Genomic DNA, 55,924 nt, shown 5'->3' on the forward strand with positions numbered 1-55,924 from the left:
CGGCACGTCGCGCCGTTCGCCGAGCGACGCGGTCGCGCGCCGCGCGGCGTCGCGCAGCGCGGTCGCAATCGGGCCGTCCCAGCCGACGTCGATCGATCCCGACGAACCGATCACCGTCAACGCGAGTTGCAGTCGTCCGTCCGTGTCGAACACCGGCACGCACATCGAGCTGACGCCGGGGCTCGGCCGATCGACGCCGCGCTCGATTCCGCGTTTGCGGATCGCGTCGAGCTCGGCCTGCCGCACGCGCGCATCCGGTGCGGCGTGTGCGCCGGCGCCCGCGAGCGTGTCGCCGGCGCCGGCCTGGCCGGCCGCCATCGCGTCGATCTGCGCGGGGTCGCCGAACGCGCGGAACACGCGGCCGGTCGCGGTCGCGTCGAGCGACATCACCGAGCCGACGTGCAGGTTCACGTGCAGCGGATAGCCGCCGTGCTCGATGCGCACGATCGTCGGCCCCAGCACGCCGGGCACCGACAGCGCGACGCTGAGCCCGACCGTTTCCGCGAGCCGCGCCGCATGCGGCAGCGCCGCGCGATAGGCCGGCTGACGCTCGATCGACATCAGGCCGAGCCGCAGCGACAGCGGGCCCGGCTCGTAGTTGCCGGTGATCGCGTCGCGCTTCACGAGCGCGAGCCGCGTGAGGCTGACGAGATAGGTATGCGCCTGCGCGGTCGACAGGTCCGCTGCCGCGGCCAGCTCCGACAGCCCGAGCGGCTTGCGCCGGCGCGCGAGCGCGTCGAGCAGCCGGCCGCCGACCTCGACGCTCTGGATGCCGCGCTGCGCCTTCGGCGGCGCGTCGTCTGCGCTGACTTCGTGGTTCTGCACGCGATTCTTCCGTTGACCGTTGACGAAACCCCGCATGGTAGCCGACGCCATTTCGCGCGCCAGCCCCCGAGGTTTACCCGCATTAGACAATAGCAAGCGACTTTGTCATTGACAAATATCTGGCTCGGGACGATGATCGGCCCATTCCCCTCAACACATGGCTCGCAGCCACGGAACGCAAATGGCCAAAGCATTCGCCTCCCAAGCCGATCTCGAAGAGAAGAAGATCACATGGACGCAGCTGTCCGAGAACGCGTACGCGTATACCGCCGAAGGCGACCCGAATTCCGGCGTGATCGTCGGCGACGACAGCGTGCTGATCGTCGACACGACCGCGACGCCCGCGATGGCGCAGGACCTGATCGCGAAGATCCGCAGCGTGACCGACAAGCCGATCAAGCATGTCGTGCTGTCGCACTACCACGCGGTGCGCGTGCTCGGCGCGTCCGCGTACTTCGCCGAAGGCGCGCAGCACGTGATCGCGAGCCGCGGCACGTACGAGATGATCGTCGAGCGCGGCGAGGCCGACATGAAGTCGGAGATCGAGCGCTTTCCGCGGCTGTTCGCCGGCGTCGAGACGGTGCCGGGCCTCACGTGGCCGACGCTCGTGTTCGAGCGCGAGATCACGCTGTTCCTGGGCAAGCTCGAAGTGAAGATCATGCACGTCGGCTCTGGGCACACGAAGGGCGACACGATCGTGTGGCTGCCGTCGCAGAAGGTGCTGTTCTCCGGCGACCTCGTCGAATACGACGCCGCGTGCTACTGCGGCGACGCGCAGCTCGAACAGTGGCCGGCCACGCTCGAGGCGCTGCGCGCGCTCGGCGCGGAAAAGCTGGTGCCGGGCCGCGGCCCCGCGCTGCTGAATCCGGCCGACGTGAACAAGGGCCTCGACTACACGAAGGACTTCGTGACGACGCTGCTCGAGCAGGGCCGCAAGGCCGTCGAGCGCAAGCTCGACCTGAAGGCCGCGATGGCGCTCACGCGCGAAGCGATGGATCCGAAGTTCGGCCACGTGTTCATCTACGAACACTGCCTGCCGTTCGACGTGTCGCGCGCGTTCGACGAAGCGAGCGGAATCACGCATCCGCGAATCTGGACCGCGCAGCGCGACAAGGAGATGTGGGCCGCGCTGCAGGACTGAGCATCGTGCGGCGGCGCGGCATCCGACCGGATGCGCGGCCGCCGTTTCACCGAAGGCCGGCAGCGGCGGCATCGCACCGCCGCTGCGACGGCCGCTACCCTAACCGACGAGAAAGCAGGGCGCACGCACGCCCTCGCACGGCGCTGCGCGTCCGATTCGCGCCGCGCGTATGGAGACAGACATGCCCCGTTCGCTTCCCGCCGAAGCGACGCTCGCGCACGCGGGCGTCGCGGCTTCCGGTTCCGCATCCGCCGATGCGCTGCTGTTTCGCAAGATCGCATGGCGAATCGTCCCGTTCCTGTTCCTCTGCTACGTCGTATCGTTCCTCGACCGCATCAACATCGGCTTCGCGCAGTTGCAGATGAAGCACGATCTCGGCTTCAGCGACGCGATGTACGGACTCGGCGCCGCGGTGTTCTACGTCGGCTACGTGTTCTGCGAGGTGCCGAGCAACGTGCTGCTCGCGCGCTTCGGCGCGCGCCGCACGTTCACGCGGATCATGCTGCTGTGGGGGCTCGCGTCGACCGGCATGATGTTCGTGTCGCAGCCGTCGCATTTCTACGTGCTGCGCTTCCTGCTCGGCGTATTTGAAGCCGGCTTCTTTCCCGGCATCGTGCTGTATCTGACCTACTGGTTCCCCGCGAACCGGCGCGCTGCGGCGATCTCGGTATTTTTCGCGGGCGTCGCGGTCGCGGGCGTGCTCGGCGGGCTGGTGTCCGGCTGGATCATGCGCGACATGAACGGCATGCTCGGGCTGCACGGCTGGCAGTGGATGTTCGCGATCGAAGGGGCGCCCGCGATCCTGCTCGCATTCGTCGCGTTCGCGTATCTCGTCGACCGTCCGCAGGACGCCGTGTGGCTTACGCGTGACGAGAAGGCGCGCGTCGCCGCGCTGTGCGCGGACGGACGCGCGCATGGCGCACACGGTGCGCACGCGCGCGGCAGCGTCGCGGCTGCGCTCGCGAATCCGCGCGTCTATCTGTTCGCGTTCATCTATTTCTCGCTCACGTGCGCGTCGCTGACGCTGAACTTCTGGATGCCGCTGATGATTCGCGACTTCGGCGTGACCGACGTCGTCGCGGTGAGCCTCTACACGGTCGTGCCGAACGCGGTCGGCGCGATCGGGCTGATCCTGATCGCGCGCCGCTCGGACCGCACCGGCGAGCGCCGCAAGCACTTCGCGTGCTGCACGATCGGCGGCGGCATCGCGCTCGCGTCGCTGACGCTGCACCTGCCCAGCTTCGCCGCGATGCTCGCGTGCCTGTCGGTCGCGGCGACGCTGATCTTCGCCGCGCTGCCGATCTTCTGGGCGGTGCCGACGCGCTATCTGTCCGGCAACGCGGCCGCCGCCGGGATCGCACTGATCAGCAGCATCGGCATCACGAGCGGCATCGTGAGCCCGTGGGTGATCGGGATCATCCGCACGCGGACCGGCAGCATGGACGTCGCGGTGTATCTGCTGGCCGCGTTGCTGGTCGTCAGCGGTATCGCACTGCTTGCCGGCGCGAAGGACGAAGCCGCGCGCGGCGACTGAACGCAGGCGCCGCGCTTTCGTCCGCCGCGGCGCTCGGCGTCGAGGTTCGACGCAACGGCGCTCGCGGCCGCCCGGCGTCCGAGCCGCAGCAGGCGCTGTGCCCGTGCCGCCGCGCCCGACGCGCCCACTGCAGCCGATCGCTTAGCGTGCCGCCGCGTAGCGCGGCGCCGGCGAATCGGTCGACAGATGCGGCGCCATCGCACGGCGTGCGGCCTCGTACGCGTCCCACTCGTCGCCCGCATGCAGCGACGGAATCGTCACGAGTTCGCGGCGATCGAAACCGACCAGCGCCGCATCGACCAGATCCGACGCCGGCATCACGATTTCCTTCGGCAGGTGTTCGAGCGGCAGTCCGCCGGTCTGCCAGAAATCGGTCGCCGTCGCGCCGGGCAGCACCGCCTGCACTTGCACGCCCTTGTCGGCCAGTTCGTGATGCAGCGACTGGCTGAACGCGAGCACGAACGCCTTGCTGCCGCCGTATACGCCGTTCAGCGTTTCCGGCGAAATCGCGACGATCGACGAGATGTTGATCACCGCGCCGTGCCCGCGCGCGACGAAGCCCGGCGCGGCCGCATACGTGAGGCGCGTGAGCGCGGTGACGTTCAGGTCGATCATCCGCGTCATCGCGTCGACGTCGCTGTCGAGCAGTGGCGCATGCGTGCCGACGCCCGCATTGTTGACGAGCAGCGTGATGCTCGCATCCTCCTTCAGCTTCGCCTCGACGGCGGCAAGCGCCGCGCGGTCGTTCAGGTCCGCGTCGACGATCTCGACGCTGCGCTGCGTGTCGTTGGTGATGCGCTCGGCGAGCGCGGCCAGCCGGCTGCGGTTGCGCGCGACCAGGATCAGGTCGTAGCCGCGGCGCGCGAGCCGGTCGGCGTAGATTGCGCCGATACCCGACGATGCGCCGGTAATGACGGCAGTGCCGCGATGCGTTTCAGTCATGATGTCGCTCCGTGTCGAAGAAGAGGTCGATGCGTGCATTGTCGCGTCGATCGCCGGCGACACAAATGACGTAGATGGGTATGATTTCGGACATCGCGGCCGCTGCGCCGCGCGGCAGCGGAGAACGCAGATGCACCGAATCGGCTTTCTGATCAGCGACGGCTTCCAGATCATGGCGCTCGCCGCGCAGTCGGTGTTCGAGTACGCAAACCTGAGCGTCGCCGAACCGTTCTACGCGCTGCAAAGCTACTCGGTCGAAGGCGGCGACGTGCGGTCGTCGCTCGGGCTGCCCGTCGCGACGCGGCCGCTGCGCGGGCGGATCGACGTGGACACGTGGATCGTCGCCGGCGTCAACGATCCGGTCGCGTCGCCCGCGCCGGCCGCGGTCGTCGCGTTCCTGCGCCGGCCGAACACGCGGGCGCGGCGGATCGCCGGCGTCTGCACGGGCGCGTTCGTGCTCGCGGAAGCCGGGCTGCTCGCCGAGCGCCGCGCGACTACGCACTGGGCGTACGGCCGCGCGATGCAGCAGCGTTTTCCGGACATCCGCGTCGAGGAAGACCGGATCTACATCGTCGACGGGCCGGTCTGGACGTCGGCCGGCATGACGGCCGGCCTCGACCTCGCGCTCGCGATGGTCGAAAAGGATCTTGGCGCGGATGCCGCGCGCACGGTCGCGCGCAAGCTCGTGATGCATCAGCGCCGCGCGGGCGGCCAGTCGCAGCATTCGGAGATGCTCGAACTCGCGCCGAAGTCCGACCGGATCCAGCGCGCGCTGGACTACGCGCGGCGCAACCTCGGCCGCGCGCTGACCGTCGACGAACTCGCCGACGCGGTCCACCTGAGCCCGCGCCAGTTCAGCCGCGTGTTTACGCACGAAACGGGGCAGTCGCCGGCGAAGGCGATCGAGCGGCTGCGGCTCGAAGCCGCGCGGCTGATGATCGAGCAGAGCCGGCATCCGCTCGACGTGATCGCGAAGGAGAACGGTTTTCGCGACCGGCGCCACATGCGCGACGCGTTCATGCGCGGCTTCGGCGTGCCGCCGCAGGCGCTGCGTCGCGACGCGCGGACGGACGAGCGCGAAACGCGCTGACGCAGCGACGCATCGATGCGCGGCGCGCGGCGGTCCGTCAGCGCGGATCGGCAAAATCGCCGAGAATCGCGGAAATCCATGACGAGGAGCAGCCATGCACGTCGAGCCGTTCGAGATTGCCATCCCTGACGATGCGGTCGCCGATTTGCGCCGCCGCGTGCGCGCGTATCGCGCGCCGACGCTGACGCCCGCCGAGCCGTGGCAGCAAGGCGCGGACGGCGCGTGGCTGAGCGCGCTGGCCGCTTACTGGGCCGACGGTTTCGACTGGCGCGCGGCCGAACGCGGTCTGAACCGGCTGCCGCAGTTCGTCGCGGAGCTCGGCGGCGAGCGCGTGCATTTCGTGCATCGGCGCGGCACGGGGCCGAAGCCGTACCCGCTCGTGATCACGCACGGCTGGCCCGGCTCCGTGTTCGAATTCGATTCGCTGATCGACCGCCTGTGCGACCCCGCGGCGTTCGGCGGCGATCCGGCCGACGCGTTCGACGTCGTCGCGCCGTCGCTGCCCGGCTTCCTGTTTTCCGCCGCGCCGGCCGCGTCCGGCACGTCGGCATTCCAGGTCGCCGATCGCTGGGCGCAATTGATGTCCGGTCTCGGCTACGCGCGGTTCGGCGCACAGGGCGGCGATCTCGGCGCGGCGGTGTCGATCGCGCTCGGCGTCCGGCACGGCGACGCGGTCGACGGCATTCACCTGAACTTCCTGCCGAGCAGCTACGAGCCCGCGGTCGATGCAGCGCCGCCGACCGACGACGAGCAGGCGTTCCTGCGGCGCAAGAGCGACTGGGCGGCGCTCGAAGGCGGGTACGCGCACGTTCATGCGACGAAGCCGCACACGCTCGCCGCCGCACTCAACGACTCGCCGGTCGGGCTCGCTGCGTGGATCGGCGAAAAATTCCGCGGCTGGAGCGACTGCGACGGCGACGTCGCACGCAGGTTCTCGCGCGACACGTTGCTGACCGGCATATCGCTGTACTGGTTGACCGGCTGCATCGGCTCGTCGATGCAGATGTACTGGGAGAACCGGCTGCAGCCGATGCGTTTTGCGGCCGGGCAGCGTGTCGCGCCGCCGCTCGCCTTCGCGCGCTTCCCGAAGGAGATCAGCCGGCCGCCGCGCAGCTGGATCGAACGCGTGTTCGACGTCGCGCAGTGGACCGACATGCCGCGCGGCGGCCACTTCGCGGCGATGGAAGAGCCGGACTTGCTGGCCGCCGACATTCGACGGTTTTTCCGGCGGTTCCGCTGACGGCGGCAAGCCGGCGCGTGGCCGCGGTTCGCCGGCTGGGCTCGGGCTCGTCCGGTACGAAGCGCGCGCGGCGTCTGCCGCTCAGCGCGTGACGAACGGCGCGGCCGCGCCGGGCGCCGTACGTGCGTGCTTGCGCTGCCGCAGCAGCGCGACGCGGCAATTCTCGCGCGCGGTCTCGCGGCCGTCGTCGTCGAGCAGCACGAGGTCGCCGCGCATCACGTTCAGCGTGATCACGTGCTCGCCCGGCGCGCCGAGCGTCTCGGGCGTGTGAACCGAACCGGCCGGTTCGAGCACGGTCGAGCCGGCCTCGGCGATCCAGTCGTACTCGCGATAGCGCCACGCGCCCTGCAGCGTATGAACGAATACCTGTCCGTCGTGGCGGTGGCGCGGCAGCGTGCCGCCGGCCGGCATCTTCAGCAGCGCGGTCAGCGTGTCGTCGGCCGCGTCGATGTGCAGATACTTGATTTCGAGGCCGGGCAGGTCGGCGCTCATCGGCAGCCACGGCAGCGCGTCGCCGGGCAGGCACGAGATCGGCGGCAGATCGACGGAAAGCGGGGCGGGCGGCTGCGTCATGGCGAACGGGCAAAGCGGAAACGGAGAGCGCGCATTATCTCAGAGCCCGATCGCGGAACCGCGCACGGTACGTAACCGTCGTTCGTCGCGCATCGAGGTTCACAGCCAAACTGTGCAGTTTGACTGTCGATATGCTAGCGTCCGTCCATGAATCCGCAACCCATGTTCATCGACGTTCCGTCGCTCGCCGGGCTCGCCGGCGAACTGTACATCGCGCCGCGCTGCGCGGTGGTCCCGCGCATCGGACGCATCGGCCGCTTCGACCCGAAGCGTACCGCCGTCGCAGCCGCACTCGTTCTCGGCATCGTCGCAGCCGGGCGGTTCGTCGCACGCGAGGTCGGCGCGCTGCACGGCGGCAACGCGGCGGAGCGCCGATGAGCGTGTCCGACTCCGGCGTCTTCCGTTCGCTGCGCAGCTTCAATTACCGCGTATGGGCGGCCGGCGCGCTGGTGTCCAACGTCGGCACGTGGATCCAGCGCACCGCGCAGGATTGGCTCGTGCTCACGCAGCTCACGCATCACGACGCGTCGGCGGTCGGCATCGTGATGTCGCTGCAGTTCGGTCCGCAGTTGCTGCTGCTGCCGTGGACCGGCTATGCGGCCGACCGCTTCAATCAGCGGCGGCTGCTGATGGCGACGCAGGCGCTGATGGGCGGGCTCGCGCTCGTGCTCGGCGTGTTGACCGCCACCGGCATCGTGCGGCTGTGGCACGTGTACGTGTTCGCATTCCTGTTCGGCTGCGCATCGGCGTTCGATGCGCCGGTGCGGCAGACCTTCGTCGCGGAGCTCGTCGGCGACCGCGAGCTCGCGAACGCGGTCGCGCTCAATTCGACGTCGTTCAACGCCGCACGGATGATCGGGCCGGCCGTGGCCGGCTTCATCATCGCGTCGGTCGGCACCGGCTGGGCGTTCCTGATCAACGGGATCAGCTTCGTCGCGGTGCTCGCGTCGCTGTCGCTGCTGCGTGTCGACGAGCTGCGCGAGAACGTGCGGGCCGGTCGCGCGACGCGCGGGCTGCTCGAAGGTTTCCGCTACGTGTGGCATCGCGCCGACCTGAAGGCGGCGCTCGTGATGCTGTTCCTGATCGGCACGTTCGGCCTGAACTTCCCGCTGTTCATCTCGACGATGGCCGCCGGCGTGTTTCACGTCGACGCGCGCGGCTTCGGCATCCTGTCGTCGATGATGGCGGTCGGCACGATTTCGGGCGCGCTGCTCGCCGCGCGCCGCGACCGGCCGCGGTTCCGGCATCTGTGGGCCGGCGCCGCGACGTTCGGCGTCGGCTGTACGCTCGGCGCGATCGCGCCCGGCTACTGGCCGTTCGCCGCGGCGCTCGTGCTGACCGGCATCGCCGCGATGACGTTCACCAACTCGACCAACGCGCTGATGCAGCTGTCGACCGAGCCGCCGATGCGCGGCCGCGTGATGGCGCTGCGGCTCGCGGTCGCGGTCGGCGGCACGCCGCTCGGCGCGCCGGTCGCCGGCTGGGTCGCGAACCATCTGGGCCCGCGCTGGGCGCTCGGCGTCGGTGCGGCGTCCGGGTTCGCGGCGGCGCTCGTCGCGCTGTATTTCCGCAAGCGCGTGCAGGCCGGTCACGAACGCGCCGGCGCGCGCGGCGGCCGGACGTGACGAGAGTGAAGGACGTGAAGAAAGTGAACAACGCGGCGATCGCCGGCTACGACGCGCTGCCGCGCGCACCCGGCCGCGCGCCCGCATGCGCGGCTTCCAGACACGACTGGAACAGCAGCGCCGCGCGCGACGGCCGCGGCGAGCGCCGCAGCAGGCTCACGAACCGGCATTGGTAGTTGAACCGCTGCGGTGCGATCGGCTGCATCAGCCCGTTGCTTTCGAAGCTCTCCGCGTAATGGTCGGGCAGGAAGCCGAGATAGCGGCCCGACAGGATCAGCGTCGCGATCGATTCCTGATCCGACGCCGTCGCGCTGCGCGTGAGCTTCGCGCGATGGCTCAGCTCCATGTTCGGCGAATGGAAGCCGAGCCCGGCGAACGCATGGCTGCGGATCGTCGTCCACGTGAGCTTGCCGTGCGGCGCGCCGTACAGCGGATGCCGACGGCCGCAGTACAGCAGCATCCGCTCGTCGAACAGCTCCGTGTACTCGAGGCTGCGCGACGTGCGGTGCGCGGGAATGATCCCGACCTCGTAGCTGCCGTCGATGATTCCGCGCTCGACCTCGTTGATCGACGCGACGTGCAGGTTCAGCGCGACGTCGGGCGCGTCGTCCGTGAACCGGCGGATCGCGTCGCCGATGCGCGCGTTCGGGTTCGTCGCCGTCTTGTCGAACACCGCGATGTGCAGTTCGCCGCCCATCCGGTCGTGAATGCCATCGATCCGGCTGCGAAATGCCTCCATCGACGCGAGCAGCCGCAGCGTCTCCTCGTACACCGTCTGGCCTTCGGGCGTCAGCGTGAAGCCCGCGCGGCCGCGTCGGCACAGCACCAGGCCGACGCGCGTTTCGAGATCCTTCACGTGCCGGCTGATCGTCGAGATGCCGATATTCAGTTCCAGCTCGGCAGCCGCCATTCCGCCGCATTGCACGACGGCCTTGAATACCCGCAGCAGCCGCAGATCCATGTCGCTGAGCTGGCCGAGCAGCGCGCGGCTCTTCGGTTTTTTTGCTTGCATAGTCGCGCAAGTGAACATTGATATTGCGATATTCAAAAGACTAATTGTCGTCCCGACAATGCGCAACATCATTACGACGACGAGGGGCGCACCTGCGCCGACCGACATGACCGACACGACCTTTGCCGCCGCGCGGCACGAACAGACCGCCGTACGTACCGACGCCGCGTGGCTCGATGCGCACTGGATGCCGTTTACCGCAAACCGCCAGTTCAAGGCGGACCCGCGCATGATCGTCGCGGGCAACGGCGCGTACTACACGGATGCCGAAGGGCGCAAGATCTTCGACGGGCTGTCCGGGCTCTGGTGTACGGGCCTCGGCCACGGCCGCACCGAGATCGTCGAAGCGGTGAGCCGGCAGGTCGCGCAGCTCGATTACGCGCCGGCGTTCCAGTTCGGCCACCCGACGTCGTTCGAGCTCGCGAACCGGATCAAGGAACTGACGCCGGCCGGCCTCGACTACGTATTCTTCACCGGCTCGGGCTCGGAAGCGGCCGATACGTCGCTGAAGATGGCGCGCGCGTACTGGCGCGCGAAAGGCAAGGGCACGAAGACGCGCCTGATCGGCCGCGAGAAGGGCTACCACGGCGTGAACTTCGGCGGAATCTCGGTCGGCGGGATCGGGCCGAACCGCAAGCTGTTCGGCCAGGGCATCGACGCGGACTTCCTGCCGCACACGCAGCTCGCCGAAAACCGGTTCTCGCGCGGGATGCCCGAGCACGGCGCCGAGCTCGCCGACCGTCTGCTCGATCTGATCGCGCTGCACGACGCGTCGAACATCGCGGCCGTGATCGTGGAGCCGTTCTCGGGTTCGGCGGGCGTCGTCGTGCCGCCGAAGGGCTATCTGAAGCGCCTGCGCGACATCTGCACCGCGCACGACATCCTGCTGATCTTCGACGAGGTGATCACCGGCTTCGGCCGTGCCGGCGCGATGACCGGCGCCGAAGCGTTCGGCGTGACGCCCGACATCATGAACTTCGCGAAGCAGGTGACGAACGGCGTGCAGCCGCTCGGCGGCGTGATCGCGACGAAGGAGATCTACGACACGTTCATGGCCGCGGGCGGACCCGACTACATGCTCGAGTTCCCGCACGGCTACACGTACTCCGCGCATCCGGTCGCATGCGCGGCCGGCGTCGCGGCGCTCGATCTGCTCGTGAAGGAAGACGCGGTCGCGCGCGTGCGCGATCTCGCGCCGCATTTCGAGGCGGCCGTGCACGGACTGAAGGGCCGGCGCCACGTCGCGGACATCCGCAACTACGGGCTCGCGGCCGGCCTGACGATCGAAGCGCTGCCCGGCGAACCGGCGCGCCGTCCGTACGAGATCGCGATGCGCTGCTGGGCGAAAGGATTCTACGTGCGCTACGGCGGCGACACGATCCAGCTCGCGCCGCCGTTTATCGCGGAGAAGCGCGAGATCGACAATCTCGTGAACGCGCTGTCCGATGCGCTGAACGAAGTCGACTGATCGTCCGGCCCGGCGCCGCGCGGCTCGATACGAAGCGCGACGCGATCGCGGAGCATCGGCCGGTGGCCGGCGTGCGGGAAGCAACGACGTTCAGCTTCCCGTCGATCCGCCGACCGGCGCGATACGCAACCGCGTTGCATCGCTCGCCGCAACGCACGCGATGCAACGCGGCACGGACGCACGAACATGCCCGCCCGGATCGACGATCCGGCGGGCTTTTTTACGCGTGCCGCGGCGCGGCCGACGGCGCGACGACGACGGTCAAGGCGCGACCACGTGCCACACGTTCTTGAAGTTGTCGCCGTTGCGGTCGCCCTGTTTCATGTCCTTCGAAAAGAAGTACAGCGGCTTGCCCTTGTACGCCCATTGCGGGCTGCCGTCGTCGCGCTTGACGATCGTGTACGGGCCGACCGGCACGTCGGTCGCGCTCGCCTTGTACGGCGGCCAGATCGTTTCGCACTGGCCCGTGCACGCGCTGGTGCCGGCGTTGGGCTTGTCCTTGTCGAACGAATAGACGGTCATCCCGTTCGCGGCGACGAGCGCGCCGTTTTCGACTTTCGTGATCGAACCTTGGGCCGACGCCGAGGCCGATGCAACGGCGAGCAGGGCAGAGCTGACGAGCAGCGCGGCTTTCATGATTACCTCCTTGTAGTCCGGTGGACGGTCGCGATCCGCGCACGGTCGGGCGTGCGGACGAATCGCGCTGAATGGTGCCGGAGCGCGACGCCGTCGCCGCCGGCGCGAGCGACGCAGGGTCGAATGGCGGGCAGCGGCGCGCTTCTTTCACCATAGGCGGTTTTTGGCAGGGCCGCGAGGAGAACCGGGGGCGTATCGGTCATGCACGAACGGCGTGAAACGGCCTGCGAGCGCCGTCGGGCCGCGGTCTGCGCGCGGCCGATGCAAGCACGCGCAGATGCGGTATGGTCGCGTGCCGACGGTCCGCGCGCGACGAACGGCGGGAACGCGATGCGCGGCCCGCTCGCGGCCGCACGCCGAACGCCGCCCGCTCCGAAGCTGACGTTTCACTGTCGCGTGCCGCGCGCGCAGCGCCGTCCCGCGTGACGTGTCAACCGCTGCGCGCCCGCCGCCGTTGTCGTCTGATCCGATCCGGCGGGAGCCCTCGATGCGCAAGTTGCTGATGTTCACGATGCTGATCTGCATATGGGCGAGCGCGGGCGCGCAGACGCTCGTTCACTTTCCGTCGACCGACGGTCCGCCCGCGACGATGCTCGACGGCTACCTGTTTCCGGCGCCAGGCCCCGGCCGCCATCCGGCGCTCGTGTTCCTGCACGGCTGCGCGGGCATGTTCACCAAGTCGGGCAAGATCGACTCGCGCGAGCGCGACTGGGCCGAGCGCTTCAACGCGGCCGGCATCACCGTGCTCGAGGTCGACAGCCTCACGCCGCGCAATCACGGCGAGATGTGCGCGCCCGCGCATTTCGTCGGCGCGATCTACCGCGCGCGGCCGTTCGACGCGTATGGTGCGTTGCGATATCTGCAGTCGCTCGACACCGTGCAGCCCGATCGGATCGGCGTCGTCGGCTGGTCGCAGGGCGGCGGCACGGTGCTGAACACGATTCGCGCAGCGAGCCCCGCGCGGCCTGCGTCGCTGCCGGACGGCGATTTCCGCGCGGCCGTCGCGTTCTATCCGGGAAGCTGCAACACGAAAGCGCAAGGCGCCGCGTGGCAGAGCCCGGTGCCGCTGCTCGTGCTGATCGGCGAGCAGGACGTGTGGTCGCCGTTCGCCGCGTGCAAGGCGTTGTTCGATTCGGTCGCGCCGGGCACCGATGCGACGTTTCATGCGTATCCGGGCGCGTACCACGACTTCGACTGGCCGGACATGCCCGTGCATACGGTGCCCGCGTTCACGACGCGCGCGGGCGTCGTGCCGATCGAAGGCACCGATCCGGCGGCGCGCGCGGATGCGCAGCAGCGCGTCGTCGATTACGTCGCGGCGCACCTGCTCGGGAACTGAACGGACGTCGGTTGTGCGCATCCGCTCGACGACGACTCGCCGCGCGGCGCGATCATTCTCCCGCGTCTTCGCCCAGCGCCTGAATGAACCGCGAGAACAGCTCGGGCTGCGACGAAATGCCGAGCTTCGCGTACAGATGACGCCGATGCACCTTCACCGTCTCCGGTGAAATCGCGAGCCGTTCGGCGATCGCCTTCGACGAATTCCCGCGCAGCACCATTCTCGCGATCGCCATCTCGCGCTCGGTCAGCACGCCCGCACCGAAGCGCGCGAGCGCCTGCTCGACGCGCGCGCCGAGATCGTCGTCGGGCGCCGCGCGCGCGGTATCGCCCGCGAGCCGCCAGTGCTGACGGATCGTCGCGCGCACCCACGGCATCGCGGCCGTCAGCTTGCCGAGCGGCTCGACGTCGAAGCGTGCGGCCGCGCCGAGCGACAGCGACAGCAGCAGGTCCGCGTGCGGCCGCACGAGGATCTGGATTTCGTCGTCGCCGACCGCATCGCGGAAGTAGCTGACGAAATATTCGCTCTGCCGGAACAGGTCGGGCGCGACTTCCTCGAGGCGATAGCAGCCGTCCGCGAGCCCGTCGTGCGCGGCCTGCAAGAACGGATCGAGCAGATACAGCCCGTTCAGGTAAAGCGGCACCGGCGATGCGCTGTCGGTACCGCCCGCGTCGTATTCGTCGAGTACGAGCGGCACGCCGTCGCGGCCGATCGCGGTCGCGAGCGCATTGTCGAACGGGACCATTTCGTTGAGCAGCAGCACGAGGAAGCGCCAGAAGCGCGGCTGACCGAGATGATCGATCACGCGACCGAGCGCCTGGTGCATCGCGATTTCGGAGAAGAGACGATCCATACCACCACCGGAAGGCGTAACACGAAGGGGGAATAGCGGTCCTGAAATTGGCTTCCTAGACTGCCACGCAATCAGTCGGGCCCGAGTATGGGCGTTCAAAAAAAACGCAGCACAGCACTGGAGAACGAAATGGCGATGTGGTCGGAATCGACGGGCACGCTGCACGCGGCGCCCGATACGCAGCACGCGCCGCGCGCGCTGTCGCAGACGCTCGGCGTGCGCGACGCGGTGATGATCACCGTGTCGGGCGTCACGCCCGCGAGCTCGATCTTCGTGATCGCGCCGTTCGCGATCCAGCAGGCCGGCAGCGGCGCGGTGCTGTCGTTCGTGCTCGGCGGCGTGCTCGCGCTCGCGTTCGCGCTCTGCTATGCGGAGCTGAGCGCCGCGCATCGGAGCGCGGGCGGCGAATACGTGATGGCCAAGCGCGTGTTCGGCACGCTGCCCGGCTATCTGACGTTCATCGCGGTGCTGTCCGTCAGCGTGTTCATTCCTGCCGTGCTCGCGAGCGGCGCCGCGCCTTACCTGAACAGCGCGCTCGGCACGCATTTCGGCAACCAGTCGGTCGCGCTGACGATCGTGCTGCTCGGCTACGTGCTCGGGATGCTGAACATCAAGACGAATGCGTGGATCACCGGCGCGTTTCTCGCGGTCGAGATCGGCGTGCTGATGCTGATCGCCGCACTCGGCTTCGCGTCGCCGCATCGCGGCGCCGACGTGCTGATCGCGCCGGTCGTCGCGCACGGCAACGCGCTCGTGCCCGCGACGCTCGCCGCGATCGTGCCGGCGATCGGCACCGCGATCTTCTGCTACAACGGCTTCGGTTCGGCCGCGTATCTCGCGGAAGACCTGCGCGGCGGCAATCGCAACGTCGCGAAGGCCGTCATCTACTCGCTGCTCGTGATACTCGTCGTCGAACTGGTTCCGCTGACGGCGATCGTGCTCGGCGCGCCGTCGCTGACCGAACTGACGAAGAGCGCCGATCCGATCGGCTACGTCGTGCGTTCGCTCAGCCATCCGATCGTGTCGCGCGTCGTCAGCGGCGGCATCTTCCTGTCGGTGTTCAACGCGATCATCGCGATCGTGATCGCGATGGGGCGCCTGCTGTACAGCAGCGGCCGGCACGCGCTGTGGTCGCGCACGTGCAACCGCGCGTTCTCGGCGATCCATCCGCGCTTCGAATCGCCGTGGCTCGCGACGCTCGCGCTCGCGGTGCCGTCCGCCGGCCTCGTGTTCGTGTCGAGCCTCGACGAGCTGACCGCGTTCACGGTCGATCTGCTGCTGCTGATCTATCTGGTCGTCGGGCTCGCCGCGCTCGCGAGCCGGCTCGTGCGCCGCGACGTCGAGCATCACTACCGGATGCCGCTGTGGCCGCTGACGCCGCTCGTCGCGGTCGGCGGCGCAGCGTATACGCTGTACACGACGCTGTCCGGCGCGACGAAGCCGACCGACCTGATCATCATCGCGGCGCTGCTGATCGCGGCGCTCGCGATGTATGCGGTGTGGGCGCGTCACAGCGACGCGTTCCGCGCGTTGTGAACGCCGCATCGGCACATCGAACCATCGAAACACTCGGAGGAATCGCATCATGCGCACGAGGGATCTCGGCATTCGCATCGGACTCGGCACGCCCGGCCGCTTCAACGCGATCACGGACGTACCCGGTGTGCGGGTCGGGCACTGCACGCTGAACGTCGACAACGGCGACGCATCGGTCCGCACCGGCGTGACCGTCATCGAGCCGCGCGCCGGCGCCGCGCGCGACGCGCCGTGTTTCGCGGGCGTGCACGTGCTGAACGGCAACGGCGATGCGACGGGGCTCGAGTGGATCCGCGAAGCCGGGCTGCTGACGACGCCGATCGCGTACACGAATACGCACAGCGTCGGCGCGGTGCGCGACGCGCTCGTCGCGAACGAGCGCGATGCCGCGCAGGGCAGCGTCTACTGGTGCATGCCGGTCGTGATGGAAACCTACGACGGCGTGCTGAACGACATCTGGGGGCAGCACGTGAGCGCCGCGCACGTGCAGCGCGCGCTCGCTGCCGCGCAGTCGGGGCCGGTCGCCGAAGGCGGCGTCGGCGGCGGCACCGGGATGATCTGCCACGAGTTCAAGGGCGGCATCGGCACCGCATCGCGCGTCGTTGCGGCCGATGCCGGCGGCTGGACGGTCGGCGCGCTCGTGCAGGCCAACTACGGCGCGCGCGAAATGCTGCGCGTGGCCGGCTATCCGATCGGCGACGTGCTGCGGCACGTGCATTCGCCGTTTCGCACGCCGGCCGCGAAAGGCGAGGCCGGAATGGGCTCGATCGTCGTCACGATCGCGACCGACGCGCCGCTGCTGCCGCATCAGTGCACGCGTCTCGCGCAGCGCGCGGGCGTCGGCCTCGCGCGTTGCGGCGGCGGCACCGAGGATTCGAGCGGCGACATCTTCGTCGCGTTCGCGACCGGCAACGACGGACTGCCGGTCGCCGATTACGGTCGCAAGGGCGCGCCGACGACCGACGTGAAGATGGTTTCGAACGACCATATTTCCGCGCTGTTCGTCGCGGCGGCAGAAGCGGTGGAAGAAGCGATCGTGAACGCGCTCGTCGCCGGCTGCGACGTCGAATCGCGCGGCGTGCGCGCCGAAGGCATCGGCCACGCACGCTTGGTCGATGCGTTGCGTGAAGTGGGCTGGCGGCCGGCGCGCGGCGCGTGAGACGGTGCGCGTCGCGTCAGTTCACGCGGTGCGCGGACGTATGCGGATGCGGCGTACGCGCGGCAAACCATGCACGCACAGGTTCGATGTGCGCGCAACGGACTATGCGGTCGCGACGCGGTGTCATGCTCAACTGCCGAAGTAGACATTGCAGAAGCTGACCGGGCCGACGCACGCGTTCGGGTCTTCCTGCTTCGATTGCGTACGATCGGTACGGCCTGCTGCACGAGCGGCTTCCGCGCGGTTCGCCGGTTGCTGCGCGACGTCGGCCGGCGCCGGCTGCGCGTGGACGACGGCAGCGGTGAGCGACAGGGCGGCGAGGGCGAGGTGCAGCGGTTTCATGTTGGTTTCTCCAGGTCGATGCCAGTCTCGCTGGCAGTGACGAAACTATAGGCGCGCGCTGCGCATCGATTAATCGCCGTCGGTGGAGAGCTTATTTGCATTCGGCACAACGATTGCGTTGTGCGCGCATCGATCGTCAACGACGTTGGCGGTTGAACGGCGCGTCGCTGTCGAGCAGCGCGCTGCGCATGAAGTGCAGGCAGCCGACGATTCGCTGCATCCGCCGTCGCGCGTCGGGCACCGCATACCAAGCATGCAACGTGTGCTGCGCGGCCCGGATCGCGAGATTCACGGATTTCAGCGTGCGCGCATGGCGGCTCGGCGTCGGATCGTCGAAGAAGCGCGGCAATTCGTCCAGCACCGCGTCGATCGATGCGGTCCAGCGCAACGTCTGCGGCGGTTTCGATTCGCAGAACGCGTGCAGTTCGTCGCGCAGGTCGATCACCGCGTGGCCGATCTCGAGCGTCGACAGCATCCACCGCAGCGCATCGCGATGCTGCCGCGTGCGCCGCTCGAGCAGCGTGCGCAACTGCGCCATCAGGTCGTGCGTGCTCGACTGGAAACGCTGTGCAAGGCCGTCGCGTGCACCTTCGCACGCCAGCGCGACCTGGCCGCGCAGGTCGTGCGCGATGCGGCCGACGAGCCAGCGCATCCGTGTCGGAAACACGACCGCGAACACGATCGCGCACGCGAGCATCGCGACGATGATCGCGAGCCCGTTGTTGATCAGCACGTCGGGCGTATAGACGATCGTGTTGTCGGGGCCCGCGAGCAGGCAGAAGAACACCGCGAAGCCGACGCCGTAGCCGGACAGGCCGGGCCGCATCGCGAGGAACGTGCCGAGGCCGAGCACCGGCGCAAGCGCTGCGCACAGCAGCGGAAAGCCGTCGATGTTCGGATACACGTCGCACAGGAACAGATAACCGACGGCCGTCGCGAACGCCGCGCCGACGCCCATCTGCGCGACGAACGTCGGCGCGCGCGGCGACGTCGAGCTGAGTGCGCATGCGATCGCCGTCGCGATCACCGCGAGCGCGCCGCTCGGCCACTCGGACGCGAGCCAGAACGCGCTCATCGCGCCCACCGCGACCACCGTGCGCAGCCACGTGAAGCCCACGAAGAACGCATTGGTCTTCACCGCGTAATGCGTGACCGAGCGTTCGAACGCGTGCGCATCGTGATCGAGCGATGCGTACGTATCCGCGTAGCCGACGTATTCGCCGATGAAGCGGTACATCAGCTCGATCGCCGTGTCGAAGTCGAGCAGGCTGCCCGGTGCGTGATCCTCGATTGCGCGGCGCGATGCGCGCGCGGCCTTCGGCAGCGTGCCGTGGAAGCGGCGCAGTTCGAGCAGCGCGCCGGTCGCCGGTGCGATGCCGCGTTGCGCTTCGTCGCGCAGCGCGGCGAAGCGCTGCGCGAGCACGGCGACATGCGGCGCGAGCGCATCGAGCACGGCGTCCGAGCGGCTCGCGCGCAGCCGCTTGACCAGCTGATGCAGCGCATGCAGCCGCGTACACGCGTTCATGAACTCGCTGTTGAGCCGCGCGAGCCGGCGGCTGCGCGCGCGAATGTGCGGATCTTCGAACGATGCGAATGCGCGGTTCGCTTCGAAGCCGACGATGTCGTCGACGAAATCGGCGAAGCGCCGCTCGAAATCTCCGCGCGCGACCTCGCGCGCGAGCACGCCGGCCGTGAACGCCGCGAATTTCGCATCGCGTGCGCGCAGCGAGCGCATCAGCGCGCCGGCCGAACTGAGCGGCAGGATCAGCGCACTGACCGCGCCCGAACACGCGATGCCGAGCGCGACTTCGGCCGTGCGCGTGAGCGCCGACTCGAACAGCGTGTGCGGCGACGTCACCGCGGGCAGCCCGATCAGCGCGGCCGTGTAGCCGGCCAGCACGAAGCCGTACCAGCGAAAGTGGCGATTGCGCACCGCGAACGCGATGCAGCCGCCGATCCACAGCGTGAGGCCGGCCATGTACAGCTCGGGCTGCTGCGCGAACAGGCCGCCGAGCGCGAGCGCGGCGACGAGCCCGGCCGCGGTGCCCAGCACGCGGTAGAAGCTCTTCGCGAACACCATTCCGGACAGCGGCTGCATCAGCACGAACACGGTCGTCATCGCGGTGCGCGGCTGCGACATCTGCAGACGCATCGCGATGCCCATCGCGAGCAGCGCTGCGAATACGGTCTTCGCGAGATGCAGCCAGATCGGCGCGTCGCGGCGCACCCAATCGCGCGCCGCGTCGCGCAACGGATCGAGCCGCATGCTCCATCGTGCCGGTTCGACGGAAGATCGCTCGATCGCAGATTCTGGCTTCATGAAAGGAGAGGCGCGTGCGGCGCCGCGCGACGTGCCGCGGTGCGTTCGAACGGGCCGGTTCGACTGACGAGGCGCCGATTGTAGGAGCGCCGCCCGCGCGCATTAACGCTGCTGCGGGGAAACGATAGTTGCAGCGCAAGCAACAATTCGCCGGATCGGCTGGAGGACAATGGCGCCTTCGCTACCAGTCGTAAACGGCAATGGATACGCTTCAGAACATGCGGGTGTTTGCGCGCGTCGTCGAAACGGGCAGTTTCACCGCGGCCGCGCAATCGCTGAACTCGACGACCGGCGCGATGTCGCGCGCGGTGTCGGAACTCGAGGCGCGGCTGCGAACGCGTCTGATGAATCGCTCGACGCGCCGGCTCGCGCTGACGTCGGCCGGCGAGAACTATCTGCGGCGCTGCCGGCAGATCCTGGCCGACGTCGAGCGTGCGGAAGAGGAGGCGAGCTGCGCGCACGAGCGGCCGGCCGGCGTGCTGCGAATGCACAGCTTCGCGAGCGTCGGCCATCACTACGTGATGCCCGCGCTCACGCGCTATCACGCGCAGTATCCGGACGTGTCGATCGAGCTGTCGCTGTCGCAACGCACGCCGGATCTGTTCGACGGCACGAGCGACATGGCGGTCGTGACCGCATCGTCGCTGCCCGATTCGGAACTCGTGTCGCATCTGCTCGGGTCGACGTTCAGCATCCTGTGCGCGTCGCCGGACTACGTGAAGCGGCACGGCGCGCCCGCCCGTCCGCACGACCTCGGCGCGCATGCGTGCCTGACGCTGCGCACGCCGGCGTTTCCGACGCGCGAATGGGTGCTCGAAGGGCCGGACGGTGTCGAGCAGATCCACGTTGCGGGGCCGGTGCAGACCAACACCGCGGAGTCGCTCGCGCTCGCGATCCGCGACGGTATCGGGATCGGCATGCTGCCGCTGTACTCGGCGATCGATGCATTGCGCGACGGCACGCTCGTGCGCGTGCTGCCGCGCCACATCCTGCAGAAGATGAACGTGTATGCGCTGTATCCGTCGCGGCGCTTCGTCGACGCGAAGGTGCGGACCTGGGTCGAAACGTTGCGCGCGCAAGTACCGGAGATGATCGCGCGCGACGTCGAGATGTTCGATACGATCGATCGCGCGCAGCAGGCCGCGTAAGCGCGGCGGGAGTGGTCGCGCGGCGAAGGCGTGTCGGCGTCGCTGCGTCGCGTGGATTCGCGCGCCGTATGCGGCATCGAACCGCGGCGCGCATCGTACCCGCGGAGCATGAGCGTCGCGCGGGCTGCACTTCGTTGCACCGTCAACGTGCGCGGCTCGATGCGACGCCCGACTCGGTCGCCGGCTCGCCGGAAGATCCATATGCGGCTTGCGCGGCCTTGCGCTGCGCGACGCGTTTCGCCGTCAGCCGTTGCTGCGCGGCGAGGATGTCGTCCGGATAGTTGCCGACTTCGCCGCGCGCCGGGTTGTAGCCGACCGACTCGAGGTCGTACAGCTCCTGCAGCACCTGTGCGCGCGTGACGGGCGGTTGCGCCGCCTGCGCGCACGACAGCGCAGGCGCGGCAAGCATCATGGCAGCGGCGGCGGTAACGACGAGCGATTTCACGAAATTCTCCTGTGATCGAGGGACTGGCCGGTTCGTCGATCGATGCGCGATCGGAACCGTCGGCGCCAGTCTATGCAGCACACGCGTGCGCAAAAACCCCGATTCCAGGGATGCAGCTTTCCGGATGAAGCAACATTGGCGCGCGTCGCCGGCATCGAACGAGCCGGTAGGCGAGCGTCCGTCACAAACCGACGTGCGACGCTGCGCACGCACGATGCCGGCCGTAGCGCGACGTCGCAGCCGCCGCGCTCGCGCGCAGCGCGGGACGGCTATCGTGCGGCTGTAATGGGTGCGCATTGCGGCATTCTGTTGATCGTCGCGCGCGACGCGCGGAGAATGGGCGGCTCGTGCCCCAGCCGGAGACAGAGATGCCCCAGTCAGATCGCCATCCTCCGATCAGTCCCGCGGTCTACTACCGCGATCCACGTGCCGCGCTCGACTGGCTCGAACGCGCATTCGGCTTCGTGCGCGGCATTGCCGCGTACACGCCCGACGGCGACGTCGCGCATGCCGAGCTCACCTATCGCGGCGGCGTCGTGCGGATCGGCGGCCGCTGGACCGATTTCATCGCGACCCCGGCGGACGTCGACGGCAGGAATACGCAGAGCGTGCACGTGCAGCTGGCCGACGGTCTCGACGCGCACTGCGAGCACGCGCGCGCAGCCGGCGCGGAAATCCTGCAGGAACCGGCCGACCAGTTCTACGGCGATCGCACGTATCGCGCGCGCGACCCGGAGGGACACCTGTGGACGTTCGCGCAGCACGTGCGCGACGTGACGCCGGAGCAAGCGGCCGCTGAAACCGGGCTGAGATTCGAACGCTGGTCCTGACGCCGGCACAAGCGCCGACTCCATTCAACGATCGCTTCGCCGCGATCTCCCGGCCGCCGACACGAAGCGGGCGGCCATTTTTCCGCGTCCTGCGAGGGGACTTCAGATGAATCTGTTCAACGCACGTTTGCGCGGCCGCGACGGTCTGTTCACGATCCATATCGATGCGGGCAAGATCGCGCGGATCGATGCCCAATCCGCATCGGTCGCGCGCGTCGGCGCCGACGACGTCGACGCACAGGGCCGGCTCGTGATTCCGCCATTCGTCGAGCCGCATATCCATCTCGATGCGGTGCTGACGGCCGGCGAGCCCGCATGGAACATGAGCGGCACGCTGTTCGAAGGGATCGAGCGCTGGGCCGAGCGCAAGGCGACGATCACGCACGACGACACCAAGACGCGCGCGCATGCGGCGATCGGAATGCTGCGCGATCACGGCATCCAGCACGTGCGCACGCACGTCGACGTCACCGACCCGTCGCTCGCCGCACTGAAAGCGATGCTCGAAGTCAGGGACGAAGCGCGCGGGCTGGTCGATCTGCAGATCGTCGCGTTTCCGCAGGAGGGCATCGAATCGTTCGACGGCGGCCGCGCGCTGATGGAGCAGGCGGTCGACATGGGCGCCGACGTCGTCGGCGGCATTCCGCATTTCGAGAACACGCGCGAGCAGGGCGTCAGCTCGATCCGCTTCCTGATGGATCTCGCCGAACGCACCGGCAGCCTCGTCGACGTGCATTGCGACGAAACCGACGATCCGCATTCGCGGTTTCTCGAAGTGCTGGCCGAGGAAGCGCGCGTGCGCGGGATGGGCGCGCGCGTGACCGCGAGTCACACCACCGCGATGGGCTCGTACGACAACGCGTACTGTTCGAAGCTGTTCCGGCTGCTCAAGCGCGCAGCGCTGAACTTCGTGTCGTGTCCGACCGAGAGCATTCATCTGCAGGGGCGTTTCGACACGTTTCCGAAGCGCCGCGGCGTCACGCGCGTCGCGGAGCTCGATCGCGCGGGGCTGAACGTGTGCTTCGGGCAGGATTCGATCCGCGATCCGTGGTATCCGCTCGGCAACGGTAGCATCCTGCGCGTCCTCGATGCCGGGCTGCATATCTGCCACATGATGGGCTACCAGGATCTGCAGCGTTGCCTCGACTTCGTGACCGATCACAGCGCGACGACGATGCATCTGGGCGACCGATACGGAATCGCGGTCGGGCGGCCCGCGAACCTCGTGGTGCTCGACGCCGACAGCGACTATGACGCGGTGCGCCGGCAGGCGAAGGCGACGCTGTCGATCCGGCACGGAAAAGTGATCATGCAGCGGGAGCCGGAGCGGATCACGTACCCGGCGTGACGTACTGCCGAAGCGGGCGGATAGCCGCGTGATCGTCGGAACGTATTCATCGAGCGCATGAGTCGATTCGAAAAATACGTTTGTTTCATGATGTTTGCGCGCCTACGATTCGGTGCTGACGGCGGCGTGCGCATCGCGCGCCGCTTTTCCGATCCTCGTTCGCCGACAACATCATGCGCCCCGATCTCCCGTCCGCTCCCGCGTCTTCTTCGCCATCCGCGAGCCCGCTCGGCCGGCTCGCGGCCGTCACGCTGCTGACCGGCGTCGGCGCGGGGTTCGGCGGGATGCTGCTCGCGTTGCTGCTGCATGCGATCCAGCACGTCGCGTACGGCTACAGCGTCGCGCGGGTCGTCGGCACCGAGAGCTTTCTGACCGGCGTAACCGCTGCCGAGCCGCTGCGCCGGCTCCTGGTGCTGACCGGATGCGGGATCGTCGCGGGCGGCGGCTGGTGGGCGCTGTACCGCTACGGCCGGCCGCTCGTGTCGATCCGTCGCGCGGTGCGCGCGGCCGATCCGCGGATGCCGGTGGCCAGCACGACGATCCATGCGCTGCTGCAGATCGTCACCGTTGCGCTCGGCTCGCCGCTCGGCCGCGAAGTGGCGCCGCGTGAAATCGGTTCGCTGCTCGCCGGGCAATTCGCGCATCGCGCCGGGCTGACGCCCGACGACTGCCGGCTGATGGTTGCATGCGGCGCCGGGGCGGGGCTCGCGGCCGTGTACAACGTACCGCTCGGCGGCGCGATCTTCGTGCTCGAAGTGCTGCTCGGCACGTTCGAACGGCGTGCGCTGATCGTCGCGTTCGCGACGTCGACGATCGCCGCGGCCGTCGCATGGATCGGCCTCGGCAACGAACATCAGTACACGGTGCCGCCGTTCGTGCTGAGCGCGCCGCTCGTCGCGTGGTCGATCGTGTGCGGGCCGCTGTTCGGCCTCGCCGCATACGGTTTCGTGCGGCTCACGACGCGCGCGCGAGCCGACGCACCGAAGGACTGGCGGCTGCCGGTGCTCGCGCTCGTCAACTTCGCGGTGATCGGCCTACTCGCGATGCGTTTTCCGCAACTGCTCGGCAACGGCAAGGGGCCGGCGTCGCTCGGCTTCGACGGCTCGCTGACGATCGGCGTCGCGGCGACGCTGCTCGCGCTGAAGGTGCTGATCGAAGCGGGCAGCCTGCGTGCCGGTGCGGAAGGCGGCCTTCTGACGCCGGGCCTCGCGAACGGCGCACTGCTCGGCGTCGTGCTCGGCGGGCTGTGGAGCGCCGTGTGGCCGGGCGCGTCGCTCGGCGCATGCGCGCTCGTCGGCGCGACCGCGTTTCTCGCGGCGTCGATGCAGATGCCGATCACCGCGGTGGTGCTGCTGCTCGAATTCACGCGCGCGGATCACGACAGTCTCGTGCCGATGCTGCTGGCCGTCGCGGGTTCGCTCGTGGCGTATCGGTTCGCGCAGCGGGTGGCGGAGCGGCGGCGGAGTGGGGTGGCGGCCGCGAGTACGCTGGCGACGACGGTGCGCTGATATGCAGGAGCGGCTTGGAGGTAGACGATCTACTGAAAATTGACATGCTGCATCTGTTCAAATGCAAGTGCTTGCCGTCGTGCACTCGTATGGAACGACGAGGCTGTGACAGCCGGAAGTGCAAGCCACACGGCATTTCACAGGAAGGATTTGCACGAGAGCCATCACTCGCATCCGGACCCATGCTTATCGCGGCGATCTATCGACGAGTCCGTTGTCTCGCCGTCGTCACTCACGCTAGCCTTTTCTGCTCCTTCGAATTCACGCTACCCGAGCCAAAATGGCGAATACGGACAGATACGGCATTCACGAGGGCTTGAGCCGCGAAGCATTGTTCTTTCCTGATCTTTATCGAAGAGACCGGCAAGGCATTGGGGCAGATGATGCGGTCGGCGTCGCGATGGTGAGAGCCGCGCGCTGTCGATCGTCGTCGCGGCGCTGTGCGCGGCGTTCCTCGTGCTGCGCTTCATCCAGAAGGGCTTCTTCGCGGTCGACATCGACACCGTAAACCTCGCGCTCCTCGCGGCCGGCATCGTGCGGCACCGGACGCCGATGGCCTATGCGCGCGCGGTGGCCGGCGCGGCGCGCGGCGCCCCCGGGATCATGATCCAGTTCCCGTTCTATGCGGGCATCCAGGCGCAGATGGATCACTCCGGGCTCGCGGGCGTGATCACGAAGTGGTTCGTCGATATCGCCAACGTGCACACGTTCCCGCTACTCGCGTTCCTGAGTTCGGACGTGATCAATTTCGCGGTGCCGTCCGGCGGCGGCCGCCGGGTCGTGCAGGGGCCGTTCGTGATGCCGGCCGTGCAGGCGCTCGGCGCCGATCTCGACAAGGCGGCCATGGCGATCGCGTACGGCGACGCGTGGACCAACATGGCGCAGCCGTTCTGGGCGTTGCCCGCGCTGGCGATCGCGGGGCTCGGCGTGCGCGACATCATGGGGTACTGCGTGACGACGCTGCTGTTCTCGGGCGTCGTGTTCGTCGCGGGGATGTATCTGTTCTGACGGAGCGAGGCGAGATGCGGGCGGGGCGAGGCCCGCATCCTGCCAGCGCGAAGCTCGCCGGCCTTCAGCCGCGCGAGCGCACGTCGGCGCGCTCGTGCCCGTGACGCAACGCGAGGCTTGCGAACGCCGCGACGACGAGCGCGGCTGCCAGCAGCGTCAGCCCGTTCTTCGCGTTGCCGGTCGCCTGCTCGATCGCGCCGACGACGGTCGGGCCCACGAAGCCGCCGAGCAACCCGCACGTATTCACGAGCCCGAGCCCGCCGGCGAGCGCGCTGCCCGCGAGCCGCGACGCCGGGAACGTGAACACGATCGACTGGACGACGAAGAACATCGACGCGGCCACGCACACGCAGAGCAGCCCCGAGAACGGCGACGCATGTGCGGCGCCCACCATCCCGGCCGCCATGACGACGAGCCCCGCGCACAGCATCCGGCGCGAATGACGCGACTCGCGGGCGAAGCGCGGCAGCGTCCCGGCGCCCAGCGCGGCGGCGAGCCACGGCAGCGAAGTCAGCAACCCGACCGCGAGCGGCGAGAGCCGCCCCGACGCGCCGATGATGCCCGGCAGGAAGAAGATTACGGTGTAGATGGTCAACTGGTGGCAGAAGTACACGAAGATCGCCAGCCAGATCTGCGGATCGCGCAGCGCGGCGCCGAACGCATGGCCGCCATGCGCGGCGACGCCCGCGTCCTGTTCAGCGGCCAGCTTGCGCTCGAGCGCGCGGCCGGTGTCCGGTGCGAGCCACGGCGCGGCGCTCGGGCGGTCCGGCAATCGCGTCCACACGACGAACGCGAGCAGGATCGCCGGCACGCCTTCGACGACGAACAACCATTGCCAGCCATGGAAGCCGAGCGTGCCGTCGAGCTCGATCAGCGCGCCGGCCAGCGGCCCGCCGACGATGTTGGCAATGCACACGCCGAGCAGGAAATAGCCGGTGGCGCGCGCACGCTCCTCGCGGCCGAACCAGTACGTCAAATACAGCATCACGCCGGGAAACAGGCCGGCTTCGGCCACGCCGAGCAGCAGGCGCATCAGGTAGAACGACGTCTCGCCGCGAACGAACGCCATCGCGACCGATAGCGCGCCCCACGTGATCATGATCCGCGTGATCCAGAAGCGCGCGCCGACGCGATGCATGATCAGGTTGCTCGGAATCTCGAAGAGCGCGTAGGTCAGGAAGAACAGCCCCGCGCCGAGGCCGTACGCGGCCGACGAAATGCCGAGATCGACGCCCATCGAATGCTTGGCGAACGCGATGTTGGTGCGGTCGAGAAAGCTGATCACATACGCGGCGATCAGCAGCGGCATGAGTTTACGGAACAGCAGCCGGTTCAGCGACGCGTTCGCGTCGCCGGCGGCGGAGGGCAATGCCTGAGCGTGATGAGTGGACATGCGGACGACTCCGGTAAAGGCGAACCGGCGCGCACGGCAAGCACGGTGCGCCGCGTTCGGCAAATGCCGCTGCGGTGCACGCAGCGGATGGGCAGACGACGGAGCCGCGCCGGCGGCGCTCGAACGGAGCGGGGCGATGAAAGGCGCCTTGTCACTGCGCTTGCGGATACGGGTGTCGGGCGGCGGCCCGGTGATCAGAAATTCACCGCGTCGCCGCCCTTGAGTGCGAGCATCGCGCGCGCGTCGGCTGGCGTCGCGATCTCGAGCGACAGGCCTTCGAGCACCTGGCGCATTTTCAGGACCTGCGCGGCGCTCGATTCCGCGAGCTTGCCGGGCGCGATCCACAGCGAATCCTCGAGCCCGACGCGCACGTTCGCGCCCTGTGCGGCGCCGATCGTCGCAAGCGGAATCTGGTTGCGCCCGGCGCCGAGGATCGACCACACGTAATCGCGGCCGAACAGGCGGTCGGCCGTGCGGCGCATGTGCATCAGGTCCTCCGGATGCGCGCCGATTCCGCCGAGCAGACCGAACACGCTTTGCACGAAGAACGGCGGCTTCGCGAGCCCGCGGTCGACGAAGTGCGCGAGGTTGTACAGATGCGAGATGTCGTAGCACTCGAATTCGAACCGGGTGCCGTTCGCGCCGCAGCGCGTGAGGATCGTCTCGATGTCCGCGAACGTGTTCTTGAACACGAGATCGCGGCTTTTTTCGAGATGCTCGCGCTCCCACGGATGCTTCAGCTCGCGGAAGCGCTCGAGCATCGGGTACAGCCCGAAGTTCATCGAACCCATGTTCAACGACGCGACCTCGGGCTGGAAATGCAGCGCGGGCTGCAGCCGTTCGTCGACCGTCATGTGCGGGCTGCCGCCCGACGTGAGATTGATCACCGCGTCGGTCTGCGCCTTGATGCGCGGCAGGAATTCGGCGAACACTGCAGGATCCTGCGTCGGCTTGCCGTCGGACGGGTTGCGTGCGTGCAGGTGCAGGATCGCCGCGCCGGCCTGCGCGGCCGCGACGGCGGCCGTTTCGATTTCGTGCGGCGTCACCGGCAGGTACGGCGACATCGACGGCGTATGGATCGCGCCGGTCGGCGCGCACGTGATGATGACTTTGCGAGCGTTTGCCACGGATGGATTCCTTTCGATGAACGATGCAGGAGGCGTCAGAGCACTTCGACGTTGCCGCAGACGGAGATCGCCTGTCCGGTGATCCCGTGCCCGCCCGGCGAGCACAGGAACAGCGCGGTCGCGGCGATCTCGGCCGGATCGGTCATGCGCCGCAGCGAAATCTTCTCGAGATAGCGCTGCTCCATGTCGTCATAGCCGATGCCGAGCTGCTGCGCGCGCGCCTCGATCACGTGGCGCATTCGCGGGCCGCGCACGATACCCGGCTGGATCGCGTTCACGCGGATGCCGAGCGGCCCGAGCTCGATCGCGAGGCTCTTCACGAGGCCGACCACCGCCCATTTGGTGGCCGCATACGGCGTGCGGAACGCGTAGCCGAGCCGGCCGGCGACCGACGACAGCGCGATGATCGCGCCGCCGTGCTTCGACGCGCGCAGCAGCGGCACCGCGCGGCGCGCGAACTGGAATTGCGCGTTCAGGTTGATCGCGACGGTTTGCTCCCACTGCATGGGGTCGATTTCGTCGATGCCGCCGGTCGGGCCCGCGATTCCCGCGTTGTTGACCAGCACGTCGAGGCCGCCGAGCGTGGTCGACACGTCGGCGAACACGCACTCGACGGCGACCGGGTCGGATACGTCGGCCAGCGTCGCGCTGATCGCGCCGGCCGCGGCGCGCGGCGGCCGGTCGGCAAGCGCCGCGATCGCGGCTTGCGACGCGTCGCACACATGCACGCGCGCGCCGCATTCGGCGAACGCGTCGGCGATTTCGAGGCCGATGCCCGACGCGCCGCCCGTCACGAGGACGCGCAGGCCGTCATAGGGTTTCAGCAGGTCGGAAGCTGTCATGCCGGGTTGTCTCCATCGTTGGTGTAGTGAGGGTGCGGCCGTTCGCGTGTCGGGCGGGCGCTACGGCTTCGCGTTCACGGTTCGCGGCGTCTGCTCGGCCCGCAGCGTCTCGGCGAGATCGTGCGCGGCGCCGCCGATGTCGAGCGCGATGCCGGCCCGCACGCCGGCGCCGTCGCGCCGTTCGAGCGCATCGACGATCGCGCGGTGCGCATCCATCGAACGCCGCATGTGCGGGATGTCTAGCGCGACCATGTTGAGGAACGGGCCGACGCGCATCCACAGGTTCTCGACGATCGCGAGCGTGCTTTCGCTGGCGCCGTGCGAATAGATCGCGCTGTGGAACGCAAAATTGCTCTGCAGGTAGGCGCGCGAGCGGCCGGCCTCGACGTGCGCCTGCATCGTCTCGCAGGTCTTGCGCACGGCCGCGATCTGCGCGTCGGTCATCCGCTCGCACGCGCGCTCGGCGATGCAGCCTTCGAGCGCGATCCGCACGTCGCGCAGTTCGTCGAGCATGTCGAGCGTCATCGGCGGGACGACGAGCGCGCGATTCGGACCGTCGACCAGTGCGCGCTCGGCGCGCAGCCGCGTGAGCGCGGCACGCACCGGCATCGTCGACGAGCCGACTGCCTCGGCGACGCTGCGCAGGCTCAGCGCCTGGCCAGGCGCGAAGCGCCCGCTCATCAGCGCTTCGCGCAGTTGCTGATAGACCTTGTCTCCCATCGTTTCCTGTTCGATGGCTTTCAGTGCGGGCGGGACGATACGAGGCGGCAAGGTGGGCTCCTGGGATTGATCTGCGATCTGTGATCACACTGTCGATGTGCGAAGTTTTGTCGATCGGCGCGGCCGAGTCAAGGTGAACGGGATCGGGGAAAACGAGGGGGGAAGCAGAGGAAGGATCGACATCAGGCAAGTCGGCATCATTACAAAAATCTTTCAAGCCGCGCATGACGGTGCCTTGATTCGATGGATTCGAAGGATCTCGGCGCATATGAGGCGTCGCGAGTCCTCGATGCGCTTGCCGTCGAGTCGTATTCATTTCAACAACAAGGAGCCAAAGTGAAACGACCATCCTTTGCCGTTGCATGGGCGGCATCTCAGCGAATCTACGACCCGGCAAATTCCGGTGAGCGCGTTGCGAAAGTGATAGGTGGATACGTCGAGAAGAACGTCAACAATCCGAATCCGACAGAGCGATGGAGCAATACTTGCGCGGTGAGGATGAGTTATATCCTGGGTGAAGCCGGTATGGTGATACCGAGAATCCCCGAGCAAACGGTATCGGGCAAAGACAATCGGCAATACTTTTTTCGTGCCCGGGACTTGATCCGTTTTCTCGAGCAACGCTGGGGGAAGGCTGAGGGCGTCAAATACCCGCCGTCGAACGGAGGGGCACTTGCGGGTCGGCAGGGCGTCATCCTGTTCGAGGTGTCGGGGTGGAGCGATGCACAGGGCCACGCCACGCTGTTCAACGGGCGGACCTGTTACGACCATTGTTACTTCAACGAACCAGGCGCGCGGTATCGTACCGATCGCGCAAATTTTTGGAGCCTGTCATGAGGGGAGTCTGGATCGCCGCCATGTTGATGTGCATCGCGCTTCAACCGGCGAGGGTCGTGGCGAAGGACTCCGCACAAACATCGCCCGAGGCCGGCTCACGGACTTACCTCCAGAACTTCAAGGACATGGTGCTCGCGGAGTGCCTGGCTACCGCTTACAAGCCGGAGTCCGGCGCGAGCAAGGACATCGGCAGCAGCATCAGCGCTTTGCGCGACTGGACCTACTACGACATGGAACGTGCGCCGGACGCCATTCACGCGCTGGTCGCGAAGTATCTGGCTCGCGACTATCGGAATCCGGTTGTCGAACCGGAGGTCACGGACGTGAAGTTCGACTTTCTGAAGTGCATCGATCTGTATCACGGCAAGGAACTGGACGCTGCAGCGAAGCAATTCGTATCGCGCCCGAACCGTACCTACCGGACCGGGCATCCGCCGAAGCCTCATTAGCGCTCGAGCGCCGTTGCGCCATGCAACGGCGCGCCGCATGCCATTTCATCGACGCTACTCGAGCGTCCGAATCGAATTACTGATCCCGCGCGCGCAGTCGATCACCGCCGGCGCGAGCTTGCGGCGCGCGTCGTCGAACGTCCAGCGGCTCGTCGGCGCGACGACGTGCACGGCTGCGACCGGCTGACCCTGGCTGCCGAGCACCGGCGCGGCGATCGACATGTCGCCGATGAACAGTTCCTCCTGATTGGTCGCGTAGCCGTCGCGTCGCGCATCGTCGAGCAGCGCGGCGATGTCGTCGAGCGCGGTGACGGTGCGCGGCGTGTGCGGCGTGCGCGTCATCCGCTCGAGCCGCGCACGCGCGTCGTCGGCCGGCAACGCGCTGAGGAATGCGCGGCCGCTGCCGGTGCAGTACATCGGAATGCGGCTGCCGATCGGCATGTGGATCGGCACGAACTTCGTCGATACGAAGCGCGCGACGTACACCATCTCGTCTTCGTCCGGTTCGGTCAGATTCGTGGTTTCGCCGGTCACGTTCGTCAGCTCGGACAGGAACGGATTCGCGACGTCGATCAGCGTATCGGCCGCCAGATAGTTGAAGCCGATCCGCATCACGTGCGGCGTCAGCTGATAGCGCCGCGTGACCGGATGCTTGCGGATGTAGCCGAGCTTCTCGAGCGTATAGACCATCCGCTGCGCGGAACTCTTCGTCATGCCGGCCGCATCGGCCACCTCGGCGAGCGTCATCGTGCGCCGCTTGGCGCTGAACGCGCGCAGCACGTTCAGCCCTTTCTCCAGCGACTGGTTGAACAGCAGGTCGTTCGACTGATCGGGGGACGTTTCCATGAGCGAGAGCTGGATCGATTCGATATAGGATCATATCGTATCGAATATCGATACTCAAAAATCTTTTTGCGATGTTTTTGATTCGCTTTAAGATGGGCTCACGTCGCAACGTCGATCGGCGACCGCCCGGCGCATTGAATTCCTCGACAAGGAGACAGCATGGTTCCGTTCATCAAGCGGTTCGGCGCGCTTGCCGCCGGTTTCGTCACCTGTATCGCGATGTCGATTGCGCCGACGGGCGCCGCAGCCGCGGAGCCGACGCTCAGGGTCGGCGCGACGGCGACCGGCGTGCCGTTCACGTTCCTCGACGTCAAGAGCAATTCGATCCAGGGGATGATGGTCGATGCGATCACCGCGGCCGGCAAGTCGGCCGGCTTCCGCGTCGACGTGCAGCAGACGGTGTTCTCGGCGCTGATCCCGTCGCTGACCACGCAGAAGATCGACGTGATCTCGGCCGCGATGCTGAAGACGCCGGCCCGCCAGCAGGTCGTCGATTTCTCCGACACGGTCTATACGTTCGGCGAGGGGTTGATCGTGAAGGCCGACGATCCGGGCCGCTACACGTCGATGGACGATTTCAACGGGCAGGTGGTCGGCGCGCAGGTCGGCACCGCGTTCGTCGACGCGCTCAACAAGAAGGGGATCTTCAAGGAAGTGCGCACGTACGATTCGATCGCCGACATCATGCGCGACGTCGCGCTCGGCCGCATCAAGGCCGGCTTTGCCGATCAGCCGATCGTCGCGTACCAGCTCGAACATGGCGTGAACCGTCAGGTGCGCCTCGTGCCCGAATACCAGAGCGTCGTGAAGGGGCAGGTGTGCTTCATCGTGCGCAAGGGCGACACCGCGACGCTCGAGCAGCTCAACGGTGCGATCCGCAAGATGAAGACAGACGGCACGCTGCAGCAGATCCTGCAGAAGTGGCACATGAGCTGAGCGCGCGCCGGCCGTTGCGGGCCGGTATCGCCCGCGCCGCGGGCATCGACTGCGGCAGCCGTCCGGCCGCCGCACAGGAGGCCTCATGTTTTTCCAGAATGCGATCGACTTCCTGCCGATCCTGCTGAAGGGCGCGGTGGTCACGATCGAGATCACCGCATGCGCGTTCGTGCTCAGTTCGGTGCTCGGGCTCGTCCTCGCATTGCTGAAAGTGTCGCGCAACCGCGCGGTGTCGGCGGCGGGCAGCACGATCGTCAACGTGATTCGCGGGCTGCCGATCATCGTCCAGCTGTTCTACATGTACTTCGTGCTGCCCGACCTCGGCGTGCAGCTGTCGGCATTTCAGGCCGGCGTGCTCGGGCTCGGCATCGCGTATTCCGCGTACCAGGCGGAAAACTTCCGCGCGGGCATCGAGGCGATCGACCGCGGGCAGATCGAGGCCGCGCACGCGATCGGCATGCGCGGGCCGATGATCATGCGGCGCGTGGTGCTGCCGCAGGCGTTTCGCATCGCGCTGCCGCCTTACGGCAACACGCTGGTGATGCTGCTGAAGGATTCGTCGGTCGCGTCGACGATCACCGTCGCCGAGATCACGCGGGCCGGCCAGCTGATCGCGTCGTCGACGTTCCAGAACATGAGCGTGTACACGCTCGTCGCGCTGCTGTATCTCGCGCTCGGGCTGCCGCTGATGTTCGGCGTGAACCGGCTCGGCAAGCGGCTCGCGTTGAGGAGAAGCGCATGATCCGGATCGATTCGATACACAAGCGCTTTCATCAGCACGCGGTGCTGAAGGGCGTGAGCCTCGACGTGCAGCAGGGCGAAGTCGTGTGCCTGATCGGGCCGTCGGGCTCCGGCAAGTCGACCGTGCTGCGCTGTATCAACGGCTTCGAAACCTACGACGAAGGCTCGATCACGATCGACGGCGTGAAGGTCGATGCGCACTCGAAGCGAATTCACGAATTGCGGATGCGGGTCGGCATGGTATTTCAGCGCTTCAATCTGTTCTCGCATCGGACCGCGCTCGAGAACGTGATGGAGGGGCCCGTGCACGTGCGGCGCATTCCCGTCGCGCACGCGCGCGAACAGGCCCGCGCGCTGCTCGACAAGGTCGGGCTCGCGCACCGGATGAACGCGTACCCGGCGGAGCTGTCGGGCGGCCAGCAGCAGCGCGTCGCGATCGCGCGCGCGCTCGCGATGGAGCCGCAGGCGATCCTGTTCGACGAGCCGACGTCGGCGCTCGACCCCGAGCTCGTCGGCGAGGTGCTCGGCGTGATGCGCGCGCTTGCGCGCGACGGGATGACGATGGTGGTCGTCACGCACGAGATGGCGTTCGCGCGCGAAGTGGCCGACCGCGTGTGCTTCCTGCACGACGGCACGATCTGCGAAAGCGGGGCCGCGCGCGACGTGCTGACGCAGCCGACGCATCCGCGCACGCAGGAATTCCTGCGCCGTCTGCTGGCGTCGGACGGCGCGGTCAACCCGGATCGCTCATGACTGAAAGAAACGCAGGACCTGCATCGGCCGACGCGCCGTGGCCGGACTCGCTGTGGGCGGCGACCGCCGCGCCCGCGAGCGCGACGCCCGCGCTCGATGCGTCGGCGTCGTGCGACGTCGCGATCGTCGGCGCTGGTTTCACCGGACTGTCGACCGCGCTGCATCTGGCCGAGCGCGGCGCGAACGTGCGCGTGATCGACGGCGCGCAGCCGGGCTGGGGCGCGTCCGGCCGCAACGGCGGACAGGTGATTCCCGGGCTCAAATACGATCCGGACGAACTCGTGCGTCGCTTCGGCGATGCCGGCGAACAACTGGCGCACATTGCGGGCGGCGCGGCCGACACGGTGTTCGACCTGATCGCGCGCCATGCGATCGACTGCGATGCACGCCGCAACGGCTGGATTCAGCCGGCACCGACGGCCGCGATGCTCGAGACGGTCGCGCGGCGTGCGCGGCAGTGGGCGGCGCGCGGCGCGCCGGTCGACGTGCTCGACCGCGACGAAGTCGCGCGGCGGCTCGGCACGCGCGCGTATGCGGGCGGCTGGATCGACCGCCGCGCCGGCAGCGTGCAGCCGCTCAGCTATACGCGCGGCCTCGTGCGCGCCGCGCAGGCGAACGGCGCGGTGGTGCACGGCGCGACGCGCGCAACCGCGCTGACTCGCGCGGACGGCCGCTGGCGGATCGACACGGCGACCGGCGCGACGCTGTCGGCCGAGCGCGTCGTGATCGCGACGAACGGCTATACGGACGGACTGTGGCCGGGCCTGCGTCGGTCGGTGATCGCCGCGAACAGCTTCATCGTCGCAACGGAACCGCTTGCGCCGGACGTCGGCCGCGACATTCTCGCGGGCGGCGAGGTCGCATCGGACGCGAGGCGTCTGCTGCTGTATTTCCGTCGCGACGCGGCGGGCCGGCTGCTGATGGGCGGACGCGGGCCGTTCGCCGAGCCGCGCGCCGCGAGCGACTGGCGCCATCTCGAACGCGCGACGACGCTGTTGTATCCGCAACTGAAGGGCGTACGGTTCGACTACCACTGGGCCGGACGCGTCGCGATCACCGCGGATTTCCTGCCGCACGTGCACGAACCGGCGCCGGGCGTGACGATCGCGCTCGGGTACAACGGCCGCGGGATCGCAATGGCGACGACGCTCGGCAAGCATCTGGCCGCGCATCTGTGCGGCGATGCGCGGTTGCCGCTGCCGTTGCGCACGACGCCGATCCGGCCGATTCCGTTTCACGGGCTGCAGCGCTTCTATATCGCGGCCGGCGTCGCATGGTATCGGCTGCTCGACAGCCTGTCGTGACCGGCGGGCAGCCGCCGGCCGCGCGCCGCTCAATGCGCGGGCTCGTCCGTCAGCGTCCCGAGAAACGCCTCGATATCCTCGATGTCCTGCGCCGTCATCGCCGGCGTGTCACCCGGCTTGCGGTCGAACGGCGCGTCCTTCACGTCGACGTTCGCGCGGTACTTCGGCGGGATGTCGTCGTATTCGTCGACCTTGCCGTCCGGCCCGCGCGGATAGAACTTCTGCGGCGCGATGCTGCGCTCGTTGTAGAACGCCATCACCTGATCGAGCGTATGGAACACGCCGTTGTGGAAAAACACATGGCGCGTGGCCGCGTTGCGCAGCGTCGGCGTCAGGAACATCCCGCAATACTGCGTCTGGTCCTTCAGATCGTCGCGGAACGGCCCGCACACGCCGAGATCGTAGAACGCCGGATTGCGGTTCTGCGCGAGCAGCCGGTTGCGCGGCACGCCGAGCGCCTCGTACTGGTAATCGGTGAACATCGGCGGCAGCCCGTCCGCGCCGGGCTTCGACAGGTGGCAGCCCGCGCAATTGGCCTTGTTCGGATCGTTGAACAGCCGCAGCCCGCGCAGTTCGGCCTGCGTGAGGCGCGCGCGGCCTTCGAGCCAGCGGTCGTACTTGCTGTTGTACGGGTGGAACGACGGATCCTCGACCTGATAGCGCGCGATCGCGAACATCGCCTCCGACACCGCGAGCTGCGGCGTGGAGAACACGCGCGGCCCGAACAGCTGCTCGAACCGCGCGCGATGCGGCGACTGCGCGAGCTTGCGTGCGACGTCGTCGACGCTCGCGTTCGCCATCTCGACCGGATTCAGCAGCGGGCCGAATGCCTGCTGCTGCAGCGTATCGGCGCGGCCGTCCCAGAACAGTCCGCCTTGCGGAACGAGCTGCGGCGCGGCCGACGTGCCGGCCACCTTCTGCGCCTTGACGACGCCGGCCGCGGATGCGGCCTGCTGCGCGATGGTCGGCGCATCGTCGTTTTCGCCGGCATCGGGCCCGATGCTGAAGTTCGGCTGCCGGTACAGATACATCAGCGACGGCGGCGGCCGATAACCGTGCTGCGCCAGCGTGAGGCCGCCCGGCTGGACGTCGAGCCCGTTCGGCGGGCCGTACGCATGGTCGGGGCTGTGGCACGACGCGCACGACTGCTTGCCGGACGCGGACAGCGCCGGATCGAAGAACAGCGCGCGCCCGAGTTGCGCGACCGCCGAAAGCGGCTGCGCGGCCGGGCGCTGCAGGACGACCGGATGCGGATTCGCGCCGGTCCAGTCGGCGACGACGTCGCCGATCGCCGCCGGCGTGCGCGCGGGGAAGGCGATCGCGAACGCGCCGTAGCCGAGCACGGCCGCGCCGAGCGCGAGCGCCGCGCGGCGCAGCACGCGGAAGCGGGAATGGAGACGCGGCGACGCGGCGCCGGACGCATCGGGAGACGGAAACGCGGGTCGAGCTGTCATGCTGTCGGTCGTGATTCGGATGCCGCGCAACGCGGCGCACTGAAAAGGAAACGGCCGGCGCACGACGCGCCGGCCGGCCGTGGCGCGATGCCGGTCAGATCGACGGCGCCGCGCTCAGCACGGTGCCTTGGGTCGGATCGAGATACAGCGGCGCCGTATTCGGCTTCGACGTGAAGTCGAACAGACCGCGCAGGTCGCCCGCCGATGCGTCGAACGAACCGCCGCCGATGCGCTGACCGCCGAGCCAGTTGTCCTCGATGAAGCGCACGACGGACGCCTGGTCGATCATCGTGTGATCGACGTAGTTCTGCTTCGCGTACGGCGAGATCACGACGAACGGAATCCGCACGCCGGGGCCGCAGCGGCCGTTCACGATGCCGCCGTTCACGCCGGTGGTGCCGCCCGTGCCGCACTTGCCGCTGCCGTTGACCTGATCGACGGCGTCGGACGAAGCGTGGGTCGGCGCCGTATATGCGTGGTCGTACCAGCCGTCCGAGTCGTCGTACGTGACGATCACGGCCGTGTTCTGCCAGTCGGGTTGTTGCTGCAGGAAGTTGACGACCTTCGTGACGAACGCCTGCTCGTCGAGCGGATCCGAGTAGCCGGCGTGACCGTCCTGCGCGGCCGGCGCCTTCAGGAAGCTGACCGACGGGAAGTTGCCGGCCTTCACCGCCGCGAAGAAGTCGTCGGTGTCGTACTGATGATTCGCGGGCTCGGGCGTCTTGCCGTCCGTCTGCACGCTCGAGCCGATCGCCGCGATCGAGCTCGGCCGTGTGTGCTGCGGGTTCGCGGTCGACGCGTAGTACTGGAACCAGTTGTGGTGCGGGATGTAGTCCGCCGTCGCGGCGTTCACCGCGGTCGCGACCGTGCTGCGGTTGCAGCCCGTCGTGCCGTTGCTGTTCGTCGTCGACAGGTTGAAGCCGCCCATGAAGCCGCCCCACGTGATGTTGGCGGCGTTCAGCAGATCGCCGATGTTCTTGCCCGTCATCATCGCCTGGTCGGTCGTGCTCGAGCACACGTCGTAGCCGGGATCGACGTCGTTGATCATCGTGAAGCCGCCCTGGCCGTCGTTGATGTAGTACGAGCTCTTCGCGAGCGTCGACGGCTGCGCCGACGTCTTGACGATCTGCATCCCGTTGGTCTGGCCCGACACGACGTTCAGCGCGCCCGGCGTCGACGGGCCGTAAACCGTCGTGTACGCGTTGTCGCTCATCGCGAAGCGCTGCGCGTAGTTCCACAGCGCGGTCACGGTGTTGCCGTCGAAGTAGCCCATCACCTGGCCCTTCGTGCCGAATGCGCCGGCGCCGCCGGACGAGCCCTTGCCGGTGTATTTCGGGAACAGGTCGGCGAGGCCGTTGTCTTCCGCCTGCTGCTCGGCCGTGTACGCGTGGTTCTGGTCGGCGGTCGCGGCCTGCGTGCGGTCGAGGCGGAACGGGTTCGCGGCGTCGGTGCCGTTGGCCGTGTTCGTGAAGTTCGGGTTCGCGGTCAGCAGCGTGCCGGTCAGCCCGTTGACCGTCGGCGTGCCGGCCTTCGCGGTGAACGCGGGCTCGCCGGCCGGGTTCGTCGCGTTCGGATAGGTGCCGAAGTAGTGGTCGAACGATACGTTCTCGCCGTAGATCACGACGAGGTGCTTGATCGGCGTGGCGGTCTGCAACGCGTCCTGCGACGACACGGCGGGCGTCGACGTCGGATCGTCGCTGCCGCCGCACGCGAACAGCGCAAGCGCTGCGCCGGCGCAGGCAGTGACGAGCAAGGCTTGACGGAACATCGGGAAACTCCAGACAGGTTTTCGATGGTGGGAATCGGCTCCGTCGTCGTACGGATTCGGCGCGGAGCTTCGTGAGAGAGCACCGGCATTGAACCAGCCCGGTATGAAGATATGGGGGCGGAGCGGTTTCGCGACGGTTGCGTCGCGGTATCGATTCCATTACGACGCGCACCGCGGAGAAAGAAAAAGGAAAGGCGAGACGGGGCGGGCGGTGCGCGACACGTCGGGCGGAGGCGCCGCGCGTTCATGCGCGACGCCGCGCCGCGCGGGCTGCGACGCATGACGAAAGGGCGCGCGAGCGGCAGGTTGCGCCGCGCTTTTTTGACAATTGCGTGACGGATTCATACGATGATCGCCCGCGGCGACGATTCCGCGTTGCCGACCGTCAGCGAGTGCTCAGCGTGCCGATTCCCGTTCTGTTTGCCGTTCTCTGTGCGGCGTTCCTGCACGCGTCGTGGAACGCGCTCGTGCGCAGCAGCGGCGACCGGCTGCGTTCGGCGACGGTGCTGCAGATCGCGATCGGCGCATTCGCGCTGCTGTTCCTGCCGGCCGCCGCGCCGATCGCACCGGCGAGCTGGGCTTACGTCGTCGCATCGGCCGTGCTGCACGTCGTCTATACGCTGCTGCTCGTACGCGCATACGAGCATGGCGACCTGAGCGTCGCGTATCCGGTGGCACGCGGCACCGCGCCGCTGCTCGTCACGCTCGGCGCGGCGGCGTTCGCCGGCGAGCACCTGAACGCGGTCGCGCAAGGCGGGCTCGTGCTGATCTGCGCGGGGATCATGGCGATCGGGCTCGAACGAGGGCACGGGATGCGGCACCGGTTGACACAGGTGCTGCCGACCGCATTCGCCACCGGCGTGTCGATCGCGGCCTATAGCGTGGTGGACGGAATCGGCGTGCGCGAAAGCGGCAGCACGGTCGGCTATACCGGATGGATGTTCGTGCTGACCGGCGTGCTGATGGCCGCGTACTACCGGCTGCGGGCCGGGCCGCTGCGGCTCGCGCAGGATCGCGGCGAAACCGCGAAGGCCGCATGCGGCGGCGTGTTCGCGGCGCTCGCGTACGGCATCGTGATCTGGGCGATGGACCGCGCGCCGATGGGGCCCGTATCGGCGCTGCGCGAAACGAGCGTGGTGTTCGCGGCGCTGATCGCACGCGTGTATCTCGGCGAGCGGCTCACGCCGCGACGTGCGCTCGCTTGTGTGGTGATCGCGGGCGGCGCGCTGTTGATCAGTGCGTTCGAGGCGATGCGGTAAGCGCGTACGGCGACGACGAACGGCAGTGCACGAAACGAATCTGCGCGATGCCGTTCGATAACGCACAAGCCGTATGTCGGCGTCGGCAATGCAACGGCAGCGCCGCTAGCGATGGTGCCCGACGCGCGCCGAACGACCGCCGCGCTGCACCGCGGGCAATCACTCCTCCACCGGCATCGCGCTCGTGCACTTGATCTCGTCGAGACATACGCTCGAATGCACGCCGCTCACGCCGGGAATGCGCATCAGCGTTTCGAGCAGGAACCGCGACAGTCCCTTCAGGTCGTGCGCGACGACCTTCAGCACGTAGTCGATGTCGCCCGTCACCGAAAAGCATTCCTGGATCTGCGCGAGATCGGACACCAGCTTCTGGAATTTCGACAGGTCGCGGATGTGTCCGCGCTCCATCGTCACGTGCACGAACGCGGTGACGCCGAAGCCGAGCGTGTCGGGGCAAAGCCGGGTTTCGTAACGGCGGATCGCGCCGATTTCCTCGAGCCGCCGATGCCGCCGCAGCGTCTGCGCAGGCGACAGGCCGACGGCCTTCGCGAGTTCGAGATTCGACGCACGGCCGTTCTCCTGCAGGATCGCGAGCAGGTGGCGATCGATGCGGTCGAGAACCGGTTCAGGCATTTTTATTTCCTCGTCTGTCTCCTGGATGCAATCTTATCTCATAATGTAGGGTTTGCATGAACGGGTTACGAAACCCGATTTCGCGGTCGCGAAGCTAAACTGACGCCGGACTTTCGTGTGCGGCCGCGGCAACGCGGGTACGACGACCGGAACCGGAGCGGCCGCCGCGCGAAAGTTGCAGTCCCCAACCCGGCGGCTCCACGAACGGCTGCCGGCACAGCAAAACAGCGCTCGGCACACCGACGCGCACCGCGCCGTGTCAGCGGAGGCGGACAGAGTGGAGAAGACATGGTTTCTGGAAACGACAAGGACGGCCTGAAGCGCGGGCTGAAGAACCGGCACATCCAGCTGATCGCGCTCGGCGGGGCGCTGGGCACCGGGCTGTTCCTCGGCATCGCGCAGACGATCAAGATGGCCGGTCCGTCCGTGCTGCTCGGCTATGCAGTCGCCGGCGTCGTCGCGTTCTTCATCATGCGCCAGCTCGGCGAGATGGTCGTCGACGAGCCGGTCGCCGGCTCGTTCAGCTACTTCGCGGACAAATACTTCGGCCACTTCACCGGCTTCCTGTCCGGCTGGAACTACTGGGTGCTGTACATCCTCGTCAGCATGGCCGAGCTGTCGGCGGTCGGCATCTACGTGCAGTACTGGTGGCCGGGCGTGCCGACGTGGGTGTCGGCGCTCGTGTTCTTCGTCGCGATCAATCTGATCAACCTGACGAGCGTCAAGTCGTACGGCGAAACGGAATTCTGGTTCTCGATCATCAAGGTCGCCGCGATCGTCGGGATGATCGGCTTCGGCGGCTGGCTGCTCGTGAGCGGGCACGCGGGGCCGGAGGCGAGCGTCGCGAACCTGTGGCAGCACGGCGGCTTCTTCCCGAACGGCGTGTCGGGCCTCGTGATGTCGATGGCGGCGATCATGTTCTCATTCGGCGGGCTTGAGCTCGTCGGCATCACGGCGGCCGAGGCCGACGATCCGAAGCGCAGCATTCCGCGCGCGACCAACCAGGTGATCTACCGCATCCTGATCTTCTACATCGGCGCGCTCGCGGTGCTGCTGTCGCTGTATCCGTGGGAGAAGGTCGTCACCGGCGGCAGCCCGTTCGTGCTGATCTTCCACGCATTGAGCAGCAACGTCGTCGCGAACGTGCTGAACGTCGTCGTGCTGACCGCCGCGCTGTCGGTGTACAACAGCGGCGTGTACTGCAACAGCCGGATGCTGTTCGGCCTCGCGCAGCAGGGCAACGCGCCGAAGGTGCTGTGCTCGGTGAACCAGCGCGGCATTCCGCTCGCCGCGCTCGGCGCGTCGGCGCTCGCGACCGGCGTGTGCGTGCTGGTCAACTACTTCATGCCGGGCAAGGCGTTCGAGGTGCTGATGGGCCTCGTCGTGTCGGCGCTGATCATCAACTGGGCGATGATCAGCCTGATCCACCTGAAGTTCCGTCACGCGAAGCGCGCGGCCGGGCAGCAGACTTCGTTCCGCAGTCTGGGCTATCCTTTCACGAATTACCTGTGCCTGGCGTTCATGGCCGGCATTCTCGTCGTGATGTACCTGACGCCGGATCTCCGTCTGTCGGTGTACCTGATCCCGGTGTGGCTCGCAGTGCTCGCAATCGGGTATCGCTTTCGTCAGAAGAATGCCGGCTACGCGCAGCGGGCCGGCGCGTCCGCGCGCTGATCCGGGGCGGCAGCATCCGATCATTCAACACAACGAGACCGACAAAGCCATGTTCGAACACATCGACGCGTACCCGGGCGACCCGATCCTGACGCTCAACGAGAACTTCCAGAAAGATCCGCGCGATCGGAAGGTCAACCTGAGCATCGGCATCTATTTCGACGCCGAAGGGCGGATTCCGGTAATGGGCGCCGTGCGCGAAGCGGAAGCGGCGCTGCAGCGCGAGATCGGCCCGAAGCCGTACCTGCCGATGGTCGGCCTCGCCGCGTATCGCGACGCGGTGCAGGCGCTCGTGTTCGGCGCCGATCATCCGGCGCGCGCGGCCGACCGCATCGCGACGGTCCAGACGCTCGGCGGCTCGGGCGCACTGAAAGTCGGCGCCGATTTCCTGAAGCGCTACTTTCCCGACGCGCAGGTATGGTTGAGCGACCCGAGCTGGGAGAACCACCGCTTCATCTTCGAGCGCGCGGGCTTCACGGTGAACACGTATCCGTACTACGACGACGCGACCGGCGGCCTGAAATTCGACGCGATGCTCGCGGCGATCGATGCGCTGCCGGCACGCAGCATCGTGCTGCTGCATGCGTGCTGCCATAACCCGACCGGCGTCGATCTCGACGAAGGCCAGTGGGAGAAGCTGATCGACGTGATCGAGGCGCGCGGGCTGCTGCCGTTCGTCGACATGGCGTACCAGGGCTTCGGCGCGGGGCTCGACGCGGACGCGTTCGCGGTGCGCGAACTGGCCCGCCGCGGCGTGCCGACGCTCGTCGCGAACTCGTTCTCGAAGAACTTCTCGCTGTACGGCGAGCGCGTCGGCGGGCTGAGCGTCGTCTGCGAAGATGCGGCCGCGGCCGACCGCGTGCTCGGCCAGCTGGCCGGCGCGGTGCGCTCGAACTACAGCAATCCGCAGACGTATGGCGCGAAGGTCGTGGCGACCGTGCTCGACACGCCGGCGCTGCGCAAGCAGTGGGAAGAAGAGCTTGCGGCGATGTGCCGGCGCATCGCGCGGATGCGCCAGTCGATTCACGACGGCCTGCGCGATCACGTGAGCGGCGAAGCGCTCACGCGCTACGTGAAGCAGCGCGGGATGTTCACGTACACGGGTCTGACGGAAACGCAGGTCGACGCGCTGCGCGAAGTGCACGGCGTGTACATCCTGCGTTCGGGCCGGATGTGCGTCGCGGGCCTGAACGATTCGAACGTCGCGATCGTCGCCGACGCGATCGGCAAGGTGCTGAAGAGCGGCGTATGACCGGCGCGCCTGCGGGCGCACGGCGGCATCGCGAACCGGCTGTCTTCCATGCGGAAGGCAGCCGGTTTTTTCTTGCGCGGATACCGCGGCGTCTGCGGTGCCGTGCGACTGACGCGCCCGCCGCGCGGCGTTACGATGGCGGATCGACGCATGGGGACGCAAGACCAGGGAGCGACATGGGAATCCGGATCGTACAGCTCGGCACGCCGCGCGCGGCCGGCGAGGGCCTGCGTATCGGCACGGTGCGGCGGCCGCCGCGCGGCGTACCGAAAAGTGAATTCGCGTCGCGCAACTACTATGATGTGTGGTTGCCGACGCTGTCGCCGAGCGCCGAGCTCGTCGCACAGGCGCAAGCTGCCGACACCGATGCGCAATGGCGTGCGTTCGTGCGGCACTTCCGCGCGGAAATGGCGCACGGCGATCCGGCGAAGGTGCTGGATTTGCTCGCGGCGCTGTCGGCGACGACTTCGTTCTCGATCGGCTGCTACTGCGACGACGAGCGTCGCTGCCATCGCAGCGTGCTGCGCGAATTGCTCGCGGAGCGCGGCGCGACGATCGACCCGGATGCGGACGTGGACGCCGGCTAAGCGCGCATCCGGCCTGGCGACGGAGCGCCGCGTCGCGCGGTGCGGGAACCGGTCGACGGCATCGAGCGTGCGTCGGTGCCGCGCGACCATGTCCGGTGCGTCTGCGCATGTACCGGCGGGCCGGCGACCGAAGACAAGGCACGACGAATGCTCGTCGACATCGGCGGTCGGTCGATGCCGCTGCACGGCGGCCTGCCGGCCGGACGAACGACACGCAGGAGGGGCACATGACACTGCAGGGCAACATTCACGAGCGCGACTGGTCGGTCGAGGTCGAGACGCGGCCGTGCAAATCGGGCGAGTTCCGCTGTCGCGTGTCGGTCGAACACGGCGCGGGCACCGCGCGCTTTCATCACACGTTCGAGCACAGCCACGCATACGCGACCGAGCACGAGGCAATGATCGAAGGGCTGCGGGCCGGGATGACGTGGATCGAGATGAAGGCGTCGCAGACGTTCAGCGTATGAAGCGCGCGCGCCTGCGCGATGCGCGGCGTCACACGCGCGCGAGCGCCTGCGCGTCGATGATCCGGACGCGCTTGCCGCGCGTTTCGACGAGCGCGTCGCGATGGAATCGCGAGAACATCCGGCTCACGGTTTCGAGCTTCATCCCGAGATAGCAGCCGATTTCCTCGCGCGTCATCCGCAGGTTGAATTCCGACGCGGAATAGCCGCGCGCGTCGAAGCGCGACGACAGATTCAACAGGAAATGCGCGACGCGCTGTTCGGCCGACATCGTGCCGAGCAGCAGCATCTGGCTCGATTCGCGGACGATCTCGCTGCTCAGCAGCCGATACAGGAAGTGCTGCATCGGCTTTATCTCGCGGCACGCCGCTTCGAGCTCGTCGAACGGGACGATGCAGACCACGCTGTCCTCCAGCGCGACCGCATCGCAGCAGTGCCGGCCGCTGCCGATCCCGTCCATGCCGAGCGTCTCGCCGGCGATCTGAAAACCGGTCACCTGTTCGCGGCCGTCGCGATGCATCATCACCGTCTTGAACGAGCCCGCGCGCACCGTGTAGAGGCTCTGGAACGGATCGTCGGTGCGAAACAGCGCGTCGCCCTGGCGAACCTGCCGCGTCGAGCAGATGATCGCGTCGAGCCGGCCGTACTCGGCCGCCGTCAGATGCGGCGGCAGGCACACCGAGCGCATCGCGCAGATCGAGCAGCGCGCGGCGGGATGCTTCGGCGCGTCGGCGCGGGCGACCGGATGAAGCGGAGTCGTCCGCCGCGCGGCGGCAGGCGCGTCGGCGACGCGAACGGTGGCTGTGGACATGAGTCGCTCCGGCTCGGTCAGGGGGAGTGCGCGCGGGCGCGCACCAGCGATTCGATCGTGCGGCATGCGGCGTCGAATTCGGCAGTCTTGTCGAAGAAGTAGTCCGCCCCGGCCGTCGCGCATGCCTGCCTGAATGCCGGCGCCGAATGGTTCGTCAGCACGATCGTGACGACGCGCGGCTTCGCGGTCGTCAGCTTCCCGATCAGATCGAGGCCGCTGCCGTCCGGCAGCCGCACGTCGACGATCGCGACGTCCGCCCGCGCGTCGCGGATATGCATCCACGCGTCTTCGCCGTCTTCCGCTTCACCGACTACCGCGACGCCGTCGATCGCGCCGACCAGCAGCGCGATCCGCCGGCGGACGGCGATCGCATGATCGACGAGGAACACCCGCAGCGCGGCAGGTGACGGACTGGCATTCATGCGGCCAGTATCGGGTTGCGTTGCCGAAAAGAAAATCGGCCGAATAGGAACTTGATGTAGGCCGGTTCGTCGTGCTGTAGGCCGTTTCCTACAACGAATGCGGAAATGCGCCGGCCGTGCATGGGCCGCATGAACGCGAGCGACTTGCGCGCTCGACGCGTGCGGCTTGCCCTCGACGAGCATGCCGTGCGCGCGGTCGGCTCACCGGCCGCGCTCGAAGCGTCGACGAATCAACCGGCGTGGCGGGCGTCCAGCGCGTCGCGCGCGGTGCGGCATGCGGCCAGATCCCACGCCGCGCAGCCGACGGTCTTGAACAGCACCGGTCCGCGGCGCTCGAACGCGCCGCGCAGCACGTCGGCGAGCGACGCGACGTGCTGCCAGTCGACCTGCGCGACGATCAGGTCGCCGGCTTCGTGGCGCGCGCCGGCAGAATCGTCGACGACGAGCCGGCTCGCGCGCACGGTGTCCGCGTCGATTTCGGCGGCGTCGGCCGTGAATGCGCCGACGCCGATCACCAGTCGTCCTTCGCGCGCCGCGTCGCGATAAACCGGCGTGCGGCTGGTCGTCAGCGTGACGACGACGTCGATCGCATCCGGAATCGCGTCGCCGTCGAGCGGCGCGAGCCGCGGCGCGTGTGCGCGGTGCGCGGCGCAGAACGCGGCCGCGCTGGCGGCGCTCGTGCCGCGCACGTGAAGGCGCGCGTCGGGGAAGATCGCCGCGAGCGCTTCCGCGTGGTTCGCCGCCTGCTTGCCGGTGCCGATCAGCAGAATGTCGCGCGGCGCCGCGCCATGCAGCGCGTCGATGCCGAGCGCGGTGACGGCGGCAGTGCGGCGGCCGGTCACCGTCGGCCCGTCGAGCACGAATTGCATCGCGCCGGTCGTCGCGTCACACGCGATCACCTGGCCGAGAATCGTCGGCAGCCCGCGCGCGGCATTGCCCGGACAGACGTTCACAAGCTTGTGGACCGCGAGATCGCGCGCGCTCGACGGCATCGACAGCATGACGCCGCCCGCCTGCAGCGGTACGACCAGACGCTCGGGGCTGACGATGTCGCCGGCCGCGTATTCGGGGACGGCTTGCCTGAGCGTCGCGAGCAGCGCCGGATAGTCGAGCAGGGCGGCCGTGTCGGCCGCGTCGAAAACGGGAGTCGGGGAAAGGGCGGTCATCGTGTGCGCCGGTCGCAGGGGTGAGGGAGGACGAGCACGGCACGCACCCGTCACGCAACTGCCGGATACCGCAAGGCCGGACAGTCTGGAGCGAATCTATACCAGTTCGTCCCATTACGGAACCCGGAAAAGCGCTCGAGCACGCGATTTTGGTTCTAATATCTGTCCAGATGAACGGGGCGCACATCGACGGTCGAGCGTCCCGGTGCAGTGCGAACCCGTTCCACGTCGACGCCCGCGACCGGGCAGGAGCCATACGATGATGTCCGCCCGTCCCGAACCGCCCGAAGCCGATTTCAGGCCGCTGCAGATCTACGAGCAGGTTGCCGACAGGATCCGCGACGAGATTCGCGCCGGACGCTACGCGGCCGGCTCGCGGCTGCCGTCGGAGCGCGAGCTTGCCGCGCTGTTCCGGGTCGGCCGGCCCGCGGTGCGCGAGGCGATCGGCGCGTTGCAGAACGAAGGGCTCGTGATCACGAAGCGCAACTCGGGCACGTACGTCGTCGCGTCGCCGCTCGACGTGCTCGCGCGGCGCGGCGACGCGCGCGATGGACCCGACGCGGACTTCAGCCCGACGTCGGCGCTCGACGTGCGGCTGATTCTCGAGCCCGCGATCGCGCGGCTCGCGGCCGCGCACGCGCGCGCCGATCCGGTCGCCGAACGCTATCTCGCGCAGATGGAAACCATCACCGACATCGACGATCCGCAGCAGCGCGCGCTGTGGAACGACAGCGACCGGCTCTTCCACCGGCAGCTCGCGCGGATGACCGGCGACGCGCTGATCGTGAAGATCGCCGATGAAGTCGCGAACACGATGGACCAGCCGCTGTGGAAGCGGCTGAAGGACGACGGAATCTACGACGCGCGGCGGATCCGGCTGTATGTGTCCGAGCACCGGCTGATCTACGAGGCGATCGTGTGCGGCGATGCCGATGCGGCCGCGTTCTATGTCGAACAGCATATTCGGCGCGTGCGTCGCGATATTGCGCCGAAGTAGCCGCGGTGTCGCCGACGGCTCGTCTCGAACGCCGTCGGACCAAGCGACCGTTTTTGAACTGCCGGTATGGCGGCCACCGCGTGCACTACGTCGGCTTCGATGAAAACCGGCCGACGCGTGCGGCGCCGTGTGGCGCGAATGCGCATTCGGTCATCGTGACCGTTTCAGCGCGCGGAGCGCAGTTTCGCGATGTCGCGCATGCCGTTCCGGCCCGGCGCGCGCGCTCCGGCATGGCGCGCACTGCGAACGCGCAAGCATCCGCGCGCGCCGCGGTCGGGCTCCGGCCGCCCGCCGGTGCGCGCGCCGACTTTTGGTACGATGCACGCTTTCCAGCAGAGCCCCCACCCGCGTGAATCGCCGAAACGTGTCGTCAGTGCGTGATTTCTGTGCCAAATGGATCGCGCGCGCCCAGCCCGTCGCGGCCGCCGCCGCCGTACCCGTCAAGCGTGTCCTGGCCGTCGCCTGGCGCCACGTGCGCTATCCGACGCGTCGCGGCGTACTGCTTGCCGTCGCCGCCGTCCCGGCGCTGTTCGCGTTGTACGCGCTCGCGCTCGTGCCGTTCACGCCCGGCATCGGCGACATCCGCAAGGCGCGCGTCGACCAGCCCGCGCAGGTGCTGTCCGCGGACGGCAAGCTGCTCGCCGAATTCAAGCCGTCGAACCGCGAATGGGTGCCGCTCAAGCAAATTTCGCCGCACATGGTCGACGCGCTGATCGCGACCGAGGACCACCGCTTCTACCAACATCACGGCCTCGACTGGAAGCGCACCGCGTCGGCCGCGCTGCACACGTTCTCGGGCGACCGCCAGGGCGGTTCGACGATCACGCAGCAGCTCGCGCGCAATCTGTATCCGGACGAGATCGGCCGCGCGCCGACGCTCACGCGCAAGCTGAAGGAGGCGATCACCGCGCTGAAGATCGAGGCCGTCTACAGCAAGGACGAGATTCTCGAGACCTATCTGAACACGGTGCCGTTCCTGTACAACGCGTACGGCGTCGAGATGGCCGCACGCACCTATTTCGACAAGTCGGCCGACGAACTCGACGTGCTCGACAGCGCGACGCTCGTCGGGATGCTGAAGGGCAACAGCTACTACAACCCGGTGCTGAACCCCGAGCGTGCGCTGCAGCGGCGCAACACGGTGCTCGCGCAGATGGTGAAGTACGGCAAGCTGTCGGCCGCGCAGTTCGCGCAGCTGCAGCGCCGGCCGTTGCGGATCGACTTCGAGCGGCAGAAGGAGCCGCCGGGGCCCGCGCCGCACTTTGCGCAGCAGCTGCGCAAATGGCTGATCGCGTGGGCCGACCGCAACGACTACAACATCTATTCGGACGGGCTGGTCGTGCGTACGACGATCGATTCGCGGCTGCAGCAGATGGCGACGCAGGCGCTGACGCTGCACGCGAATCAGCTGCAGGGCATCGCGAACGCCGCGTGGAGCGGCCGCGACGGCTGCGGCACCGACAACGAAGTGTTCCGCACGTTCATGCGCGAGTCGCCGGAGTACAAGGCCGCGCAGGCGGCCGGCAAGGACGACGCGGCCGCGATGAAGCAGCTCGCGGCCGACCATGGCTTCATGCGCGCGCTGTGCAAGACGAAGACGGACGTGCAGGCCGGCTTCGTCGCGATCGATCCGCGCGACGGACAGATCCGCGCGTGGGTCGGCAGCCGCGACTTCGCGCGCGAGCCGTTCGACCACGTCGCGCAAGCGCGCCGTCAGCCGGGCTCGACGTTCAAGCCGTTCGTCTACGGCGCCGCGTTCGCGAGCGGGATGAAGCCGGACGATACGTTCGTCGACCAGCCCGTCGAGATTCCGCTGAAGGGCGGCGAGATCTGGCGGCCGAACGACGACGTCCCGCCGAGCGGCAAGCCGATGACGCTGCGCGATGCGCTCGCGCTGTCGCGCAACCGGATTACCGCGCAGGTGATGGAGAAGGTCGGCCCGACGGCGGTCGCGCGGCTCGCGCGCGACATGGGCGTACGCGAAAGCCCGCTCGAGCGCGTGCCGTCGCTCGCGCTCGGCACGAGCCCGGTGACGTTGAAGGAGATGGTCGCGTCGTACGCGACGATCGCCAACGACGGGCTGTACATCGAACCGCAGATGGTCACGCGGATCGAGGATCGCCAGGGCGACGTGCTGGCCGAATTCGCGCCCGCGCCGCCCGAGCGCGCGCTCGACGCGGAAACCGACAAGGTGCTGCTCGACGTGATGCGCGACGTCGTGATCCGCGGCACCGGCAGCAGCATCCGCACGCGCTTCGGCGTGCGCGGCGACGTGGCGGGCAAGACGGGCACGACGCAGGACAACGCGGACGGCTGGTTCATCCTGATGCAGCCGAGCCTCGTCGCCGGCGCGTGGGTCGGCTTCGACGACGGCCGCGTGACGCTGCGCAGCGATTACTGGGGGCAGGGCGCCCACAGCGCGCTGCCGATCGTCGGCGATTTCTTCCAGCGTGCGCAGCGCGCGCGCATCGTCGATACGAAAGCGAAATTCGACACCGAGCCGTCGCCGGGCTGGTTCGCATCGGTGCGCGAGCGCGTGACCGACTTGTTCGGTGCGTGGGTCACGGCCGAACCGAACAAGGCGCCGGCGCCGGTCCGCGCGCAACGTGCGCCGCGGGCCGCGGACGCCGACGACGATGCGTCCGCCGCGAGCGCCGCATCGGCGCCGGAAGCCGCGTCCGACGGCATCGTCGAGGAATGGATTCCGGCGTCCGACGTGGCCGCATCGGCCGCCGCGCTGTCGGGTGCGTCGCAACCGCCGCTGCAATCGCCGCCGTCGCAGAGCGCGCCGCCGCCGGCGACGAACGGAAGCGGTACGACCGGCAGCGCACCGCCGGTCGTCGCGTCGCCGGCCGCACCGGCTGTGCCGTCGGCGCCTGCGTCGCCGGACGCCGCCAGCAGCGCCCAATGACCGGCGTGCCTGCCGGATTGCACGGCGCGGCTGCCGGCCGTGCATCGACGATCGGAGCCTAAGGCGCCGCGAAAGCACCGCCGGTCCGCACTGGCCGATTCTGCACGCCGACGCCGCCAATCGTCAGACTATTGGCGCCAATTCGCGCCGATTGTACGGCCTGCGTCAACAGTGAATTTGCGATTTAAGTATTTACCCTGATTGCCACCCCTCCTAGACTTTCACCCATGCGCAACGACATCCAGTCCGAAGCGCCCGACAAAACAACCCGGAGGTAACGCATCATGAAATCGCTGATCAACGCAGTTGCACTGGCCGCCCTGGTCGCCGCACCGGCCGTCTCGTTCGCCCAATCCAGCCAGCAGCCGGTGACGCGCGCGCAAGTACGCGCCGAACTGGTCCAGCTCGAACAGGCCGGCTACAACCCGAACGACTGGATGCACTACCCGGAAAACATCCAGGCCGCGCAGGCGAAGATCGCTGCCGCGCAAAACGCCGGCGCGACGGTCGACGCAACCGGCTACGGCGCGAACGCCGCAGCGGCATCGCAGTCGGGCCAGCGCGTCGTCGTGCCGGCCGCAGCCGATCGCTCGTCGGTCTACTTCGGTCACTGAGCCGGCAGCCGCGCGCGGCGGCCTTCGAGGCCGCCGGAGCGACCGCAGCGGAAAACCCGCACGCTCGCGCGTGCGGGTTTTTTGCATCCGGCGGCACGCGCTGTGCGCGCCGCTGACAATCGCGCGCGCGTACGCTAGCATCGCGGTCGGTGTCGCCGCGGCACCGGAGGGCGGCCAGTCCGGCACCGGATTTCCCCGACTTCGACGAACAACAAACAAGGAGTGTCCATGCGTGTCTTGACGGGTCTGCTGTGTTCGCTGGCGTTGACGCTGGCGGCCGATATCGCGCATGCGCAGGCAAACTGCACGAGCGCGACCGACCAGGCGACGCTGACGGCCTGCGCCGATCGCGCATACAAGAAAGCCGATGCGGAACTGAACCGCACTTACCAGGCCGTGACCGCGCGCCTGCGCGATGCGCGGCCGCTTGCCGACAAGCTCGTGAACGCGCAGCGCGCATGGATCGCATATCGCGACGCCGAATGCCATTTCTCGAGCGCGAATGCGGAGGGCGGCAGCGTGTATCCGATGGTGATGTCGACCTGTCTCGAAGATCTGACCAAGGCGCGCACCGAAACGCTGAAGGGCTATCTGTCGTGCGAGGAAGGCGATCTCGCATGTCCAGTGCCTGCCAGGTAAGCGCGTCGTCCCGCAACCGCAACGTACCGGCAACGTACCCGCGGCCGCCGCCGTCCGCGCCTACACGTCGTCCGTTTCGTCGAGCAGCTTGTGCCGCAGCGCGTAACGTACGAGCGCGGCCTCATGCGGCATCTGCATCTTTTCGAGAATACGCGTCTTGTAGGTGCTGACCGTCTTCGCGCTCACGCACAGCGCCTGCGCGATTTCGGTCAGTGTCTGCCCGGCGGCGATTCTTCTGAACACGTCGAACTCGCGGTCGGACAGCCGCTGATGCGGCAGCGTATCGGCCGGCTCGTTCAGGCTCTGCGCGAACTGCTCGGCCATCGCGAGACTCACGTAGACGCCGCCGGACGCGACCTTCGTGACCGCGTCGACCAGTTCGGCGCTCGCGCTTTCCTTCGTCAGATAACCGGACGCGCCCGCGCGAAACGCACGGACCGCGTACTGCCGTTCCGCATGCATCGTCAGCACGAGCACGCGCAGCGCCGGTTTCTCGTCCTTGATCTGCTTGATCAGCTCGACGCCGTTGCGGCCCGGCATCGACAGGTCGAGCACGAGCACCTGCGCGGGCGTCGCACGCACGAGCGCGATCGTCGACGGCCCGTCGCACGCTTCGCCGGCTACGTCGAATCCGGTGGCGTTCCGGAGGATGTGCCGCAGACCGTCGCGCACGAGCGTATGGTCGTCGGCGATGAGCACCTTGATCATGTGAGGGTGGGTTCCTGTTGAACGGCGCCGAGCGGAAGCGCGACGGCGATCGAGAAGCCGCGCGCGGGCGCGGTGTCGATCGTCACGGTGCCGCCCAGCATGTGCGCGCGTTCGCGAATGCCGATCAGCCCGAACGACTTGTCCTCGTGAGCCGGCCCGCCGGGCGCTGCGCCGCGGCCGTTGTCCGCGACGCGCAGTACGCACGATGCGTCGTCGACGTCGAGCCGCAGCTCGACGCGCGTCGCGTCCGCATGGCGCGCGACGTTCGTCAGCGCTTCCTGCACGATGCGGAACAGCGTGGTCGCGCCCGCGCTGCCGAACGCCAGGCCGCCGGTTTCGAGGCGGCGTTCGACGTCGATGCCGTAGCGGTTCGTGAAGTCGTTCGCGAGCCATTCGATCGCCGGCACGAGGCCGAGATCGTCGAGCATCACGGGCCGCAGGTCGGCGGCGATGCGCCGCACCGACGCGACCGTCGCATCGATCAGCCGGCGCATCCCGTGCAGATGCGACAGCACGTCGTCGTCGGGCTGCGCGCGGCCGCGCATGCGCAACTGCTGCTCGACGACCGACAGATCCATCTTCAGCGCGGTCAGCTGCTGGCCGAGATCGTCGTGCAGTTCGCGCGCGATGCGCGTCTTTTCCGCTTCGCGCACGTTCTGCAGATTCGCCGACAGTTCGCGCAACTCCTCGCGCGACTGCTTCAGCGCGTTTTCCGCGCGCTGCCGCTCGGTGATGTCGCGCAGCATCACCGTATAGAGCTTGCCGGACGCATCGCGGATCTGCGAGATCGACGCTTCGATCGGGAATTCCTCGCCGTTGCCGCGCAGCCCGAACAGCACGCGCTGGCGTCCCATCTGCCGTTCCGACACGCCGGTCACGCCGAACTGGTCGACGTGCTTCGCGTGCGCGGCGCGAAACCGCTCGGGAATGAAGCGCGACAGCGGCGCGCCGATCGCCTCCATCGCCGACACGCCGAACACCTGCTCGGCCATCGGATTGAAGATCACGATCGTCTGCTTCTCGTCGATCGTGATGATCGCCTCCATCGACGAACGGATGATGCCCATCATCCGCGCCTCGTTCAGGATGCCGCGGCTGCCGGCCGCGGGATCGGCGGCGCGGAGCCGGCCGCGCAGCACCGCATGGACGAGCGCCGCGAACGCGAACGACGCGACCAGCCCGGCGGCGAGCACCGTGCCCGCCGCGCGCTGCGCGCCGGTCGCGCTCGGCCGGCCGTCCGCGGAATACGCGAGCGTCAGCACGGTGCCGCCGAAATTCAGTTCGTCGGTGCGGCGCAGCAGGTCCGGCGACGCCGACGCTTCGTCGGTCGAGGTTTCCGCGCTGACGATCGCGCGCGCGTTGCCCGGCGTGCCGACGCGCAGATCGAGCCCGCGCTCCGCGTCGAGCGCGCGTTCGACGAGACGGCGCGCGCTCAGCACCGCGAACAGCACGCCGTCGGCTGCCGGTTCGCGCGGGCCGCGACCGGCCACCGCGGTGTGCGGCAAGCCGGTCGCGGGGACGAACAACGTGAGCGGACGCGCGTCGCGCGACGTATCGTCGTCGGCCGGAAGGACGCCGAGCGCGACGTCGCCGGTCTGCAGCGCACGTGCCAGCGGCGCCGCATCGGACGGACCGAAGCGCACGACCGGCGAATTCGATGCGGGCGCACTCAGCGTCGCGGTCGCGAGCGGCCCGGCCGGCATCGGCTCGTTGCCGGCCAGTGCGCTGCGTATCGCGGGCGACAACGGCGCATAGCCGATCAGCCGAACCGACGAACGGCCGCTGTCGAGGTCGAGCGTTTCCGCGTATCTGCGCCATCGATCGGACGTCATCTGCGGCACGACGGCGAACGCGCCGCGCGCGCTTTCGAGCATCGCTGCGCCGGCCTGCAATTCGTGGCGCAGCATCGCGGTCACGTGCGCGGTGCGGCGTTCGAAGCGCGTATGGAAAGCGGTCTGCCATTGTCCGCGCACGAGCAGCGCGACGCCGAGCGACAGCGCTGCGCCGGCGAACAGCGCGACGACGCCGGCAGCAAGCGGCTGGCGTAACATGATCTGCAGACCGGCGGGCCTGCGGGTGTGCCGCGTCGGGGTGCCACTGGTGGTCATCGGATGGCCATTCGGGGGTCGGGGGTCGCTCGCGGCATTCGTGCGCATGCCTGAAACCGGCAAAACGCACACCGGTTGCACGCGACGTCTGTTTTTTCGAGACGAAATTGTGCGCGTTTTAAGCGTTTTTTGTAATAGGGCCGGTTGCGAATGCGTGAACCGGCGCGCGATGGACGCGGCAATCGCGGTCAATGCCGATCGCGCGGGCGCGGGCCGATGCGCGACGGAACCTGTTGCAGCGTGCAGTCAAATACGAGCCGGCGCGGCGCCATGCCGCGCGTGCCCGTTCGGAGGGCGGATCATGTACCAGCGGATTTTCGTCGGGCTCGACGGCGGCCCGAGTGCGCGTGTCGCATTGAACGAGGCGATCCGGATCGCGGCGGCGTCCGGCGGCACGATCACGTGCGCGTATGTGGTCGAACGGCGGCCGCAGCTCGTCGATGTGGATGCAGGCTTCGCGGAAGCGCGGGACGACGACGCAGCCGCCATCGAAGCGGCGACGAGCGTGCTGGACGACGCGAAGGCGACGCTCGCACGACGCGGCGTGCCGGGCACGGTGCGCGCGCTCGACGCGTACGGCGACGACG

General features: G+C 68.2%; 52 protein-coding genes and 1 pseudogene (1 of these 53 cut by a window edge). 31 read left to right on the top strand and 22 right to left on the bottom strand.

Annotation, left to right across the window (positions count from 1 at the left end):
• On the bottom strand, positions 1-825 hold an 825-nt coding region (locus BUB20358_RS15805), incomplete at its 3' end, for an IclR family transcriptional regulator (RefSeq protein ID WP_174905086.1).
• Positions 826-1,006: 181 nt separating this feature from the next.
• On the opposite strand from BUB20358_RS15805, the gene BUB20358_RS15810 reads away from it, so the two are divergent.
• The gene (locus BUB20358_RS15810; RefSeq protein ID WP_035974062.1) at positions 1,007-1,966 is read left to right on the top strand and encodes an MBL fold metallo-hydrolase; all 960 of its coding nucleotides are present in this window, start codon (positions 1,007-1,009) and stop codon (positions 1,964-1,966) included.
• A 181-nt stretch (positions 1,967-2,147) separates the two neighbouring features.
• The gene (locus BUB20358_RS15815; protein WP_035974063.1) at positions 2,148-3,500 is read left to right on the top strand and encodes an MFS transporter; all 1,353 of its coding nucleotides are present in this window, start codon (positions 2,148-2,150) and stop codon (positions 3,498-3,500) included.
• A 141-nt stretch (positions 3,501-3,641) separates the two neighbouring features.
• Here the strand turns inward: BUB20358_RS15815 and BUB20358_RS15820 are convergent, their stop codons facing one another.
• Positions 3,642-4,442 carry an SDR family NAD(P)-dependent oxidoreductase gene (locus tag BUB20358_RS15820; protein ID WP_006765859.1) on the bottom strand — a complete coding sequence of 267 codons (801 nt, stop codon included), beginning with the start codon at positions 4,440-4,442 and terminating at the stop codon, positions 3,642-3,644.
• 130 nt (positions 4,443-4,572) lie between these two features.
• Here BUB20358_RS15820 and BUB20358_RS15825 point away from each other — a divergent pair, with 130 nt between their 5' ends.
• Both BUB20358_RS15825 and BUB20358_RS15830 read left to right on the top strand, forming a co-directional pair.
• Positions 4,573-5,532 (top strand): GlxA family transcriptional regulator, encoded by a 960-nt coding sequence (locus BUB20358_RS15825; protein WP_006765860.1) that lies wholly within the window; start codon positions 4,573-4,575, stop codon positions 5,530-5,532.
• A 94-nt stretch (positions 5,533-5,626) separates the two neighbouring features.
• A complete protein-coding gene (locus BUB20358_RS15830; RefSeq protein WP_006765861.1) occupies positions 5,627-6,772 on the top strand; it encodes an epoxide hydrolase family protein in 1,146 nt (381 codons plus the stop codon).
• Positions 6,773-6,853: 81 nt separating this feature from the next.
• Here the strand turns inward: BUB20358_RS15830 and BUB20358_RS15835 are convergent, their stop codons facing one another.
• Positions 6,854-7,345 (bottom strand): 2,4'-dihydroxyacetophenone dioxygenase family protein, encoded by a 492-nt coding sequence (locus BUB20358_RS15835; protein WP_006765862.1) that lies wholly within the window; start codon positions 7,343-7,345, stop codon positions 6,854-6,856.
• Positions 7,346-7,492: 147 nt separating this feature from the next.
• On the opposite strand from BUB20358_RS15835, the gene BUB20358_RS15840 reads away from it, so the two are divergent.
• Together BUB20358_RS15840 and BUB20358_RS15845 are read left to right on the top strand one after the other, a co-directional pair.
• Complete coding sequence (locus BUB20358_RS15840) at positions 7,493-7,723, top strand: hypothetical protein (RefSeq protein ID WP_123806715.1); 231 nt, start codon at positions 7,493-7,495, stop codon at positions 7,721-7,723.
• On the top strand, positions 7,720-8,970 hold the full coding sequence (locus tag BUB20358_RS15845) for an MFS transporter (protein WP_045552249.1): 1,251 nt from the start codon (positions 7,720-7,722) through the stop codon (positions 8,968-8,970). Before BUB20358_RS15840 ends, BUB20358_RS15845 begins: the two co-directional genes overlap by 4 nt.
• Before the next feature lie 46 nt (positions 8,971-9,016).
• On the opposite strand, the gene BUB20358_RS15850 is transcribed toward BUB20358_RS15845, so the two are convergent.
• On the bottom strand, positions 9,017-9,982 hold the full coding sequence (locus BUB20358_RS15850; RefSeq protein WP_035974068.1) for a LysR family transcriptional regulator: 966 nt from the start codon (positions 9,980-9,982) through the stop codon (positions 9,017-9,019).
• A 106-nt stretch (positions 9,983-10,088) separates the two neighbouring features.
• On the opposite strand from BUB20358_RS15850, the gene aptA reads away from it, so the two are divergent.
• On the top strand, positions 10,089-11,450 hold the full coding sequence (gene aptA / locus BUB20358_RS15855) for an omega-aminotransferase AptA (RefSeq protein ID WP_035975256.1): 1,362 nt from the start codon (positions 10,089-10,091) through the stop codon (positions 11,448-11,450).
• A gap of 261 nt (positions 11,451-11,711) precedes the next feature.
• Here the strand turns inward: aptA and BUB20358_RS15860 are convergent, their stop codons facing one another.
• Complete coding sequence (locus BUB20358_RS15860; protein WP_006765866.1) at positions 11,712-12,086, bottom strand: COG4315 family predicted lipoprotein; 375 nt, start codon at positions 12,084-12,086, stop codon at positions 11,712-11,714.
• A 487-nt stretch (positions 12,087-12,573) separates the two neighbouring features.
• Between BUB20358_RS15860 and BUB20358_RS15865 the strand changes: the two genes are divergently transcribed.
• On the top strand, positions 12,574-13,425 hold the full coding sequence (locus BUB20358_RS15865) for a dienelactone hydrolase family protein (RefSeq protein ID WP_035974074.1): 852 nt from the start codon (positions 12,574-12,576) through the stop codon (positions 13,423-13,425).
• A gap of 52 nt (positions 13,426-13,477) precedes the next feature.
• On the opposite strand, the gene BUB20358_RS15870 is transcribed toward BUB20358_RS15865, so the two are convergent.
• Positions 13,478-14,278, bottom strand: coding sequence for a helix-turn-helix transcriptional regulator (locus BUB20358_RS15870; protein ID WP_035974076.1), 801 nt, complete (start codon positions 14,276-14,278; stop codon positions 13,478-13,480).
• 129 nt (positions 14,279-14,407) lie between these two features.
• Between BUB20358_RS15870 and BUB20358_RS15875 the strand changes: the two genes are divergently transcribed.
• Positions 14,408-15,814: an APC family permease gene (locus BUB20358_RS15875; protein ID WP_035974078.1), complete on the top strand. Its 1,407-nt coding sequence runs from the start codon at positions 14,408-14,410 to the stop codon at positions 15,812-15,814.
• Between the two features lie 49 nt (positions 15,815-15,863).
• Complete coding sequence (locus BUB20358_RS15880; RefSeq protein WP_006765870.1) at positions 15,864-16,973, top strand: P1 family peptidase; 1,110 nt, start codon at positions 15,864-15,866, stop codon at positions 16,971-16,973.
• 129 nt (positions 16,974-17,102) lie between these two features.
• Here BUB20358_RS15880 and BUB20358_RS15885 read toward each other — a convergent pair whose 3' ends face one another.
• Positions 17,103-17,315, bottom strand: coding sequence for a hypothetical protein (locus BUB20358_RS15885; RefSeq protein WP_035974080.1), 213 nt, complete (start codon positions 17,313-17,315; stop codon positions 17,103-17,105).
• 136 nt (positions 17,316-17,451) lie between these two features.
• Positions 17,452-19,635, bottom strand: coding sequence for an FUSC family protein (locus BUB20358_RS15890; protein ID WP_035974081.1), 2,184 nt, complete (start codon positions 19,633-19,635; stop codon positions 17,452-17,454).
• A 200-nt stretch (positions 19,636-19,835) separates the two neighbouring features.
• Between BUB20358_RS15890 and BUB20358_RS15895 the strand changes: the two genes are divergently transcribed.
• Positions 19,836-20,783, top strand: a complete 948-nt coding sequence (locus BUB20358_RS15895) for a LysR family transcriptional regulator (protein ID WP_006765872.1) — start codon at positions 19,836-19,838, stop codon at positions 20,781-20,783.
• Between the two features lie 142 nt (positions 20,784-20,925).
• On the opposite strand, the gene BUB20358_RS15900 is transcribed toward BUB20358_RS15895, so the two are convergent.
• Entirely contained in the window at positions 20,926-21,228 is a 303-nt protein-coding gene (locus BUB20358_RS15900; protein WP_006765873.1) for a DUF4148 domain-containing protein, read from the bottom strand.
• Positions 21,229-21,596: 368 nt separating this feature from the next.
• Here BUB20358_RS15900 and BUB20358_RS15905 point away from each other — a divergent pair, with 368 nt between their 5' ends.
• The 4 genes and pseudogenes from BUB20358_RS15905 to BUB20358_RS15920 all read left to right on the top strand — a co-directional run.
• On the top strand, positions 21,597-22,058 hold the full coding sequence (locus BUB20358_RS15905; RefSeq protein WP_035974084.1) for a VOC family protein: 462 nt from the start codon (positions 21,597-21,599) through the stop codon (positions 22,056-22,058).
• A 106-nt stretch (positions 22,059-22,164) separates the two neighbouring features.
• A complete protein-coding gene (gene codA, locus BUB20358_RS15910) occupies positions 22,165-23,406 on the top strand; it encodes a cytosine deaminase (RefSeq protein WP_006765875.1) in 1,242 nt (413 codons plus the stop codon).
• Positions 23,407-23,579: 173 nt separating this feature from the next.
• Complete coding sequence (locus tag BUB20358_RS15915; protein WP_006765876.1) at positions 23,580-24,914, top strand: chloride channel protein; 1,335 nt, start codon at positions 23,580-23,582, stop codon at positions 24,912-24,914.
• A gap of 405 nt (positions 24,915-25,319) precedes the next feature.
• Positions 25,320-25,922: pseudogene (locus BUB20358_RS15920) on the top strand (TIGR00366 family protein); the annotation flags it as partial.
• 64 nt (positions 25,923-25,986) lie between these two features.
• Here BUB20358_RS15920 and BUB20358_RS15925 read toward each other — a convergent pair.
• The 4 genes from BUB20358_RS15925 to BUB20358_RS15940 all read right to left on the bottom strand — a co-directional run bounded on the left by BUB20358_RS15925 (position 25,987) and on the right by BUB20358_RS15940 (position 30,055).
• Positions 25,987-27,315 (bottom strand): MFS transporter, encoded by a 1,329-nt coding sequence (locus tag BUB20358_RS15925; RefSeq protein ID WP_035974085.1) that lies wholly within the window; start codon positions 27,313-27,315, stop codon positions 25,987-25,989.
• A 194-nt stretch (positions 27,316-27,509) separates the two neighbouring features.
• Positions 27,510-28,442 (bottom strand): 3,5-dioxohexanoate:acetyl-CoA acetone transferase, encoded by a 933-nt coding sequence (kce, locus tag BUB20358_RS15930; protein ID WP_006765878.1) that lies wholly within the window; start codon positions 28,440-28,442, stop codon positions 27,510-27,512.
• A gap of 35 nt (positions 28,443-28,477) precedes the next feature.
• Positions 28,478-29,284 carry an SDR family oxidoreductase gene (locus tag BUB20358_RS15935; RefSeq protein ID WP_006765879.1) on the bottom strand — a complete coding sequence of 269 codons (807 nt, stop codon included), beginning with the start codon at positions 29,282-29,284 and terminating at the stop codon, positions 28,478-28,480.
• A 60-nt stretch (positions 29,285-29,344) separates the two neighbouring features.
• A complete protein-coding gene (locus BUB20358_RS15940; protein WP_035974087.1) occupies positions 29,345-30,055 on the bottom strand; it encodes a GntR family transcriptional regulator in 711 nt (236 codons plus the stop codon).
• A gap of 192 nt (positions 30,056-30,247) precedes the next feature.
• Between BUB20358_RS15940 and BUB20358_RS15945 the strand changes: the two genes are divergently transcribed.
• Together BUB20358_RS15945 and BUB20358_RS15950 are read left to right on the top strand one after the other, a co-directional pair.
• Positions 30,248-30,841 (top strand): type VI secretion system amidase effector protein Tae4, encoded by a 594-nt coding sequence (locus BUB20358_RS15945; protein ID WP_223296977.1) that lies wholly within the window; start codon positions 30,248-30,250, stop codon positions 30,839-30,841.
• Positions 30,838-31,290 carry a type VI secretion system amidase immunity protein Tai4 gene (locus tag BUB20358_RS15950; RefSeq protein ID WP_006765881.1) on the top strand — a complete coding sequence of 151 codons (453 nt, stop codon included), beginning with the start codon at positions 30,838-30,840 and terminating at the stop codon, positions 31,288-31,290. Before BUB20358_RS15945 ends, BUB20358_RS15950 begins: the two co-directional genes overlap by 4 nt.
• 54 nt (positions 31,291-31,344) lie before the next feature.
• Here BUB20358_RS15950 and BUB20358_RS15955 read toward each other — a convergent pair whose 3' ends face one another.
• Positions 31,345-32,136: an IclR family transcriptional regulator gene (locus tag BUB20358_RS15955; protein ID WP_006765882.1), complete on the bottom strand. Its 792-nt coding sequence runs from the start codon at positions 32,134-32,136 to the stop codon at positions 31,345-31,347.
• Positions 32,137-32,295: 159 nt separating this feature from the next.
• Here BUB20358_RS15955 and BUB20358_RS15960 point away from each other — a divergent pair, with 159 nt between their 5' ends.
• The 4 genes from BUB20358_RS15960 to BUB20358_RS15975 all read left to right on the top strand — a co-directional run bounded on the left by BUB20358_RS15960 (position 32,296) and on the right by BUB20358_RS15975 (position 35,870).
• The gene (locus BUB20358_RS15960; protein WP_006765883.1) at positions 32,296-33,072 is read left to right on the top strand and encodes an ABC transporter substrate-binding protein; all 777 of its coding nucleotides are present in this window, start codon (positions 32,296-32,298) and stop codon (positions 33,070-33,072) included.
• A gap of 85 nt (positions 33,073-33,157) precedes the next feature.
• Positions 33,158-33,814 carry an amino acid ABC transporter permease gene (locus BUB20358_RS15965; RefSeq protein ID WP_006765884.1) on the top strand — a complete coding sequence of 219 codons (657 nt, stop codon included), beginning with the start codon at positions 33,158-33,160 and terminating at the stop codon, positions 33,812-33,814.
• Positions 33,811-34,566, top strand: coding sequence for an amino acid ABC transporter ATP-binding protein (locus BUB20358_RS15970; RefSeq protein ID WP_006765885.1), 756 nt, complete (start codon positions 33,811-33,813; stop codon positions 34,564-34,566). Before BUB20358_RS15965 ends, BUB20358_RS15970 begins: the two co-directional genes overlap by 4 nt.
• On the top strand, positions 34,563-35,870 hold the full coding sequence (locus tag BUB20358_RS15975) for an NAD(P)/FAD-dependent oxidoreductase (protein ID WP_006765886.1): 1,308 nt from the start codon (positions 34,563-34,565) through the stop codon (positions 35,868-35,870). The genes BUB20358_RS15970 and BUB20358_RS15975 overlap by 4 nt, the downstream gene beginning before the upstream one ends.
• 29 nt (positions 35,871-35,899) lie before the next feature.
• On the opposite strand, the gene BUB20358_RS15980 is transcribed toward BUB20358_RS15975, so the two are convergent.
• Positions 35,900-37,324 carry a cytochrome-c peroxidase gene (locus BUB20358_RS15980; protein ID WP_035975260.1) on the bottom strand — a complete coding sequence of 475 codons (1,425 nt, stop codon included), beginning with the start codon at positions 37,322-37,324 and terminating at the stop codon, positions 35,900-35,902.
• 94 nt (positions 37,325-37,418) lie between these two features.
• Positions 37,419-39,092 (bottom strand): phospholipase C, encoded by a 1,674-nt coding sequence (locus tag BUB20358_RS15985; protein WP_006765888.1) that lies wholly within the window; start codon positions 39,090-39,092, stop codon positions 37,419-37,421.
• 401 nt (positions 39,093-39,493) lie between these two features.
• Here BUB20358_RS15985 and BUB20358_RS15990 point away from each other — a divergent pair, with 401 nt between their 5' ends.
• Positions 39,494-40,351 (top strand): EamA family transporter, encoded by an 858-nt coding sequence (locus tag BUB20358_RS15990; protein WP_035975262.1) that lies wholly within the window; start codon positions 39,494-39,496, stop codon positions 40,349-40,351.
• 159 nt (positions 40,352-40,510) lie between these two features.
• Here the strand turns inward: BUB20358_RS15990 and BUB20358_RS15995 are convergent, their stop codons facing one another.
• Positions 40,511-40,984 carry an Lrp/AsnC family transcriptional regulator gene (locus tag BUB20358_RS15995; protein WP_006397107.1) on the bottom strand — a complete coding sequence of 158 codons (474 nt, stop codon included), beginning with the start codon at positions 40,982-40,984 and terminating at the stop codon, positions 40,511-40,513.
• A 288-nt stretch (positions 40,985-41,272) separates the two neighbouring features.
• On the opposite strand from BUB20358_RS15995, the gene BUB20358_RS16000 reads away from it, so the two are divergent.
• The 4 genes from BUB20358_RS16000 (at position 41,273) to BUB20358_RS16015 (ending at position 44,964) form a co-directional block, all read left to right on the top strand.
• On the top strand, positions 41,273-42,658 hold the full coding sequence (locus BUB20358_RS16000) for an amino acid permease (protein WP_006765890.1): 1,386 nt from the start codon (positions 41,273-41,275) through the stop codon (positions 42,656-42,658).
• Positions 42,659-42,707: 49 nt separating this feature from the next.
• Positions 42,708-43,910: an amino acid aminotransferase gene (locus BUB20358_RS16005; RefSeq protein ID WP_006765891.1), complete on the top strand. Its 1,203-nt coding sequence runs from the start codon at positions 42,708-42,710 to the stop codon at positions 43,908-43,910.
• A gap of 176 nt (positions 43,911-44,086) precedes the next feature.
• Entirely contained in the window at positions 44,087-44,497 is a 411-nt protein-coding gene (locus BUB20358_RS16010) for a DUF488 domain-containing protein (RefSeq protein ID WP_006765892.1), read from the top strand.
• Positions 44,498-44,724: 227 nt separating this feature from the next.
• Positions 44,725-44,964 (top strand): hypothetical protein, encoded by a 240-nt coding sequence (locus tag BUB20358_RS16015; RefSeq protein WP_006765893.1) that lies wholly within the window; start codon positions 44,725-44,727, stop codon positions 44,962-44,964.
• Positions 44,965-44,992: 28 nt separating this feature from the next.
• Here BUB20358_RS16015 and BUB20358_RS16020 read toward each other — a convergent pair whose 3' ends face one another.
• The 3 genes from BUB20358_RS16020 to lhpI form a co-directional block, all read right to left on the bottom strand.
• Entirely contained in the window at positions 44,993-45,772 is a 780-nt protein-coding gene (locus tag BUB20358_RS16020) for a helix-turn-helix domain-containing protein (protein ID WP_006765894.1), read from the bottom strand.
• Positions 45,773-45,789: 17 nt separating this feature from the next.
• On the bottom strand, positions 45,790-46,194 hold the full coding sequence (locus BUB20358_RS16025; RefSeq protein ID WP_006765895.1) for a response regulator: 405 nt from the start codon (positions 46,192-46,194) through the stop codon (positions 45,790-45,792).
• Positions 46,195-46,424: 230 nt separating this feature from the next.
• Positions 46,425-47,360: a bifunctional Delta(1)-pyrroline-2-carboxylate/Delta(1)-piperideine-2-carboxylate reductase gene (lhpI, locus tag BUB20358_RS16030; protein ID WP_035974088.1), complete on the bottom strand. Its 936-nt coding sequence runs from the start codon at positions 47,358-47,360 to the stop codon at positions 46,425-46,427.
• A 259-nt stretch (positions 47,361-47,619) separates the two neighbouring features.
• Between lhpI and BUB20358_RS16035 the strand changes: the two genes are divergently transcribed.
• The 4 genes from BUB20358_RS16035 to BUB20358_RS16050 all read left to right on the top strand — a co-directional run bounded on the left by BUB20358_RS16035 (position 47,620) and on the right by BUB20358_RS16050 (position 52,521).
• The gene (locus tag BUB20358_RS16035) at positions 47,620-48,357 is read left to right on the top strand and encodes a FadR/GntR family transcriptional regulator (protein ID WP_006765897.1); all 738 of its coding nucleotides are present in this window, start codon (positions 47,620-47,622) and stop codon (positions 48,355-48,357) included.
• Between the two features lie 310 nt (positions 48,358-48,667).
• On the top strand, positions 48,668-51,268 hold the full coding sequence (locus BUB20358_RS16040; protein ID WP_081293665.1) for a penicillin-binding protein 1A: 2,601 nt from the start codon (positions 48,668-48,670) through the stop codon (positions 51,266-51,268).
• Between the two features lie 284 nt (positions 51,269-51,552).
• Positions 51,553-51,882: a DUF4148 domain-containing protein gene (locus BUB20358_RS16045; RefSeq protein WP_006765899.1), complete on the top strand. Its 330-nt coding sequence runs from the start codon at positions 51,553-51,555 to the stop codon at positions 51,880-51,882.
• 228 nt (positions 51,883-52,110) lie between these two features.
• Positions 52,111-52,521, top strand: coding sequence for a lysozyme inhibitor LprI family protein (locus BUB20358_RS16050; protein WP_035974096.1), 411 nt, complete (start codon positions 52,111-52,113; stop codon positions 52,519-52,521).
• A 60-nt stretch (positions 52,522-52,581) separates the two neighbouring features.
• Here BUB20358_RS16050 and BUB20358_RS16055 read toward each other — a convergent pair whose 3' ends face one another.
• Together BUB20358_RS16055 and BUB20358_RS16060 are read right to left on the bottom strand one after the other, a co-directional pair.
• The gene (locus BUB20358_RS16055; protein WP_035974098.1) at positions 52,582-53,229 is read right to left on the bottom strand and encodes a response regulator; all 648 of its coding nucleotides are present in this window, start codon (positions 53,227-53,229) and stop codon (positions 52,582-52,584) included.
• Positions 53,226-55,337, bottom strand: a complete 2,112-nt coding sequence (locus BUB20358_RS16060) for a PAS domain-containing sensor histidine kinase (protein ID WP_035974100.1) — start codon at positions 55,335-55,337, stop codon at positions 53,226-53,228. The genes BUB20358_RS16055 and BUB20358_RS16060 overlap by 4 nt, the downstream gene beginning before the upstream one ends.
• A gap of 301 nt (positions 55,338-55,638) precedes the next feature.
• Here BUB20358_RS16060 and BUB20358_RS16065 point away from each other — a divergent pair, with 301 nt between their 5' ends.
• On the top strand, positions 55,639-55,924 hold the 5' portion of the coding sequence (locus BUB20358_RS16065) for a universal stress protein (RefSeq protein ID WP_006765902.1). It continues 185 nt past the right edge of the window; only the first 286 of its 471 coding nucleotides appear in the window; it begins with the start codon at positions 55,639-55,641; its stop codon lies beyond the right edge, outside the window.

The organism is Burkholderia dolosa (genome assembly GCF_902499135.1).
In the GTDB taxonomy this organism is placed as follows: Bacteria; Pseudomonadota; Gammaproteobacteria; order Burkholderiales; family Burkholderiaceae; genus Burkholderia; species Burkholderia dolosa.

Coding starts and splice junctions, on each gene's coding strand:
- BUB20358_RS15955 (WP_006765882.1), bottom strand. CDS start 32,136: ATGGAAACGTCCCCCGATCAGTCGAACGACCTGCTGTTCAACCAGTCG.
- BUB20358_RS15915 (WP_006765876.1), top strand. CDS start 23,580: ATGCGCCCCGATCTCCCGTCCGCTCCCGCGTCTTCTTCGCCATCCGCG.
- BUB20358_RS15810 (WP_035974062.1), top strand. CDS start 1,007: ATGGCCAAAGCATTCGCCTCCCAAGCCGATCTCGAAGAGAAGAAGATC.
- BUB20358_RS16025 (WP_006765895.1), bottom strand. CDS start 46,194: ATGAATGCCAGTCCGTCACCTGCCGCGCTGCGGGTGTTCCTCGTCGAT.
- BUB20358_RS16005 (WP_006765891.1), top strand. CDS start 42,708: ATGTTCGAACACATCGACGCGTACCCGGGCGACCCGATCCTGACGCTC.
- BUB20358_RS15860 (WP_006765866.1), bottom strand. CDS start 12,086: ATGAAAGCCGCGCTGCTCGTCAGCTCTGCCCTGCTCGCCGTTGCATCG.
- BUB20358_RS16060 (WP_035974100.1), bottom strand. CDS start 55,337: ATGACCACCAGTGGCACCCCGACGCGGCACACCCGCAGGCCCGCCGGT.
- BUB20358_RS15850 (WP_035974068.1), bottom strand. CDS start 9,982: ATGCAAGCAAAAAAACCGAAGAGCCGCGCGCTGCTCGGCCAGCTCAGC.
- BUB20358_RS15950 (WP_006765881.1), top strand. CDS start 30,838: ATGAGGGGAGTCTGGATCGCCGCCATGTTGATGTGCATCGCGCTTCAA.
- BUB20358_RS15830 (WP_006765861.1), top strand. CDS start 5,627: ATGCACGTCGAGCCGTTCGAGATTGCCATCCCTGACGATGCGGTCGCC.
- BUB20358_RS16010 (WP_006765892.1), top strand. CDS start 44,087: ATGGGAATCCGGATCGTACAGCTCGGCACGCCGCGCGCGGCCGGCGAG.
- BUB20358_RS15835 (WP_006765862.1), bottom strand. CDS start 7,345: ATGACGCAGCCGCCCGCCCCGCTTTCCGTCGATCTGCCGCCGATCTCG.
- BUB20358_RS15960 (WP_006765883.1), top strand. CDS start 32,296: ATGGTTCCGTTCATCAAGCGGTTCGGCGCGCTTGCCGCCGGTTTCGTC.
- BUB20358_RS16055 (WP_035974098.1), bottom strand. CDS start 53,229: ATGATCAAGGTGCTCATCGCCGACGACCATACGCTCGTGCGCGACGGT.
- BUB20358_RS15945 (WP_223296977.1), top strand. CDS start 30,248: ATGGATTCGAAGGATCTCGGCGCATATGAGGCGTCGCGAGTCCTCGAT.
- BUB20358_RS15970 (WP_006765885.1), top strand. CDS start 33,811: ATGATCCGGATCGATTCGATACACAAGCGCTTTCATCAGCACGCGGTG.
- BUB20358_RS15845 (WP_045552249.1), top strand. CDS start 7,720: ATGAGCGTGTCCGACTCCGGCGTCTTCCGTTCGCTGCGCAGCTTCAAT.
- BUB20358_RS16015 (WP_006765893.1), top strand. CDS start 44,725: ATGACACTGCAGGGCAACATTCACGAGCGCGACTGGTCGGTCGAGGTC.
- BUB20358_RS15840 (WP_123806715.1), top strand. CDS start 7,493: ATGAATCCGCAACCCATGTTCATCGACGTTCCGTCGCTCGCCGGGCTC.
- BUB20358_RS15935 (WP_006765879.1), bottom strand. CDS start 29,284: ATGACAGCTTCCGACCTGCTGAAACCCTATGACGGCCTGCGCGTCCTC.
- BUB20358_RS16035 (WP_006765897.1), top strand. CDS start 47,620: ATGATGTCCGCCCGTCCCGAACCGCCCGAAGCCGATTTCAGGCCGCTG.
- BUB20358_RS15820 (WP_006765859.1), bottom strand. CDS start 4,442: ATGACTGAAACGCATCGCGGCACTGCCGTCATTACCGGCGCATCGTCG.
- BUB20358_RS15925 (WP_035974085.1), bottom strand. CDS start 27,315: ATGTCCACTCATCACGCTCAGGCATTGCCCTCCGCCGCCGGCGACGCG.
- BUB20358_RS15975 (WP_006765886.1), top strand. CDS start 34,563: ATGACTGAAAGAAACGCAGGACCTGCATCGGCCGACGCGCCGTGGCCG.
- BUB20358_RS15995 (WP_006397107.1), bottom strand. CDS start 40,984: ATGCCTGAACCGGTTCTCGACCGCATCGATCGCCACCTGCTCGCGATC.
- codA (WP_006765875.1), top strand. CDS start 22,165: ATGAATCTGTTCAACGCACGTTTGCGCGGCCGCGACGGTCTGTTCACG.
- BUB20358_RS15825 (WP_006765860.1), top strand. CDS start 4,573: ATGCACCGAATCGGCTTTCTGATCAGCGACGGCTTCCAGATCATGGCG.
- BUB20358_RS15895 (WP_006765872.1), top strand. CDS start 19,836: ATGGATACGCTTCAGAACATGCGGGTGTTTGCGCGCGTCGTCGAAACG.
- BUB20358_RS16045 (WP_006765899.1), top strand. CDS start 51,553: ATGAAATCGCTGATCAACGCAGTTGCACTGGCCGCCCTGGTCGCCGCA.
- lhpI (WP_035974088.1), bottom strand. CDS start 47,360: ATGACCGCCCTTTCCCCGACTCCCGTTTTCGACGCGGCCGACACGGCC.
- BUB20358_RS15875 (WP_035974078.1), top strand. CDS start 14,408: ATGGCGATGTGGTCGGAATCGACGGGCACGCTGCACGCGGCGCCCGAT.
- aptA (WP_035975256.1), top strand. CDS start 10,089: ATGACCGACACGACCTTTGCCGCCGCGCGGCACGAACAGACCGCCGTA.
- BUB20358_RS15980 (WP_035975260.1), bottom strand. CDS start 37,324: ATGACAGCTCGACCCGCGTTTCCGTCTCCCGATGCGTCCGGCGCCGCG.
- BUB20358_RS15870 (WP_035974076.1), bottom strand. CDS start 14,278: ATGGATCGTCTCTTCTCCGAAATCGCGATGCACCAGGCGCTCGGTCGC.
- BUB20358_RS15905 (WP_035974084.1), top strand. CDS start 21,597: ATGCCCCAGTCAGATCGCCATCCTCCGATCAGTCCCGCGGTCTACTAC.
- BUB20358_RS15815 (WP_035974063.1), top strand. CDS start 2,148: ATGCCCCGTTCGCTTCCCGCCGAAGCGACGCTCGCGCACGCGGGCGTC.
- BUB20358_RS15890 (WP_035974081.1), bottom strand. CDS start 19,635: ATGAAGCCAGAATCTGCGATCGAGCGATCTTCCGTCGAACCGGCACGA.
- BUB20358_RS15880 (WP_006765870.1), top strand. CDS start 15,864: ATGCGCACGAGGGATCTCGGCATTCGCATCGGACTCGGCACGCCCGGC.
- BUB20358_RS16000 (WP_006765890.1), top strand. CDS start 41,273: ATGGTTTCTGGAAACGACAAGGACGGCCTGAAGCGCGGGCTGAAGAAC.
- BUB20358_RS15885 (WP_035974080.1), bottom strand. CDS start 17,315: ATGAAACCGCTGCACCTCGCCCTCGCCGCCCTGTCGCTCACCGCTGCC.
- BUB20358_RS15865 (WP_035974074.1), top strand. CDS start 12,574: ATGCGCAAGTTGCTGATGTTCACGATGCTGATCTGCATATGGGCGAGC.
- BUB20358_RS16050 (WP_035974096.1), top strand. CDS start 52,111: ATGCGTGTCTTGACGGGTCTGCTGTGTTCGCTGGCGTTGACGCTGGCG.
- BUB20358_RS15965 (WP_006765884.1), top strand. CDS start 33,158: ATGTTTTTCCAGAATGCGATCGACTTCCTGCCGATCCTGCTGAAGGGC.
- BUB20358_RS15985 (WP_006765888.1), bottom strand. CDS start 39,092: ATGTTCCGTCAAGCCTTGCTCGTCACTGCCTGCGCCGGCGCAGCGCTT.
- BUB20358_RS16020 (WP_006765894.1), bottom strand. CDS start 45,772: ATGTCCACAGCCACCGTTCGCGTCGCCGACGCGCCTGCCGCCGCGCGG.